This window comes from Streptomyces sp. NPDC051452, assembly GCF_044454765.1.
Classification (GTDB): domain Bacteria; phylum Actinomycetota; class Actinomycetes; order Streptomycetales; family Streptomycetaceae; genus Streptomyces.
In genome coordinates, this window is the sequence record NZ_JBITEB010000004.1 from 464,420 (window position 1) to 519,753 (window position 55,334).

The 55,334-nt window shown below is 72.0% G+C and carries 56 protein-coding genes (1 of these 56 cut by a window edge); 37 read left to right on the plus strand and 19 right to left on the minus strand.

Going from position 1 to position 55,334, the window contains the following annotated elements; all coding sequences use genetic code 11:
* Positions 1 to 345 precede the first annotated feature (345 nt).
* From lpdA to ACIBA9_RS14385, 6 genes are all read left to right on the plus strand, one after another.
* On the plus strand, positions 346 to 1,734 hold the full coding sequence (lpdA, locus tag ACIBA9_RS14360) for a dihydrolipoyl dehydrogenase (RefSeq protein WP_399362790.1): 1,389 nt from the start codon (positions 346 to 348) through the stop codon (positions 1,732 to 1,734).
* A 61-nt stretch (positions 1,735 to 1,795) separates the two neighbouring features.
* Entirely contained in the window at positions 1,796 to 3,646 is a 1,851-nt protein-coding gene (gene sucB, locus ACIBA9_RS14365) for a 2-oxoglutarate dehydrogenase, E2 component, dihydrolipoamide succinyltransferase (protein ID WP_399362792.1), read from the plus strand.
* Positions 3,647 to 3,866: 220 nt separating this feature from the next.
* Positions 3,867 to 4,490, plus strand: a complete 624-nt coding sequence (locus tag ACIBA9_RS14370) for a GntR family transcriptional regulator (RefSeq protein ID WP_399362795.1) — start codon at positions 3,867 to 3,869, stop codon at positions 4,488 to 4,490.
* Between the two features lie 343 nt (positions 4,491 to 4,833).
* The gene (aceE, locus tag ACIBA9_RS14375) at positions 4,834 to 7,545 is read left to right on the plus strand and encodes a pyruvate dehydrogenase (acetyl-transferring), homodimeric type (protein WP_399362797.1); all 2,712 of its coding nucleotides are present in this window, start codon (positions 4,834 to 4,836) and stop codon (positions 7,543 to 7,545) included.
* A 101-nt stretch (positions 7,546 to 7,646) separates the two neighbouring features.
* Entirely contained in the window at positions 7,647 to 8,633 is a 987-nt protein-coding gene (locus ACIBA9_RS14380; RefSeq protein WP_399362799.1) for a helix-turn-helix transcriptional regulator, read from the plus strand.
* A gap of 56 nt (positions 8,634 to 8,689) precedes the next feature.
* Positions 8,690 to 9,208 carry a DUF4240 domain-containing protein gene (locus ACIBA9_RS14385; protein ID WP_399362978.1) on the plus strand — a complete coding sequence of 173 codons (519 nt, stop codon included), beginning with the start codon at positions 8,690 to 8,692 and terminating at the stop codon, positions 9,206 to 9,208.
* Here ACIBA9_RS14385 and ACIBA9_RS14390 read toward each other — a convergent pair.
* Positions 9,198 to 10,016, minus strand: a complete 819-nt coding sequence (locus ACIBA9_RS14390; RefSeq protein ID WP_399362801.1) for a peptidoglycan recognition protein — start codon at positions 10,014 to 10,016, stop codon at positions 9,198 to 9,200. The genes ACIBA9_RS14385 and ACIBA9_RS14390 overlap by 11 nt on opposite strands.
* Before the next feature lie 194 nt (positions 10,017 to 10,210).
* On the opposite strand from ACIBA9_RS14390, the gene ACIBA9_RS14395 reads away from it, so the two are divergent.
* Complete coding sequence (locus tag ACIBA9_RS14395) at positions 10,211 to 11,395, plus strand: MarP family serine protease (RefSeq protein ID WP_399362803.1); 1,185 nt, start codon at positions 10,211 to 10,213, stop codon at positions 11,393 to 11,395.
* A 43-nt stretch (positions 11,396 to 11,438) separates the two neighbouring features.
* Here the strand turns inward: ACIBA9_RS14395 and ACIBA9_RS14400 are convergent, their stop codons facing one another.
* On the minus strand, positions 11,439 to 11,927 hold the full coding sequence (locus ACIBA9_RS14400; protein ID WP_362157462.1) for a GNAT family N-acetyltransferase: 489 nt from the start codon (positions 11,925 to 11,927) through the stop codon (positions 11,439 to 11,441).
* Between the two features lie 73 nt (positions 11,928 to 12,000).
* Between ACIBA9_RS14400 and ACIBA9_RS14405 the strand changes: the two genes are divergently transcribed.
* Entirely contained in the window at positions 12,001 to 12,897 is an 897-nt protein-coding gene (locus ACIBA9_RS14405) for a TIGR01777 family oxidoreductase (RefSeq protein WP_399362805.1), read from the plus strand.
* A 195-nt stretch (positions 12,898 to 13,092) separates the two neighbouring features.
* Entirely contained in the window at positions 13,093 to 14,448 is a 1,356-nt protein-coding gene (locus tag ACIBA9_RS14410; RefSeq protein WP_399362807.1) for an NAD(P)/FAD-dependent oxidoreductase, read from the plus strand.
* Between the two features lie 60 nt (positions 14,449 to 14,508).
* On the opposite strand, the gene ACIBA9_RS14415 is transcribed toward ACIBA9_RS14410, so the two are convergent.
* Positions 14,509 to 15,966: a regulator gene (locus ACIBA9_RS14415; protein WP_399362809.1), complete on the minus strand. Its 1,458-nt coding sequence runs from the start codon at positions 15,964 to 15,966 to the stop codon at positions 14,509 to 14,511.
* 239 nt (positions 15,967 to 16,205) lie between these two features.
* Here ACIBA9_RS14415 and lipB point away from each other — a divergent pair, with 239 nt between their 5' ends.
* The 6 genes from lipB (at position 16,206) to ACIBA9_RS14445 (ending at position 21,615) form a co-directional block, all read left to right on the plus strand.
* A complete protein-coding gene (gene lipB, locus ACIBA9_RS14420) occupies positions 16,206 to 17,003 on the plus strand; it encodes a lipoyl(octanoyl) transferase LipB (RefSeq protein ID WP_399362811.1) in 798 nt (265 codons plus the stop codon).
* Positions 17,004 to 17,123: 120 nt separating this feature from the next.
* Positions 17,124 to 18,089 (plus strand): lipoyl synthase, encoded by a 966-nt coding sequence (gene lipA / locus ACIBA9_RS14425; protein WP_393901280.1) that lies wholly within the window; start codon positions 17,124 to 17,126, stop codon positions 18,087 to 18,089.
* A 252-nt stretch (positions 18,090 to 18,341) separates the two neighbouring features.
* Positions 18,342 to 18,539 (plus strand): hypothetical protein, encoded by a 198-nt coding sequence (locus ACIBA9_RS14430; protein WP_362157447.1) that lies wholly within the window; start codon positions 18,342 to 18,344, stop codon positions 18,537 to 18,539.
* Between the two features lie 60 nt (positions 18,540 to 18,599).
* The gene (locus tag ACIBA9_RS14435; protein WP_393901281.1) at positions 18,600 to 19,289 is read left to right on the plus strand and encodes a DUF4191 domain-containing protein; all 690 of its coding nucleotides are present in this window, start codon (positions 18,600 to 18,602) and stop codon (positions 19,287 to 19,289) included.
* A gap of 153 nt (positions 19,290 to 19,442) precedes the next feature.
* Positions 19,443 to 20,510, plus strand: coding sequence for a nitrous oxide reductase family maturation protein NosD (locus tag ACIBA9_RS14440; RefSeq protein WP_399362814.1), 1,068 nt, complete (start codon positions 19,443 to 19,445; stop codon positions 20,508 to 20,510).
* A gap of 43 nt (positions 20,511 to 20,553) precedes the next feature.
* On the plus strand, positions 20,554 to 21,615 hold the full coding sequence (locus ACIBA9_RS14445; RefSeq protein WP_399362816.1) for a methyltransferase: 1,062 nt from the start codon (positions 20,554 to 20,556) through the stop codon (positions 21,613 to 21,615).
* Between the two features lie 75 nt (positions 21,616 to 21,690).
* Here the strand turns inward: ACIBA9_RS14445 and ACIBA9_RS14450 are convergent, their stop codons facing one another.
* Genes ACIBA9_RS14450 through ACIBA9_RS14480 form a run of 7 tightly spaced genes read right to left on the minus strand, consistent with a single transcriptional unit; the run spans position 21,691 to position 26,890 of the window.
* A complete protein-coding gene (locus ACIBA9_RS14450) occupies positions 21,691 to 22,023 on the minus strand; it encodes a TcmI family type II polyketide cyclase (protein WP_399362818.1) in 333 nt (110 codons plus the stop codon).
* Positions 22,024 to 22,045: 22 nt separating this feature from the next.
* On the minus strand, positions 22,046 to 22,525 hold the full coding sequence (locus ACIBA9_RS14455) for an SRPBCC family protein (RefSeq protein WP_399362820.1): 480 nt from the start codon (positions 22,523 to 22,525) through the stop codon (positions 22,046 to 22,048).
* Between the two features lies 1 nt (position 22,526).
* Positions 22,527 to 22,781, minus strand: coding sequence for an acyl carrier protein (locus ACIBA9_RS14460; RefSeq protein ID WP_362157429.1), 255 nt, complete (start codon positions 22,779 to 22,781; stop codon positions 22,527 to 22,529).
* Positions 22,782 to 22,803: 22 nt separating this feature from the next.
* The gene (locus ACIBA9_RS14465) at positions 22,804 to 24,048 is read right to left on the minus strand and encodes a ketosynthase chain-length factor (protein WP_399362822.1); all 1,245 of its coding nucleotides are present in this window, start codon (positions 24,046 to 24,048) and stop codon (positions 22,804 to 22,806) included.
* Positions 24,049 to 24,055: 7 nt separating this feature from the next.
* Positions 24,056 to 25,315: a beta-ketoacyl-[acyl-carrier-protein] synthase family protein gene (locus ACIBA9_RS14470; RefSeq protein WP_362157424.1), complete on the minus strand. Its 1,260-nt coding sequence runs from the start codon at positions 25,313 to 25,315 to the stop codon at positions 24,056 to 24,058.
* Positions 25,312 to 25,770, minus strand: coding sequence for a cupin domain-containing protein (locus tag ACIBA9_RS14475; RefSeq protein ID WP_362157421.1), 459 nt, complete (start codon positions 25,768 to 25,770; stop codon positions 25,312 to 25,314). Before ACIBA9_RS14475 ends, ACIBA9_RS14470 begins: the two co-directional genes overlap by 4 nt.
* 34 nt (positions 25,771 to 25,804) lie before the next feature.
* A complete protein-coding gene (locus ACIBA9_RS14480) occupies positions 25,805 to 26,890 on the minus strand; it encodes a SchA/CurD-like domain-containing protein (protein ID WP_362157418.1) in 1,086 nt (361 codons plus the stop codon).
* A gap of 202 nt (positions 26,891 to 27,092) precedes the next feature.
* Between ACIBA9_RS14480 and ACIBA9_RS14485 the strand changes: the two genes are divergently transcribed.
* Entirely contained in the window at positions 27,093 to 28,739 is a 1,647-nt protein-coding gene (locus ACIBA9_RS14485) for an FAD-dependent oxidoreductase (RefSeq protein ID WP_399362825.1), read from the plus strand.
* Between the two features lie 5 nt (positions 28,740 to 28,744).
* Here the strand turns inward: ACIBA9_RS14485 and ACIBA9_RS14490 are convergent, their stop codons facing one another.
* Positions 28,745 to 29,215 (minus strand): RDD family protein, encoded by a 471-nt coding sequence (locus tag ACIBA9_RS14490; RefSeq protein WP_362157412.1) that lies wholly within the window; start codon positions 29,213 to 29,215, stop codon positions 28,745 to 28,747.
* Between the two features lie 208 nt (positions 29,216 to 29,423).
* On the opposite strand from ACIBA9_RS14490, the gene glnA reads away from it, so the two are divergent.
* The gene (gene glnA, locus ACIBA9_RS14495; RefSeq protein ID WP_362157409.1) at positions 29,424 to 30,833 is read left to right on the plus strand and encodes a type I glutamate--ammonia ligase; all 1,410 of its coding nucleotides are present in this window, start codon (positions 29,424 to 29,426) and stop codon (positions 30,831 to 30,833) included.
* 181 nt (positions 30,834 to 31,014) lie between these two features.
* Here glnA and ACIBA9_RS14500 read toward each other — a convergent pair whose 3' ends face one another.
* A complete protein-coding gene (locus tag ACIBA9_RS14500) occupies positions 31,015 to 32,400 on the minus strand; it encodes a hypothetical protein (RefSeq protein WP_399362827.1) in 1,386 nt (461 codons plus the stop codon).
* Between the two features lie 85 nt (positions 32,401 to 32,485).
* Positions 32,486 to 33,415: an alpha/beta fold hydrolase gene (locus ACIBA9_RS14505; protein WP_399362829.1), complete on the minus strand. Its 930-nt coding sequence runs from the start codon at positions 33,413 to 33,415 to the stop codon at positions 32,486 to 32,488.
* Positions 33,416 to 33,511: 96 nt separating this feature from the next.
* Here ACIBA9_RS14505 and ACIBA9_RS14510 point away from each other — a divergent pair, with 96 nt between their 5' ends.
* Positions 33,512 to 34,105 (plus strand): TetR/AcrR family transcriptional regulator, encoded by a 594-nt coding sequence (locus tag ACIBA9_RS14510; protein WP_399362831.1) that lies wholly within the window; start codon positions 33,512 to 33,514, stop codon positions 34,103 to 34,105.
* A 70-nt stretch (positions 34,106 to 34,175) separates the two neighbouring features.
* On the opposite strand, the gene ACIBA9_RS14515 is transcribed toward ACIBA9_RS14510, so the two are convergent.
* Positions 34,176 to 35,165: a GlxA family transcriptional regulator gene (locus ACIBA9_RS14515; RefSeq protein WP_399362833.1), complete on the minus strand. Its 990-nt coding sequence runs from the start codon at positions 35,163 to 35,165 to the stop codon at positions 34,176 to 34,178.
* 83 nt (positions 35,166 to 35,248) lie between these two features.
* Between ACIBA9_RS14515 and ACIBA9_RS14520 the strand changes: the two genes are divergently transcribed.
* The 4 genes from ACIBA9_RS14520 (at position 35,249) to ACIBA9_RS14535 (ending at position 37,964) form a co-directional block, all read left to right on the plus strand.
* Positions 35,249 to 35,839: an isochorismatase family protein gene (locus tag ACIBA9_RS14520; RefSeq protein WP_393901287.1), complete on the plus strand. Its 591-nt coding sequence runs from the start codon at positions 35,249 to 35,251 to the stop codon at positions 35,837 to 35,839.
* Positions 35,840 to 35,916: 77 nt separating this feature from the next.
* The gene (locus ACIBA9_RS14525) at positions 35,917 to 36,174 is read left to right on the plus strand and encodes a hypothetical protein (RefSeq protein WP_399362836.1); all 258 of its coding nucleotides are present in this window, start codon (positions 35,917 to 35,919) and stop codon (positions 36,172 to 36,174) included.
* 234 nt (positions 36,175 to 36,408) lie between these two features.
* Positions 36,409 to 37,329, plus strand: a complete 921-nt coding sequence (htpX, locus tag ACIBA9_RS14530) for a zinc metalloprotease HtpX (protein WP_362157396.1) — start codon at positions 36,409 to 36,411, stop codon at positions 37,327 to 37,329.
* A 50-nt stretch (positions 37,330 to 37,379) separates the two neighbouring features.
* Entirely contained in the window at positions 37,380 to 37,964 is a 585-nt protein-coding gene (locus ACIBA9_RS14535; RefSeq protein ID WP_362157394.1) for a hypothetical protein, read from the plus strand.
* A 15-nt stretch (positions 37,965 to 37,979) separates the two neighbouring features.
* Here ACIBA9_RS14535 and ACIBA9_RS14540 read toward each other — a convergent pair whose 3' ends face one another.
* A complete protein-coding gene (locus ACIBA9_RS14540; protein ID WP_393901290.1) occupies positions 37,980 to 38,249 on the minus strand; it encodes a hypothetical protein in 270 nt (89 codons plus the stop codon).
* Between the two features lie 152 nt (positions 38,250 to 38,401).
* On the opposite strand from ACIBA9_RS14540, the gene ACIBA9_RS14545 reads away from it, so the two are divergent.
* Positions 38,402 to 39,163: an alpha/beta hydrolase gene (locus ACIBA9_RS14545; protein WP_399362839.1), complete on the plus strand. Its 762-nt coding sequence runs from the start codon at positions 38,402 to 38,404 to the stop codon at positions 39,161 to 39,163.
* 57 nt (positions 39,164 to 39,220) lie between these two features.
* On the opposite strand, the gene ACIBA9_RS14550 is transcribed toward ACIBA9_RS14545, so the two are convergent.
* Positions 39,221 to 39,535, minus strand: coding sequence for a hypothetical protein (locus tag ACIBA9_RS14550; protein ID WP_399362841.1), 315 nt, complete (start codon positions 39,533 to 39,535; stop codon positions 39,221 to 39,223).
* A 164-nt stretch (positions 39,536 to 39,699) separates the two neighbouring features.
* Between ACIBA9_RS14550 and ACIBA9_RS14555 the strand changes: the two genes are divergently transcribed.
* The 9 genes from ACIBA9_RS14555 (at position 39,700) to ACIBA9_RS14595 (ending at position 48,035) form a co-directional block, all read left to right on the plus strand.
* A complete protein-coding gene (locus tag ACIBA9_RS14555) occupies positions 39,700 to 40,065 on the plus strand; it encodes an arsenate reductase family protein (RefSeq protein WP_399362843.1) in 366 nt (121 codons plus the stop codon).
* Between the two features lie 127 nt (positions 40,066 to 40,192).
* Positions 40,193 to 40,912: a hypothetical protein gene (locus ACIBA9_RS14560; RefSeq protein WP_362157381.1), complete on the plus strand. Its 720-nt coding sequence runs from the start codon at positions 40,193 to 40,195 to the stop codon at positions 40,910 to 40,912.
* Between the two features lie 210 nt (positions 40,913 to 41,122).
* Positions 41,123 to 42,154: a glutamine synthetase gene (gene glnII, locus ACIBA9_RS14565; protein ID WP_399362845.1), complete on the plus strand. Its 1,032-nt coding sequence runs from the start codon at positions 41,123 to 41,125 to the stop codon at positions 42,152 to 42,154.
* 177 nt (positions 42,155 to 42,331) lie between these two features.
* On the plus strand, positions 42,332 to 42,544 hold the full coding sequence (locus ACIBA9_RS14570) for a hypothetical protein (protein ID WP_399362847.1): 213 nt from the start codon (positions 42,332 to 42,334) through the stop codon (positions 42,542 to 42,544).
* 120 nt (positions 42,545 to 42,664) lie between these two features.
* Positions 42,665 to 43,249, plus strand: a complete 585-nt coding sequence (locus ACIBA9_RS14575; RefSeq protein WP_399362849.1) for a winged helix-turn-helix domain-containing protein — start codon at positions 42,665 to 42,667, stop codon at positions 43,247 to 43,249.
* A gap of 61 nt (positions 43,250 to 43,310) precedes the next feature.
* Positions 43,311 to 44,357, plus strand: coding sequence for an NAD-dependent epimerase/dehydratase family protein (locus ACIBA9_RS14580; RefSeq protein ID WP_399362851.1), 1,047 nt, complete (start codon positions 43,311 to 43,313; stop codon positions 44,355 to 44,357).
* Between the two features lie 32 nt (positions 44,358 to 44,389).
* On the plus strand, positions 44,390 to 45,667 hold the full coding sequence (locus ACIBA9_RS14585) for a sensor histidine kinase (RefSeq protein WP_399362853.1): 1,278 nt from the start codon (positions 44,390 to 44,392) through the stop codon (positions 45,665 to 45,667).
* Positions 45,652 to 46,305, plus strand: coding sequence for a LuxR C-terminal-related transcriptional regulator (locus tag ACIBA9_RS14590; RefSeq protein WP_399362855.1), 654 nt, complete (start codon positions 45,652 to 45,654; stop codon positions 46,303 to 46,305). Before ACIBA9_RS14585 ends, ACIBA9_RS14590 begins: the two co-directional genes overlap by 16 nt.
* Before the next feature lie 173 nt (positions 46,306 to 46,478).
* Positions 46,479 to 48,035 (plus strand): DUF1996 domain-containing protein, encoded by a 1,557-nt coding sequence (locus ACIBA9_RS14595; protein WP_399362857.1) that lies wholly within the window; start codon positions 46,479 to 46,481, stop codon positions 48,033 to 48,035.
* Between the two features lie 87 nt (positions 48,036 to 48,122).
* Here the strand turns inward: ACIBA9_RS14595 and ACIBA9_RS14600 are convergent, their stop codons facing one another.
* Positions 48,123 to 48,521: a hypothetical protein gene (locus tag ACIBA9_RS14600; protein WP_399362859.1), complete on the minus strand. Its 399-nt coding sequence runs from the start codon at positions 48,519 to 48,521 to the stop codon at positions 48,123 to 48,125.
* A gap of 136 nt (positions 48,522 to 48,657) precedes the next feature.
* On the opposite strand from ACIBA9_RS14600, the gene ACIBA9_RS14605 reads away from it, so the two are divergent.
* The 5 genes from ACIBA9_RS14605 to ACIBA9_RS14625 all read left to right on the plus strand — a co-directional run bounded on the left by ACIBA9_RS14605 (position 48,658) and on the right by ACIBA9_RS14625 (position 53,901).
* Complete coding sequence (locus tag ACIBA9_RS14605) at positions 48,658 to 49,158, plus strand: tetratricopeptide repeat protein (RefSeq protein ID WP_399362861.1); 501 nt, start codon at positions 48,658 to 48,660, stop codon at positions 49,156 to 49,158.
* Between the two features lie 49 nt (positions 49,159 to 49,207).
* On the plus strand, positions 49,208 to 51,118 hold the full coding sequence (locus tag ACIBA9_RS14610; protein ID WP_399362863.1) for a hypothetical protein: 1,911 nt from the start codon (positions 49,208 to 49,210) through the stop codon (positions 51,116 to 51,118).
* Positions 51,119 to 51,202: 84 nt separating this feature from the next.
* Positions 51,203 to 52,099, plus strand: a complete 897-nt coding sequence (locus tag ACIBA9_RS14615) for a metal-dependent hydrolase (protein WP_399362864.1) — start codon at positions 51,203 to 51,205, stop codon at positions 52,097 to 52,099.
* Entirely contained in the window at positions 52,099 to 53,148 is a 1,050-nt protein-coding gene (locus ACIBA9_RS14620; protein ID WP_399362866.1) for a PDR/VanB family oxidoreductase, read from the plus strand. Before ACIBA9_RS14615 ends, ACIBA9_RS14620 begins: the two co-directional genes overlap by 1 nt.
* A gap of 60 nt (positions 53,149 to 53,208) precedes the next feature.
* Positions 53,209 to 53,901 (plus strand): TetR/AcrR family transcriptional regulator, encoded by a 693-nt coding sequence (locus tag ACIBA9_RS14625; RefSeq protein WP_399362980.1) that lies wholly within the window; start codon positions 53,209 to 53,211, stop codon positions 53,899 to 53,901.
* 7 nt (positions 53,902 to 53,908) lie between these two features.
* Here the strand turns inward: ACIBA9_RS14625 and ACIBA9_RS14630 are convergent, their stop codons facing one another.
* The gene (locus ACIBA9_RS14630) at positions 53,909 to 54,271 is read right to left on the minus strand and encodes a 5-carboxymethyl-2-hydroxymuconate Delta-isomerase (RefSeq protein ID WP_399362868.1); all 363 of its coding nucleotides are present in this window, start codon (positions 54,269 to 54,271) and stop codon (positions 53,909 to 53,911) included.
* 32 nt (positions 54,272 to 54,303) lie between these two features.
* Positions 54,304 to 55,334, minus strand: partial view of a pullulanase-type alpha-1,6-glucosidase gene (pulA, locus tag ACIBA9_RS14635; RefSeq protein ID WP_399362870.1) — the end only. Its footprint extends 4,369 nt past the window's final position; the window shows 1,031 of its 5,400 coding nt (coding positions 4,370-5,400); the start codon falls outside the window, past its right edge; it ends in the stop codon at positions 54,304 to 54,306.

The following is a 55,334-nucleotide window of genomic DNA, read 5'->3' on the forward strand; positions in this document are numbered from 1 at the left end:
GCCCACGGGGGGCGGGCGCGGGGCGGGCCCCGCGGGGGCCCCGGGGGGCGCCCCCCCCCGCGCCCCCCCCCCCCGGGGGGGGGCGCCGCCCCCGGGGGGGGGGGGGGGCCCGGGCCCCCGGCCCCCCCGCGCCCCTTCGCGGCGGCCCCCACCGGCGTTCGTCCTCGGTGAACGTGGGACGTCTCACACACCAGCCCGGCGTCTCGAACCCTTGCGACAAGTGCAAAGATGGAGCCCGGCAGGACAGGGCCCCCACCGAAGGGCCGAAGCATCAAGCGGCCGGACACCAGCCGCCCGCCGGTCATCGTCGACCGGTCTACGGCGCACATGCATGGAGGACGTGACGTGGCGAACGACGCCAGCACCGTTTTCGACCTAGTGATCCTCGGCGGTGGCAGCGGTGGTTACGCCGCGGCCCTGCGCGGGGCGCAGCTGGGTCTGGACGTCGCCCTGATCGAGAAGGACAAGGTCGGCGGTACCTGCCTGCACCGGGGTTGCATCCCCACCAAGGCCCTGCTGCACGCGGGCGAGATCGCCGACCAGGCCCGCGAGAGCGAGCAGTTCGGTGTGAAGGCCACGTTCGAGGGGATCGACGTCCCGGCCGTCCACAAGTACAAGGACGGCGTCATCGCCGGCCTGTACAAGGGTCTGCAGGGCCTCATCGCCTCGCGGAAGGTCACCTACATCGAGGGCGAGGGCCGGCTGTCCTCCCCCACCTCCGTCGACGTGAACGGCCAGCGGATCCAGGGACGCCACGTCCTGCTCGCGACCGGCTCCGTGCCGAAGTCGCTGCCCGGCCTGGAGCTCGACGGCGACCGGATCATCTCCTCCGACCACGCCCTCGTCCTGGACCGCGTGCCGAAGTCCGCGATCATCCTGGGCGGCGGTGTCATCGGCGTCGAGTTCGCCTCGGCGTGGAAGTCCTTCGGCTCGGACGTCACGGTCGTCGAGGGCCTCAAGCACCTCGTCCCGGTCGAGGACGAGAACAGCTCCAAGCTCCTGGAGCGCGCGTTCCGCAAGCGCGGCATCAAGTTCAGCCTCGGCACCTTCTTCCAGAAGGCCGAGTACACCCAGGACGGCGTCAAGGTCACCCTCGCCGACGGCAAGGAGTTCGAGGCCGAGGTCCTCCTCGTCGCCGTCGGCCGCGGCCCGGTCTCGCAGGGCCTGGGCTACGAGGAGCAGGGTGTCGCCATGGACCGTGGCTACGTCCTGGTCGACGAGTACATGCGGACCAACGTCCCGACCATCTCCGCCGTCGGTGACCTGGTCCCGACGCTCCAGCTCGCGCACGTCGGCTTCGCCGAGGGCATCCTGGTGGCGGAGCGTCTGGCCGGTCTGAAGACCGTTCCGATCGACTACGACGGTGTCCCGCGGGTGACGTACTGCCACCCGGAGGTCGCCTCCGTGGGTATCACCGAGGCCAAGGCCAAGGAGATCTACGGTGCGGACAAGGTCGTCGCTCTGAAGTACAACCTGGCGGGCAACGGCAAGAGCAAGATCCTGAACACCGCGGGCGAGATCAAGCTCGTCCAGGTGAAGGACGGTGCCGTGGTCGGCGTCCACATGGTCGGAGACCGCATGGGCGAGCAGGTCGGCGAGGCCCAGCTGATCTACAACTGGGAGGCGCTGCCCGCCGAGGTCGCCCAGCTCATCCACGCCCACCCCACGCAGAACGAGGCGATGGGCGAGGCACACCTGGCGCTCGCCGGCAAGCCGCTGCACTCCCACGACTGAGCCTTCGGTCAACGGGCGCGACGACACAGACTTCCGCAATTCGTAAGGAGCAACCGAAACCATGGCGGTTTCCGTAACCCTTCCGGCGCTCGGTGAGAGCGTCACCGAGGGCACTGTCACCCGCTGGCTGAAGGCCGAGGGCGAGCGCGTCGAGGCCGACGAGCCGCTGCTGGAGGTGTCGACCGACAAGGTCGACACCGAGATCCCCTCGCCCGTCGCCGGTGTCCTCGCCTCCATCAAGGTCGCCGAGGACGAGACCGTAGAGGTCGGCGCCGAGCTGGCCCTCATCGACGACGGCACCGGCGCCCCCGCGGCCGCCCCGGCCCCCGCCGAGGAGCCCGCCCCGGCCGCCGCCGAGGAGCCCGCCCCGGCCGCCGCCGAGGCGCCGGCCCCGCAGGCCGCCGCCCCGTCCACCGAGCAGGCCGCCCCGGCCCCGGCGCCCACCGCCGAGGCCACCGCCGGTGCCGGTTCCGCCGAGGGCACGGACGTGGTCCTGCCCGCGCTCGGCGAGTCCGTCACCGAGGGCACCGTCACCCGCTGGCTGAAGTCGGTCGGCGACTCCGTCGAGGCCGACGAGCCGCTGCTCGAGGTCTCCACGGACAAGGTCGACACCGAGATCCCCGCGCCCACCTCCGGTGTGCTGCTGGAGATCGTGGTGAACGAGGACGAGACCGCCGAGGTCGGCGCCAAGCTCGCCGTCATCGGCGCCCCGGGTGCCGCCCCGGCCGCCGCTCCGGCTCCGGCCGCCCCGGCGCCCGCCGCCGCCCCGGCCGCCCCCGAGGCTCCGGCAGCGCCCGAGGCCCCGGCCGCGCCCGCCGCTGCGGCCCCGGCCCCGCAGGCGCCGACGGCTCCGGCTCCGCAGCAGGTGACGACCCCGGCCCCCGAGCCGGTGCCGTCCGCTCCGGCGCCGGCTCCGGCGCCCGCCCCGGCCCCCGCCGCCCCGGCGGCCCCCGCCGCGGCTCCGGCCGCCGCCCAGGCGGGCGACGAGGGCGCCTACGTGACCCCGCTGGTGCGCAAGCTCGCCGCCGAGAACGGCGTCGACCTGGCCGGCGTCAAGGGCACCGGCGTCGGCGGCCGCATCCGCAAGCAGGACGTCGTCGCCGCGGCCGAGGCCGCGAAGGCCGCCGCCCCGGCGCCGGCCGCCGCCGCCGCGCCCGCCGCGAAGAAGGCCCCCTCCCTGGAGGCCTCCCCGCTGCGTGGCCAGACCGTCAAGATGCCGCGCATCCGCAAGGTCATCGGCGACAACATGGTCAAGGCGCTGCACGAGCAGGCGCAGCTGTCCTCGGTGGTCGAGGTCGACGTCACGCGGCTGATGAAGCTGCGCGGCAGGGCGAAGGACTCCTTCGCGGCCCGCGAGGGCGTCAAGCTCTCCCCGATGCCGTTCTTCGTCAAGGCCGCCGCGCAGGCGCTGAAGGCCCACCCGGTCATCAACGCCAAGATCAACGAGGCCGAGGGCACGATCACCTACTTCGACTCCGAGAACGTCGGAATCGCGGTGGACTCCGAGAAGGGCCTGATGACCCCGGTCATCAAGCGGGCCGGCGACCTCAACATCGCGGGCATCGCCAAGGCCACGGCGGAGCTGGCGGGCAAGGTCCGCGCCAACAAGATCACCCCGGACGAGCTGTCCGGCGCGACCTTCACCATCTCCAACACCGGTTCGCGCGGCGCGCTGTTCGACACGATCATCGTGCCCCCGGGCCAGGTCGCGATCCTCGGCATCGGTGCCACGGTCAAGCGCCCGGCCGTGATCGAGACCGAGGAGGGCACGGTCATCGGCGTCCGCGACATGACCTACCTGACCCTCTCCTACGACCACCGCCTGGTCGACGGCGCCGACGCGGCCCGTTACCTGACGGCGGTCAAGGCGATCCTGGAGGCCGGCGAGTTCGAGGTCGAGCTGGGCCTCTGACCGCCGACCAGGGGTCTCCACCCTGATCAGGCAGGACGAACACCCCGCCCGGAGCTTTCCGGGCGGGGTGTTCGTGTTTGTCGGTACACGTTGCGTGTAAGGCTCGTCTCACCTGCGCAAAAGCACCCCCATGCGCCCTGCTCGCCGAGCGAACCGGCCGTATTGTCTAAACGTCGAAGCCCCCGGCGGCCACAGGACGGCCTCGCCCTAAGGAGCCCTCATGACCGCGCCCGTCGTCCACTCGCTGCGCGAACAGATCCGCGAGCACATCGTGGAGGGAATCGTCAGCGGGCGCTGGCAGCCGGGTGAGCGGATCGTGGAGCGCCGGATCGCCACCGAGCTGGAGGTCAGCCAGACGCCGGTCCGCGAGGCCCTGCGCGAGCTGGAGTCGCTGCGGCTGATCGAGTCGGCGCCGAACAAGGGCGTGCGGGTGCGGAACCTGTCCGCGGCCGACCTGGAGGAGAGCTACCCGGTCCGGGCGGGCCTGGAGGCCATCGCGGCCGAGCTGGCGGCCGGGCGCCTGGCGGAGGACTGCTCGGCCCTGGAACCGCACGTGACGGCCCTGTACGAGGCCGACCGCGCGGCCGACGGCACGGCCCAGGTCCGCCACACGGTCGGCTTCCACCGCGCACTGGTCCGGGCGGCCGGCAACTCGGTGCTGCTGCACACCTGGGAGGGCCTGGGCATCGAGGTCTTCACGGCCCTGTCCATCCGCTGGCTCGGCACGGTCCAGCAGTCCTACGCCGAGGAGCACGAGGAGCTGGTGCAGGCGTTCAAGCGCCGGGACCCGCGCATCGCGGAGCTGGTGAAGGCGCATGTCCTGGGCTGCGCCCCGAGGCCCTGAAGCCCCGAGGCCCCGAGGCCTTGAAGCCCTGAGGCCCTGAAGCTTTGAAGCCCCGAGGCAGCCGAGCATCCCCCCGCTCACCTGCGACAACACCCCGAAACACACGGCACCGCGTGCCCCTGTCAAAGGCACCGGGTGCCTACTTTTGGCGAATCGGCGAGTTTTGGCCCTCACCCCTTTGATCGATCATCGATCAGGGAGTTAAAGTCGCCGACGGACCCGCGACGGCGTCACACAACCGACGCCGCCACCGAAGTCCGCCCGCCCTGTCCTGCCAAAGACTCAAGGGCACCCCGGACCCTTACCGATGAGGGAACCCCCTTCGACTGAGGAAGGCGGCGACATGACCGACCCCCACGCCATCCAGCCGAGCGCGCTCGACCAGCTCCCGGACCGCGACCCGGAGGAGACCGCCGAATGGCAGGCCTCCCTCGACGCCGTCGCCCGGGAGGCCGGGCCGCACCGCGCCGCGTACCTGATGCGGCGCACGCTGGAGCGCGCCGAGGCGGGCGGCATCGCGCTGCCGAAGCTCCTCGAGACGGACTACGTCAACACCATCCCCACCTCCGCCGAGCCGGGCCTGCCCGGCGACGCGGAGATGGAAGCCCGGATCACCGCGTGGAACCGCTGGAACGCCGCCGCCATGGTGACCCGCGGCTCGAAGCACGGCGTCGGCGGCCACATCGCCACCTTCGCCTCCGCGGCCTGGCTGTACGAGACCGGCTTCAACCACTTCTTCAAGGGCAAGGAATCCCAGGAGGCCGCCGGCTCCGGCGACCAGCTCTACATCCAGGGCCACGCCTCCCCCGGTATCTACGCCCGCGCCTTCCTCGACGGCCGGCTGAACGAGCACCACCTGGACAACTTCCGCCAGGAGGCCGGCGGCAACGGTCTGCCCTCGTACCCGCACCCGCGCCGGCTGCCCTGGCTGTGGGAGTTCCCCACCGTCTCCATGGGCCTCGGTCCGCTGTCGGCGATCTACCAGGCGCGCTTCAACCGCTATCTGACCAACCGCGCCATCAAGGACGTCTCCGCCTCGCACGTGTGGGCGTTCCTCGGCGACGGCGAGATGGACGAGCCCGAGTCGACGGCGGCCCTCGCGCTGGCCGCCCGCGAGGAGCTGGACAACCTCACCTTCGTCATCAACTGCAACCTGCAGCGCCTCGACGGCCCGGTCCGCGCCAACTTCAAGATCGTGCAGGAGCTGGAGGCCCAGTTCCGCGGCGCCGGCTGGAACGTGATCAAGACGCTGTGGGGCACCGCCTGGGACGAGCTCTTCCAGCTCGACACCACCGGCGCGCTGGTACGCCGGCTGCGCCAGGTACCGGACGCGCAGATCCAGACGTACCAGACCCGCGACGCCGCCTACATCCGCCAGGACTTCTTCGGCGCCGACCCGGCGCTCGTGGAGATGGCGAAGCTGCTGGGCGACGACAAGATCCTCGAGTGCTTCCACCTCTCGCGCGGCGGCCACGAGGCCCGCAAGGTCTACGCCGCGTACAAGGCCGCCGTCGAGCACAAGGGCGCGCCGACCGTGATCCTGGCCCAGACGGTCAAGGGCCACACCCTCGGCGAGGGCTTCGCGTCGAAGAACGCCAACCACCAGATGAAGAAGCTGACGGTGGACGAGTTCAAGGCGATGCGCGACCTGCTGGAGCTGCCGATCAAGGACAGCGACTTCACCGACGGCGTGGTCCCCTACGGCCACCCGGGCGCCGACTCACCCGAGGTGCGCTACCTCCAGGAGCGCCGCGCGGCCCTCGGCGGCCCGGCCCCGGCCCGCCGCACGCACGCGCTGGCCCCGCTGCCGGCCCCCGCCGAGAAGGCCTTCACCTCCTTCGACAAGGGCTCCGGCTCGCAGAGCGTGGCCACCACCATGGCCTTCGTCCGTCTGGTCAAGGACCTGGTCCGGGACAAGGAGACGGGCAAGCGCTGGGTGCCGATCGTCCCCGACGAGGCGCGCACCTTCGGCATGGAGAGCCTGTTCCCCTCGCTCGGGATCTACTCCCCGAAGGGCCAGACGTACGAACCGGTCGACCGCGACCAGCTGATGTACTACAAGGAGGCCAAGAACGGCCAGATCCTCAACGAGGGGATCACCGAGGCCGGTTCGATGGCCGATTTCATCGCCGCGTCCACCGCGTACGCGACGCACGGCGAGGCGATGATCCCGTTCTACATCTTCTACTCGATGTTCGGCTGGCAGCGCACCGCCGACCAGATGTGGCAGCTCGGCGACCAGCTCGGCCGCGGCTTCCTCGTCGGCGCCACGGCCGGTCGTACGACGCTGACGGGCGAGGGCCTGCAGCACGCGGACGGCCACTCCCCGGTGATCGCGGCCACCAACCCCGCCGCCCTCACCTACGACCCCGCGTTCGCCTACGAGGTGGCGGTCATCGTCCGCGAGGGTCTGCGCCGGATGTACGGCGAGGCCAAGGAGGGCGAGGACCAGAACGTCTTCTACTACCTGACGGTCTACAACGAGCCGATGCCGCAGCCGGCCAAGCCGCAGGGCCTGGGCATCGACGAGGGTGTCGTCAAGGGCCTGTACCGCTTCAACACGGCGGAGTCCGCGGGCGTTTCCGTGACCGCCAACGCCCCGCGCATCCAGCTGCTGGGGTCCGGTACGGCCATCCACTGGGCACTGAACGCCCAGAAGCTGCTCGCCGAGGAGTGGGGCGTGGCCGCCGACGTGTGGTCGGCGACCTCCTGGACCGAACTGCGCCGTGACGCGCTGGAGGCCGACGCGGCCCTCCTGCGCGGCGAGGAGCGCGTGCCGTACGTCCGTCAGGCGCTGCAGGGCGCGGAGGGCCCGGTGCTGGCCGTCTCCGACTACATGCGCCAGGTCCCGGACCAGATCGCGCAGTGGGTCGAGCAGGACTGGTCCTCGCTGGGCGCCGACGGCTTCGGTCTGTCGGACACCCGGCAGGCCGCCCGCCGCCACTTCGGCGTCGACGCCGAGTCGATCGTCGTCGCGGCCCTGGCCCAGCTGGCCAGGCGCGGCGAGGTCAAGGCGACGGCGGTGAAGGAGGCCCGGGACAAGTACGGGCTGTAGGAGTCGCACCGAGGTGCGGGGAAGGGGTACGGCCACCGCCGTACCCCTTCTTCGTCGGTGCCCCCGGTTCTCTGTCGGTGGCCCCCGGCATCATGAGGGGCATGCGCGCCGCCCGCCTGATCAAGATGGTCCTCCTGCTGCAGTCGCGGCCCGCCATGACCGCCGCCGAGCTGGCGCGGGAGCTGGAGGTGTCGGAGCGGACCGTCACCCGGGACGCGCAGGCGCTGTCGGAGGCGGGGGTGCCCGTCTACGCGGACCGGGGCCGGGCCGGGGGGTACCGGCTGGTCGGCGGGTACCGGACGCGGCTGACGGGGCTGGCCCGCGGCGAGGCCGAGGCGCTGTTCCTGAGCGGGGTGCCCGCGGCGCTGAGACAGCTGGGTCTGGAGGACGCCGCCTCGGCGGCCCGGCTGAAGGTGTCGGCGGCGCTGCTGCCCGCGCTGCGGGACGCCGCGGACAGCGCCGCGCAGCGGTTCCATCTGGACGCGCCCGCCTGGTTCCGGGAGCCGGAGACGCCCGCGCTGCTGCCGGCGCTGGCCGAGGCGGTGTGGGCGGACGGCCGGGTCCTCGCCCGTTACCGGCGCGGGGACGGCGAGGTGGAGCGGCGGCTGGAGCCGTACGGGCTCGTGCTGAAGGCCGGGGTCTGGTACCTGTGCGCGCGGGTCGCTCCGGGCGGCTCCTTCCGGACGTACCGGATCGACCGGTTCACCGCCGCGGACCGCCTGGCCGAGCGGTTCGACCGCGACCCGGAGTTCGACCTGTCCGGCTTCTGGGCGGCCCAGGCCGAGCGGTTCGCGCGGTCGATCCTGCGGGCCGAGGTCGTCGTACGGCTGTCTCCGCGGGGCGTGCTCGGGCTGCGGCACGCCGTCGATCCGCTGTCCGCGCGCGAGGCGCTCGACGCCGCGGGCGAGCCGGACGCCGGGGGCTGGGTGACGGTGACTCTGCCGGTGGAGTCGGAGGAGGTGGCGCACTCCCAGCTGACCGCGCTCGGTCCGGAGGCGGAGGTGCTGGCGCCGGTGAGCCTGCGGGAGCGGTTCGCGGCGGACGCGGCGCGGGCCGCGGCGCTGTACGGGCGCGCGGACGCCGGGTAACGATCCGCGGTACTCCGCGTGCGGCCCACCGGTGAAGGCCCGATGCTGGTGGCGTGATGGACGAGACGGAGTTCTGGGAGCTGATCGACGCCACCCGCGCGGCCGCCGAGGGCGATCCCGAGGAGCAGGCGGACGCCCTGGTGGACCGGCTGCTCCAGCTTGACCCGGAACTGGTCCTGGACTTCGCCCGGCACTTCGAGGCCCGCTACAACCGCGCCTACCGCTGGGACCTGTGGGGTGCGGCCTGGGTGCTGCTGGACGGGTGCAGCGACGACGCGTTCGACTTCTTCAGGTGCTGGCTGATCGGCCAGGGCCGGGAGGTCTACGAGGGCGCGCTGCACGACCCGGACTCGCTGGCCGAGCTGCTGGACGAGTTCGACGAGGAGATCGACGGCGACGGCGAGGAGCTGGGGTACGCGGCGGACGAGGCCTACGAGCAGCTCACCGGCACCGTCGCGCCCGACCTGGGCATCGCCCCGGCACCGGCCGAACCGGCGGGCAGGTCTCTGGACCTCGAGAACGAACGCGCGCTGGCGGACAGTTACCCCCGCCTCTGGGACCGCTTCAAGGCCTGACGCCCGTGGGTGCCGTCCTGGCGCCCGGCGCCGGCTGGTGCCGTCCGGCGGGTGTCCGGCCCTGGAGTCGGGCGGCCCGGGCGCGGATTGCGGGGAGGCGGGCGGTGAGGGCGGCGCCGGGGCAGCTGGTCATGAAGCCCTGGTCGTGGCCGGATACGGCGGGCAGGGTGGCACCGGTGCCCGCCTTGTAGCGGCTGAGGCCGTTGCTGGAGACCAGCCGGACCCGGCTGCGGGGGTCGACGCCGGCGAGGCCGAGCTTCCAGGCGGCCAGGGCGGCGACCGCGTCGGTCATGGCCACGGGCACGGGGACGCCGGCGGTGAACGTGCCGATGGCCGCGACGCCGACGGTGCGGTGGTTGAAGCCCTGGGCGTGGGCGCCGGTGACGGCCCGGTCGACGCCCCCGGCGCGGCCTTCGTAGAGGGTGCCGCAGCGGTCGACGAGGAAGTTGTAGCCGATGTCGTCCCAGCCGCGGTCGTGGGTCTGGCCGGCGTACAGGCGGCGGATGATGCCGGGGGCGTCGGCGCAGTCGTACCCGTTGGGCGAGTCGGTGTGGTGGACGAACACGGCGACGACCCGGTCGTCGTAGCGCGGTGGCGGCTGGGTGCGTCCGGTGGCGGGTTCCAGCCAGGCCGAGCGGGGCACGATCGGCGGCCGGGGGGCGCGGTAGGCGGGCGCCGAGGGCCGGGCGGGCACGGCCCGGTCGGGGCGGGTGGCGGCCAGGTATTCGGCGCCGTGGGCGCACAGCGCCAGCGCGAGGGCGGCCAGCAGGCCGGGCAGGCAGCGGAGCACTCTGAGGACGACACGCATGGTGCCACTCTCGGACCGTTCGGCCGCGCCCGCGATGTGCGTTGTGCCAGCCGGTGGAACCATCGTCCTGGTCCGGGACGTTTCCGGGGGTACAGACGCACGTGGCCGGTTCGCCGCATGGTGACCGCCCGCGCGTGACTGATCAGCGGACCCGCCCCGTCCGTACTGAGGGGTCCGAGAAGAAAGGCGGCTCCGTGGACCTGCTCGACCTGGTGCTTGTGCTGGTGGTCCTCGTCTACGCGATGTCGGGCTACCGGCGTGGACTGGTGGCCGGATGTGTCTCCCTGGCCGGGTTCGTGGGCGGGGCCGTCGTCGGCGTGTGGGTGCTGCCGTGGGTGACGGGGCTGGTGGAGCGCGGGTCGGCGCAGGCGACGGTGCTCGCGGTGCTGACGGTGCTGGTGCCGGCGGTGGCGGGGCACGAGCTGGCGGGGCGGCTGGCGCTGCGGTTGCGCGGCGAGCTGGACCGCGGTCCGCTGCGGGTGGCGGACGGGGTGGGGGGCGCGGCGGCCAACTCGGTGGCGGTACTGATCGTGGCCTGGGTGGCGGCGAGCGTGCTGGGCGCGGCCCCGTCGCAGGCGCTGACGACGGCGATACGGAACTCGGCGGTGCTGGGCGCGGTGCAGCAGGCGATGCCGGACACCACGCCGGCGTGGTTCTCGCGGGCCACCTCGGCGCTGACCGAGGCGGGTTTCCCGCAGGTCTTCAACCCCTTCGAGAACGAGTCGACGGCCCAGGTGGCCCGGCCCACGGGCGACAGCGTCACTCCGGCCGCCTCGAACGCGGCCCGGCTGAGCACGGTGAAGATCGAGGGTGCGGCGGGCACCGAGGGCCGCGAGGGCAGCGGCTTCGTGTTCGCCGCGCGGCGCGTGATGACCAACGCGCACGTGGTGGCCGGCATCGACCGGCCGAGCGTGCGGGTGGGCGGGGTCGGGCCGGCGTACGAGGCGCGGGTGGTGCTCTTCGACCCGGACCGGGACGTGGCGGTGCTGTACGTGCCGGGGCTGCGCGCGCCGGTGCTGCGCTTCGACACCGGTGCCGAGCGCGGGGACTCGGCGGTGGTGGCCGGCTATCCCCAGGACGGGAGTCTGGATCTGCAGGCGGCGACGGTGGCGAGCCGGGTGCGGGCGACCGGCCAGGACATCTACAACGAGCGCGCGGTGACCCGGGAGATCTACTCGGTGCGCTCCACGGTCCGGCCGGGCAACTCCGGGGGCCCGCTGCTGACGACGCGGGGCAGGGTGTTCGGGGTGGTGTTCGCCCGCTCCACCTCGGACACCGAGACGGGGTACGTGCTGACGGCCTCCGAGGTCGCGGCCGACGCCCGGCGCGCGGCCGCGTCGACGACGGCGGTGGACACGGGCGAACTGGTCGATTCCTAAGGGACGCGGGCGGCACCTTCGGGCGGTGGTGTCCGGCGGCCGGTCACAGGCGTCGGCCCATGAGGACGTCGTCGACGTAGGCGCCGTCGAGGTGGAACTCCTCGGGGAGCACGCCCTCGACGGTGAAGCCCTCGGACTCGTAGAGCGTGCGGGCGGGGGTGTTGTGTCCGAGGACGCGCAGGGTCAGGCGCCGGGCACCGCGCCCGCGCGCCTCCTCGACGGCGGCCCGGACCAGCGCGCGTCCCACGCCCCGCCCCCGTGCCTCGTGGGCCACGGCGAAGCCCTGGATGGCGATGACGTGCGCGTTGGAGGCGAGCGGGGTCGAGTGGGTGAGGCGGATGTAGCCGACGACGCGGCCGCCGAGTTCGGCGACCAGGTAGTCGTCCGGGCCGTGGCGTTCGTCGAAGAAGGGGGCGTACGGCGGCTGCGGCGGGGGCATCACGGCGTGCAGGGTGGACCAGGTGGCCCGGTCCAGGACGGACAGTTCTTCCTCGTCGTCGAGGCGGGCGAGGCGTATGTGCGGCTCGGGCATGCCGGTCACCCTACGGCGCACGCCGTCGGTGTCCCAGCGGGTTACCCGGCGGCCCGGCGGTCATGCTGAGGCCATGGAACGTTCGCGAATCGTTGTGGCCGGTGCGTCCGGTCTGATCGGCAGCGCTCTGGTGCGGTCTCTGGCCGCGGACGGGCACGAGGTGGTGCGGCTGGTGCGCCGGGCGCCCCGGGGGCCGCGGGAGGTCCGCTGGGACCCCGAGCGGGGCTCGGTGGACGCGGCGGGGCTGACCGGCTGTGACGTGGTGGTCAATCTGGCCGGGGCCGGGATCGGCGACCGGCGCTGGACCCCGGAGTACAAGCGGCTGATCCGGGACAGCCGGGTGCTGGGCACGACCGCGCTGGCCGAGGCGGCGGCGGCGCTGCCCGAGCCGCCTCGGGTGTTCCTGAACGGCAGCGCGATCGGTTTCTACGGTGACACCGGCGACCGGGTGGTGGACGAGAGCGCCCCGCCGGGCGACGGCTTCCTGCCGGAGCTGTGCGTGGAGTGGGAGGAGGCGGCGGCGCCCGTGCGGGAGGCGGGCGTGCGGACGGTGTTCCTGCGCACCGGGCTGGTCGTGGCGCGCGGCGGTGGAGCCTGGGGGCGGCTGTTCCCGCTGTTCCGTGCGGGGCTCGGGGGCCGGCTGGGGGACGGCCGGCAGTACTGGTCGTACATCGCGCTGCACGACGAGGTGGCCGCGATCCGGCATCTCATCGACGCCGAGACGCTGTCCGGGCCGTTCAACCTGACGGCGCCGGAGCCGGTGACGAACCACGCGGTCACCGCGGCGATGGGGCGGGTGCTGCGCCGGCCGGCGCTGTTCCCGGTGCCGGCACCGGTGCTGCGGGCGGCGCTGGGCGAGCTGGCCGGGGATGTGCTGGGCAGCCAGCGGGTGGTGCCGAAGCGGTTGACGGAGTCGGGGTTCCGGTTCGCCTTCCCCGGTATCGACGAGGCGATCCGCTCGGCCTGTTGAACCCGGGCGGGGGCGGGGCCCCTGCAACACCGGCGAACAGGTGTGACCGTATGCGACCTCCATGCGACCGTGCCCTGTCGATGCGCGACTACTCCTGACCGTTCGCGGGCCTAACCTCGACCCGAACTCGGGTATTCCTCAAGCCAGTTGGGGGCATGACGTTCCCACCGGCAGCGCAACCACAGGAGGGGCCTCGTGCTTGAGCCCGCGTACCAGGTGGACGTCGTCATCGTCGGAGCAGGAATCGCCGGCCTCTCGGCAGCCCATCGGCTGACCAGCGCAGGAGTCACAACCGCGGTCCTGGAGGCCGCCCCGTACGTCGGCGGCCGTATGTCGACCGAGAAGGTCGACGGCTTCCGGCTCGACCGCGTCGGACAGCTGCTGTCCACGTCCTATCCCGAACTCCGGCTGACCCCGGGCCTTCACTCCCTCACCCTGCGCCGGTTCGCGCCGGGCGTGCTGCTGCACCGGGACGGGCACACCCAGCGCGCGGGTGCGCCCGGGAGCGCAAGGGGCGCACTCCACGTCGTGCGCGCCCTGGCGAGCGCTCCCAGGGGTGCGACGACGCCTCCCGGGCGGGTCGGCGCACCGGTGGGCGGCGCGGTCGACCAGGCCCGGCTGGGGGCCGCGCTGGGCCGGATCGCGGCGACCCCGGTCGCCCGCCTCCTGGCCCGGTCCGAGATGCCCGCCGCCCAGGCCCTCGCCCGGCGTGGGGTACCGGCCCGCACCATCGAGGGCTTTCTGCGCCCGCTGCTGGCCGCGCTGCTGTGCGACCCGGAGCTGAGCACCTCCAGCCGGTGCGCCGACCTGACGCTGCGCGCGTTCGCGAGCGGACGGCTGTGCGTGCCGGAGGGCGGCGCGGAGATGTTGCCGGAACTGCTGGCCCGGACGCTGCCGCCGGACACCGTGCACACCGGGGTCCGGGTCACCTCCGTGTCCACGACCTCGGTGGCCACCGCCGAGCACGGGGAGATCCGCTGCCGGGCGGTGCTGCTGGCGACCGACGCGCGGGCGGCGGCGGGATTGCTGCCAGGGCTCCGGGTGCCGGACTTCCACCCGGTGACCGTGGTGCACCACACCCCCGACGATCCCTCGGTGGCCTTCTCGACCGGCGCCTCGCTGCTGCTGGACGCCGACCGCGGTGGGCCGGTGGCGCACACCGCGGTGCTCAGCAACGTGGACCCGAGCCGGGCGCCGGGCGGGCGGGTGCTGATCTCCTCGACCGTGCTCGGCACCCCGCCCGAGAGCGTCGACACCGCCGTGCGCATCCACCTGTCCCGGCTCTACGGCACCTCCACGCGCCGCTGGGAGACCCTGGCCGTGCACCACACCCCGGAGGCGGTACCGGCGATGCGCCCGCCGCACGACCTGCGCCGCCCGGTACGCCTGCTGGCGGGGTTGTACGTGTGCGGCGACCACCGGGACACCAGCACGGTCCAGGGCGCCCTGCACTCCGCCCACCGGGCGGCGTCGGCCGTCCTGCGCGACCTCGGCGGCGCGGGCTCCCTCCACCAGGCCGACCCGGCGGCCACCCTCCCCCGAGCGGCATGACCGAACGGCATGACCGAACGGCGCACGGGGGGCGACCCGCTCGCCCCCCCCCAGCACGGCTCAGCCCAGGGACGCCACTCGTTCCCGGTAACCACGGGCCGGGGCCGCGTCCTTGTACGGCTCCAGACGGCGTTCGAAGTCCTTGACGTATTCGATCGCGCGCACGGACCGCATCTCCGCCGCCTGGCCGGCGGCCTCCGCCGCCAGCGCGCAGGCCTCGTCGAGTTCGCCGAGGCCGAGGCGGGCGGTGGCGAGGACGACCCGGCAGAACAGCCGGCTGCGGGCGAAGGAGGGCGCGCGCAGCTGGAGGGAGCGCTCGGCGTGCTGCGCCGCGGCCCGGAACTGCTGCAGATCCCGGTGGCAGTGGCCGAGTTCGTCCGCCAGCTGGGCCTCGTCGAAGAACCTGGCCCAGTACGGCACCTCGTCCCCGGGCCGGGCCGCCTCCAGGGCGCGCTCGGCGCGGACCAGCGCCGCCGTGCACGCCCGCACCTCGCCCAGGACGCCGTGCGCCCGCGCCTCGGACGCGTGCAGCAGCGCCTGGACCACCGGGGGCGCGCCGGTGCCGACGCCCTGCTGGGCGACCCGGGCCAACTGCACGGCCTCCCGGCCGTGGCCCAGGTAGACGGCCTGGCGACTCATGGTGACCAGGACGTAGGAGCCGTAGGCCCGGTCACCGGCCGCCTGGGCCAGCCGCAGGGCCTGGACGAAGTAGCGCTGGGCCAGGCCGTGCGCGGCGATGTCGTACGACGTCCAGCCCGCGAGGCGGGTGAGGTCGGCGGCGGCCCCGAACAGCCGGCGGCCGGTCTGCTCGTCGTAGCCGCCGCGGAGCATCGGCTCGCACTCGTGCTCCAGGTAGCGCACCAGGGCCTGCCGGGCGTGCCCGCCGCCGAACCGGTCGTCCAGGGTGCGGAACAGTTCGCCGACCGAGCGCAGCGCGGCGATGTCACCGCCGGTGACCCGGTGCCCCGGGATCCGCTCGGCGCGTCCGCGCACCCGCGGCGGCCCGAGCGGCTGGGCCCTGACCACCCCGGCCCTGCCCTGCGGAGGCACCCGGGGGGCCGGTTCCCGGGCCACCCGGTCGTCCGACTTGCCGATCAGCCAGTCGCGGCTGGGCACCACGAGCCCCGCCGGGGTGAAGGCGATCTTGCGCAGCTCGGCGTGGCTGCCGGAGTCCTTGCGCCACAACCCGCCGACGATGTCCACGGCCTCCTCCGGGGTGGCCGCGAACTCCAGTCCGGCGTAGACCGGCGCACAGGCGTCCAGGCCCAGGTCCAGTGCGGTGAGCCGGCGCCCGAGCCGGCGGGTGAACACCTCGGCGATGAGCGCCGGGGTGGTACCCCGCGGCTGCTGCCCGCGCAGCCAGCGGGTGACCGAGGTCTTGTCGTATCTGAGGTCCAGCCCGTGCTCCAGGCCGAGCTGGTCGACGCGTCGGGCCAGACCCGCGTTGGAGAACCCCGCCTCTGCGATGAGCGCGGCGAGCTGGCGGTTGGGGGTGCGCTGCGCGGGTCGGTCCGTCATCTGCGGTGCGGTCTCCTGCCTTCCGGGCCTCTGAAGTGCCCGGATTGCCTTTGAGCAGCCCTTATGGCCTCACGAACGGCGCGAATGTAGCGGAGAGTGAGCAGCCGATCGCACGCTTCGACGTGTATTCATCCGATCGTGTGAGGATTGTCCGCAGGGCTGACGTACGCCGCTCGGACGTACAGTGGCGTGGGCGCGTCACGCGCCTGACATACCGGTCGCTGAGGGAGGCGCTTGCCGTGAGTGGACTGCGGTTCGTCCGCATGGGGTTCGGTGCGAATGCCGTCGAGTACCAGGAGGCCTGGGACGAACAGCGCCGGGTGCACGCGGGGCGGTTCGCCGACGAGATCCCGGACACCGTGCTGCTCCTGGAGCACCCGCCGGTGTACACGGCCGGCCGGCGCACCGCGGACAACGAGCGCCCGCTGGACGGCACCCCGGTCATCGACGTGGACCGCGGCGGCAAGATCACCTGGCACGGCCCGGGCCAGCTGGTGGGCTACCCCATCCAGAAGCTCCCCCGCCCGGTGGACGTCGTGGCGCACGTGCGGCGCCTGGAGGAGGCGATCATCCACACCTGTGCCGAGTTCGGCCTGGAGACCACCCGGGTCGAGGGCCGCAGCGGGGTATGGGTGCTGGGCGACCCGGTCGAGCGGCGGCCCGCCGGGGCGGGGCTCTCCCTCGACTTCGACCCGCGGCTGACCGACGAGGAGTTCGACCCCCGGCTCAACGGCCCGGAGTACGCCCCGTCCAACGCCGGCCAGCGGCGCGAGGACCGCAAGATCGCCGCGATCGGCATCCGGGTCGCCAAGGGCGTCACCATGCACGGTTTCGCCCTCAACGTGAACCCGGACAACAAGTGGTTCGACCGGATCATCCCCTGCGGGATCCGGGACGCCGGAGTGGCCTCCCTCGCCGCCGAGCTGGGCCGGGACGTCACGATCGACGAGGTTCTGCCGGTCGTGGAGAAGCACCTGCGGGACGTCCTGGAGGACGCGGACCTCAAGCCGCGGGTGATCGAGAGGGCCGGCGCCTGATCCGCCCGGCCGTTTCGGGAATGCGCCCTGCGACCACGAGGTTGATCTCACGGGCAGGGCGCAATGAGCACGGGCGTACCCTGGTGTACGCCGAAGAATCGAAGTCACAGGGAGCCGGTCGTGTCCGCAGTCGCACCCGACGGACGCAAGATGCTGCGCCTGGAGGTCCGTAACAGCCAGACCCCCATCGAGCGCAAGCCCGAGTGGATCAAGACGCGGGCGAAAATGGGCCCCGAGTACACGAAGATGCAGAGCCTCGTGAAGAGCGAGGGTCTGCACACGGTCTGCCAGGAAGCCGGCTGCCCGAACATCTACGAGTGCTGGGAGGACCGCGAGGCGACCTTCCTCATCGGCGGCGACCAGTGCACCCGGCGCTGTGACTTCTGCCAGATCGACACCGGCAAGCCCGAGGCGCTGGACCGCGACGAGCCGCGCCGCGTCGGCGAGTCCGTGGTCACCATGGACCTGAACTACGCCACCATCACCGGCGTCGCCCGCGACGACCTGGAGGACGGCGGCGCCTGGCTGTACGCCGAGACCGTGCGCCAGATCCACCGGCAGACGGCGGACCGCGAGGGCGGCCACACCAAGGTCGAGCTGCTGGCTCCCGACTTCAACGCGATCCCCGAGCAGCTCGCCGAGGTCTTCTCCTCGCGCCCCGAGGTCTTCGCGCACAACGTCGAGACCGTCCCCCGCATCTTCAAGCGCATCCGCCCCGGCTTCCGCTACGAGCGCTCCCTGAAGGTCATCACCGAGGCCCGCGACTTCGGCCTGGTCACCAAGTCGAACCTGATCCTCGGCATGGGCGAGACCCGCGAGGAGGTCGGCGAGGCGCTCCGGCAGCTGCACGACGCGGGCTGCGAGCTGGTCACCATCACGCAGTACCTGCGCCCCTCCGTCCGGCACCACCCGGTGGAGCGCTGGGTGAAGCCGCACGAGTTCGTGGAGCTGAAGGAGGAGGCCGAGCAGATCGGCTTCTCCGGGGTGATGTCCGGCCCGCTGGTGCGGTCCTCCTACCGCGCCGGACGCCTGTACCGGATGGCCGTCGAGAAGCGGGAGACGTACATCGGCGCCCAGGCGGTGTGAGCCGCCGGCGTGAGCACACCGTGTGAGCCGAGCGTGTGAATTCACGCACAAGTTACTACTGGCCAGTAATGGCCGAGACGACGCGGTCCCGACCGTTCTCGCTGATGAGGACGACCGTCGGGGCCGCGACGGCGTTTCCGCACCCGCATCAAGGTTTCACTGCGGTTTGACCGGTCGGTCACGCACTGGTAACACCAAACAGTGACTCTGGTATCACGCCCCGTTCACCCACACCCAGGGGGGACCTCGATCATGCAGGCCGCGCCCGTTCGCGCCACCGCCATCCCGTCGTTCACCGACGCACTCCGCGCCGTCGAGTCCCTGCTCATGAGCGGCGGTCAGCGCACCGCCCGCCGTAACGCCTGGACCTCGGTCCTGGAGGACCGCCGCCGGGCCAAGGACCGCGTCGAGGCGCAGCACTTCCTGGAGCAGGCCGCCACCCGCTCCTGACGCCGCTGTCGTCGGGCACTGCCGTCGTCGGCGCTCGCGGAGCCACGTAGACTTCGTGGCATGGCGAGGAAGGAACCCGCGGCGGACGCCGCGAACGCAGGGCGGCTGAAGCAGATCGCCCTCACATACAAGATGACCCGTAAGGCCGACAAGAAGATCGGTCTGGTACTCGCGGCCGTCGGCATCGGCACCCTCGCTGTCTTCCTCGTGATCGGCTTCTTGCTCGGACACCCGGTGTATCTGGGTATCTTCGGCCTGCTGATCGCCCTGCTGGCGGCGGCGATCGTGTTCGGCCGCCGGGCCGAGCGGGCCGCCTTCGGGCAGATGGAGGGCCAGCCGGGCGCCGCGGCGGCCGTGCTGGACAACGTCGGCCGGGGCTGGACGACCACCCCGGCGGTGGCGATGAACCGCAGCCAGGACGTGGTGCACCGGGCGGTGGGCAAGGCCGGCATCGTGCTGGTCGCCGAGGGCAACCCGAACCGGGTGAAGAGCCTGCTGGCCGCCGAGAAGAAGAAGATGAACCGTATCGTCGCGGACGTGCCGGTGCACGATCTCATCGTCGGCGAGGGCGAGGGCCAGGTCGAGCTGAAGAAGCTGCGCACGACCATGCTGAAGTTCCCGCGCGTGCTGACCGGCCCCCAGGTGACCGCCACCAACGACCGGTTGCGCGCCCTGGGCGACCTGATGAGCAACATGCCGCTGCCCAAGGGGCCGATGCCCAAGGGCATGCGCATGCCGAAGGGCCGCTGACCGGCACCCACTCCCCCGCCAGACCCCCGGCCCCCGCGCACCGCACGGGGGCCTCCGCATGTCCACGGGGCGCGCGAGTCCCCCCGCCGGGGACACGCCGCCGAACGGCGTATCCGGTCGGTTATCGGGTCATGGGATCCTAGCCTTCGTAATGTGACAAAACGCCATATCACCTATCTCGCCTGCGCAACGGCGCTCCTCGGCTCGCTCGTCGGCACCACACCGGCCTCGGCCGCTCACCGGGTGCACGTGGTGCGGCCGGGCCAGTCGATCCAGAAGGCGGTGAACGCCGCCCAGGCCGGCGACACGGTGCTCGTGACGGCCGGCACCTACCACGAGAGCGTCACGGTGAAGACGCCCGGACTGACCCTGCGCGGCATGGGGCAGCGCACGGTGATCCGGCCGGCCGGGAAGTCCGCCAAGGCCTCCACCCGCTGCCTGGAGGGCGGCAACGGCATCTGCGTGGTCGGCGCGAAGAACAAGGCCCTGACCGACGTCACCGTGGCCGACCTGACGGTCAGCGGCTTCGCCAGGACCGGTCTGTGGTCCATCGGGACCGACCGGCTGACCGTGGAGCGGGTGACCGCCGACGACAACGGCCAGTGGGGCATCGCCCAGGAGCATTCCACCCGCGGCCTGTTCCGGGAGAACACCGCCCGCCGCAACGGTGACGCGGGCCTCTTCCTCGCCAACAACGTCACGGCCGAGGAGGGCGCCGCGGACACCGGGGGCACGGTGATCGCCCGCAACCGCCTGGAGGACAACCGCATCGGCATCACCGTCCGGCGGCTGCGCAACCTCACCGTCGCGCGCAACGAGGTCACCGACAACTGCGCCGGTGTGTTCGTCGTCGGCGACGAGAACAAGCCGCGCGCCGGCGCCCTGACCATCAGCGGCAACCGCGTCGAGCGGAACAACAAGTACTGCGCGAAGACCGCCCGGCTGCCCTATCTGAAGGGCTCCGGCATCGTGCTGACCGGCACCGAGAAGACCCTGGTCACCCGGAACACGGTCACCGGCCACTCGGGCAAGTCCCCGCTGTCGGGCGGCATCGTGCTGTTCAAGAGCTTCGTGGGCGCCAGGAGCGAGCAGAACCGGATCACCGGCAACCACCTGGAGAACAACTCCCCGGCGGATCTCGTCAACCAGGAGGCCGCGAAGAGCGGCAACGCCTTCGACGCCAACTCCTGCCGGGTCTCCAAGCCCGCGGGGCTGTGCTGAGCGGACGGCATCACCCCACCCACACAAGGAAGGAAGGCGGCACATGACCGCACCATCCACCGAGCTCTCGGCCCCGGGCGAGCAGGGAGCACCCCCTCCCCCGCCGTCGATGCGGCTGCGCGAGCTCGTGTTCGGGGCGGCCTGCGCCGCCGCCGTCCGCGCGGCCACCCGGCTGGGCGTCGCCGACGCCCTCGGGGACGCCCCCATGACCGTGGAGAGCCTCGCGGCCGCGGTGAAGGCCGAGCCGAAGCCGCTGCGCCGACTGCTGCGCGCCCTGTCCTGCTACGGCGTCTTCGCCGAGCGTCCCGACGGGACCTTCGCCCACACCGAGATGTCCCGCCTGCTGCGCGAGGACGACCCCCACAGCCTGCGGTACATCTCCCTGTGGTGCACCGAAGCGTGGACCTGGGACGCCTGGCCGAGGCTCGACGAGGCGGTGCGCTCCGGCCGCAACGTCGTCGAGGGCCTGTACGGCAAGGAGTTCTTCGAGTACCTCAACGAGGACGCCCCGGAGTCGGCCGACGTCTTCAACCGCGCGATGACGACCTCCAGCGAGCAGTCCGCCCGCGATGTCGCCGCGCTCCTGGACCTGTCCGGCGCCGCGTCCGTCGCGGACCTCGGCGGCGGCCAGGGGCACGTGGTGGCGTGCCTGCTGGACAAGTACCCGGCGATGCGCGGCTTCCTGCTCGATCTGCCGCGGGTCGTGGAGAACGCCGTGCCCCGGCTGCGCCCGGGCGGCGACCTCGCCGGGCGGACGCGGATCGTGCCCGGCGACGTCCGCGCCTCCGTCCCGGTCGAGGCCGACGTCTACATCATCAAGAACATCCTGGAGTGGGACGACGAGTCCACGGCCAGGCTGCTGCGCAACGTCGTCGAGGCGGGCGGCCCCGGCACCCGGGTGGTGGTCATCGAGAACCTCGTCGACGACACCCCCTCGATGCGCTTCAGCACCGCCATGGACCTGCTGCTGCTGCTCAACGTCGGCGGGGCCAAGCACACCACGAAGAGCATGGTCGGACGGTTGGAGGCGGCGGGTCTGACCGTCGGCGACATCCGGCCGGTCAATCCCTATCTGCACGCGTTCGACTGCACGGTCCCCGCGTGAGGTGACCGCCCCGCGAAGACACCGGTGCCGGGCCCGCGTCGGACGCGGGCCCGGCACCGGTGGCCGGACGGAGGATCAGCCGCGGGCGTCGCGCTCCCACACGTAGAAGCGCTGGGCCATCGCATCCTTCGGGGACCGCCAGGTCTCCGGGTCGTAAGCGCTGACGTACGCCGTGAGCCGCTCGCTGACCTCCTTGAACTCGGGATGCGAGGTGACCTTGGCGATGGCCGGTCCCGGCTCGCGCTCGGACTCGATGAGGTGCATGTACACATCACCGAACTGGAAGAGGCTGCGCCGGACGACTCCGACGAGGTGCGGCAGCTCTCCCCGGTCGGACTCCGCGAACACCTTGGCGATGTCGGAGGCGGAGCCCGGCGCCATACGGGCGACGATCAGGGCCTGGTGCACGGTCTTCTCCTGTTCGTCCGGCTCAGTCGGCCAGGGCGGAAGCGGGCCGGCGACCGGCGGCCGCCTTCTCGATCTTGTCCCGGATCAGGGCCATCTGGACCTTGGAGTTCCGGTTGATGTTGTCGGTCATCCAGTCGTCGTCGACGGGCGCGTCGGGCTTCATCGCGAAGTCCTGCGTCCAGACCATCCGGGTGCCGGCGGGCGTCTCCTCGTACCGCCAGTGGATGTTCATGTGGGCGAAGGGCCCGGTCTCCACGCGGCGGGCCGTGACGGTGAGGTTGTCGCGGTCCGGCTCGCGCTCGGAGACCCAGCTCCAGACCGTGCCGTTCTCGTCCGGGTGCATGGTCAGCCGGAACGTCGTGCGGGCGCCCTCACGCTCGAGGACCTCCACCGCGGCGTACTCGCTGAACAGCTGCGGCCAGCGCTCCAGGTCGTTGGTCATGTCCCAGACCAGGTCGAGCGGGGCGGCGATGGTGATCTCGTTCTGGGTGTGTCCTGCCATGTCAGGCTCCTGCCATCAGGGTGCTGTTGACGAGGTTGAGGAACTGCTGGGGCGTCTTGCAGCGCTCCGCGTCCACCGGCATGGGCGTGCCGTGCACGTTCTCCAGCTCGCCGACGATGCCGAGCAGGCCCAGCGAGTCGACGCCGAGGGATTCGAAGCCGGTGTCCGGCCTCTCCTGGAGCTGCTGCGGGCTGACGGTGACCCCGGCGGCCTTCTTCATCAGCGCGGCGAGTTCTTCCACGGTGATCTGGGACATGCGCTTTCCTCCTTTGCTGTGCTCACTGCGCGGCGCCGTGCCGCAGCACCAGCGCCGAGTTCGACCCCATGAGTCCGCGGCTGAGGATCAGCGCCGTCCGCGGTTCGGCGACTCGGGCGCGGCCCGTGACGAGGTCGAGGTCATGGCAGACGTCGAAGACGTTCGGCGTCGGTGGGATCAGGCCGTGTTCCATCGCGAGCACGGCGGCCGCGGTGTCCAGCACCGGGGCCGCGCAGTAGCCGCGGCCGATTCCGGTCTTCGGCGCGGTGACCGGCACCCGGGCGCCGTGTCCGCCGAGGGCGTCGGCGATCGCCAGCGCCTCGGCGCGGTCGGCCTCCGGCACCCCGAGGGCGTCGGCGAAGACCACGTCGACCTCCTCGGGCGCGCAGTCGGCCTCCCGCAGGGCCTGCCGGATCGCCTGGGCGAGGCCCTCGCGGGACGCCGCCCAGCGGGAGGCACCGGTGAAGGTGGCCCCGTGTCCGGCGACGATCGCGCGGACCGGGACGCCGCGTTCCCGGGCGGCGCCCACCGACTCCACCACGAGCATGGCGCCGCCCTCGGCGGGCACGAATCCGCACGCCGCGTCGGTGAACGGGCGGTACGCCCGGGACGGGTCCGGCTCCCGGCTCAGCTCCTCGTAACCGAGCTGGCAGACCATCGAGTACGGCGCGAGCGGCGCCTCGGTGGAGCCGGCCACGATGGCGTCGGTGCCGCGCCGTACCGCCCGCGCCGCGTGCGCGAGGGCGTCCAGTCCGCCCGCCTCGTCGGAGGCGACGACCGAGCAGGGTCCCTTGAAGCCGCGGCGGATGGATACCTGGCCGGTGCTCGCCGCGTAGAACCAGGCGATGGACTGGTAGGGGCCCACGAACCGGCTGCCCTTGCCCCACAGCCGCTGCAGTTCGCGCTGGCCGAACTCGCCACCGCCGGAGCCGGCGGCGGTGACCACGCCGATGGAGTACGGCGCGTCGGAGGTGTCGGCCTGCCCGAGCCGGGCGTCGTCCAGCGCGAAGTCGGCCGCGGCCATCGCGTAGTGCGTGAACCGGTCGGTCTGGACGAGGAAGCGCTCCTCGATCGTCGCGGCCGGGTCGAACGCGCGGACCTCGCCGGCCACCTGGAGGGGAAGGTGCTCACAGCCCTCGCGGCTGATCCGGTCGAGGACGCTGAGCCCCTCCTGGGTGGCCTTCCAGAAGGTGTCGGTGCTGGTGCCGTTGGGCGCGACCACCCCGATGCCGGTGACGGCCGCACGCCGGTCATGTGGTTCGCTCATCGTGTCCTCACTCCCTCGGCCGGGTCAGGATCACCGCGGACTGGAAGCCGCCGAAACCGCTGCCCACGGACAGCACGCTGGTCAGCTTCCGTTCACGGGCGACACGTGGGACGTAGTCCAGGTCGCACTCGGGGTCGGGAATCTCGTAGTTGGCGGTCGGCGGTACGACCTGCTTGGCGAGGGCCAGCACACAGGCGACCAGCTCGATGGCGCCGATCGCCCCGAGGGAGTGCCCCACCATCGACTTGATGGAGCTCATCGGGGTGTCGTAGGCGTGGTGGCCGAGCGCCCGCTTCACGGCCGCCGTCTCGTGGCGGTCGTTCTGCCGGGTGCCGGAGCCGTGCGCGTTGACGTAGTCGATCGCCGTCGGGTCGAGCCGCGCCTGGTCGAGGGCGGTCGATATGGCTCGCGCCATCTCCAGGCCCTCCTTGGTCAGACCGGTCATGTGGTAGGCGTTGCCGAAGGTGGAGTAGCCGCCGAACTCGCAGTACACGTGGGCACCGCGGGCCCGGGCGTGCTCCAGCTCCTCCAGGACGAGCACCGCGCCGCCCTCGCCCATGACGAACCCGTCACGGTTGTTGTCGAAGGGCCGGGAGGCGTGCGCGGGATCGTCGTTGTTGGGGGACGTGGCCTTGATCGCGTCGAAGCAGGCCATGGTGATCGGGGAGATCGGGGAGTCCGAGGCCCCCGCGATGCATATGTCGGCGCGGCCCTCCTGGACGGTGTGGAAGGCGTACCCGACGGCGTCGAGGCCGGAGGTGCAGCCGGTGGACACGGTCTGCACCGGGCCCTGGGCGCCGAAGCGCTCCGCCACGGCCGAGGCCACGGTGCTGGGCGAGAACGCCCGGTGCAGCTGTGGCTCCGCCTCGGCGTGGTCCACGTCCCAGCGCTCGCCGCGGTGGCTGACCAGGACGTAGTCGTGTTCCAGCCGGGTGGTGCCACCGACGGCGGTGCCCAGCGAGACCCCGACCCGCCAGGGGTCCTCCCGGCCGAGGTCGAGTCCGGAGTCCCGCACCGCCTCCGCGCCGGCTACCAGGGCGAACTGTATGTACCGGTCCGCCCGCTCGACCTGCTCGGCGTCCAGACCGTGCGCGATGGGGTCGAAGTCGCACTCGGCGGCGATCCGGGACCGGAGCCCGGACGGGTCGAAGAACGTGATGCCCCGCGTCGCGGTACGGCCGTCGGCGAGCAGATTCCAGAACGCCGGTACGCCGATTCCGCCCGGAGCCACGATGCCTATGCCGGTGACCGCCACGCGCCGGGTCATGACCGGACCTGTCCCCGGTCGGCGAGGGCCCCGGCGGGCTCGGTGGCCACCGCGGCCGCCCCGATGACCGACGTCTCCTCGGTGTCGACGTGCCCGAGCTGCGGGCGCGGAGCCAGCGGGCCCAGGTGGAAGACGATCCGCGCCTCCACGTTGCCGACGTTGCGGAACCGGTGCCGCATGTTCATCGGGATCATCAGACCCTGTTCGGGCCGCAGCGGGTGTGGCTCGCCGTCGAGGTCCACCTCAAGCTGGCCGCAGACGACGTATACGAACTCCTCGGAGTACGGGTGGTAGTGCTCACCGATGCGGTCGCCGGGCTGCACGATGGCCACGCCCATGAAGCCGCTGGTGGCGCCCACCGTCGCCGGGGTGAGCATCGCGCGCAGGTCGCCGCCGCGCCGGGTGTTCTGCTCGACCTCGCTGAGGTCCACGATCTTCGGAAGGGGTTTGATCACGACGTTCCTCCGTTGGTTGCTGCGTCTGACGGGGTCAGGCGTCCGGCGAGCGGCGGTCGGTGAGGAGCTTCATCCGGACGGGGTCGCCGTCCAGCAGGGCCTTCAGCGAGGCCTCGGGGCCCGCCTTCGGCAGGGCGGCGTCGGGACCCGAGCCGGGGGCCAGGTCGATCAGCCGTACGACGACGTCGTCCCGCTGGTAGATCGTGCTGCGCACGACCGGGTCCGCCGGGTCGTCCACCGCCCGCTCGTCCTGATGGGCGAGCATCTCGGCCAGCCGCATCCCGCTGTCCGCGCGGGCCGGGTAGTACAGGGCGTACCGCTCGCCCTCGGGGGCGTCCTCCGCGGTGGCGTGCTGCACGGCCGGCAGCGCCGCCCGGGTGAAGAACACCCGGGCGGACTCCTGGTCGTCCAGGTCCCGGTCCTCCTCCAGGTAGGGGTTGATGGCCTCCTCGACGGCCCGCACCTCGGGCTGGCTCGCGACGTGGCGCAGTGCCGCGAGCAGGTCGCCACGCACCTCGACGGCCCGCACCACCCGGTTGCCGTGCATGAACAGGGAGGTGCGGCACAGCCGGGTGGCGTCGTCGACCCGCGCCTGGGGTGAGTCGTAGTTCGCCAGGATCTCGGCGACCTTCTTCTCGCTGCCGGGCTTCACGGTGAAGGTGAGCGCGTGCCGGATGACACCGTCGCCGATGCGCGGGGCGGCCTGCAGCCGGCGCTGGGCGTCCGCCGCGTCCAGGTGCTGGGTCCCGGTCTCGCGGACGATGTGGAAGCGCAGCGACCTGGTGTCCCGGATGCAGCTGTGCATCGGCTGCACCATCCGCACGTGTTCCTCGCTGTTCACCCAGGCGAGGAACGGCGGGGCGCTCTCCCACTCGCTGGTGATGAGCCATTGGGAGGGGTTCTCGATGGACTGGCACAGCTGGTCGCTGACGTGCCCGGGGACGGACGCGACCTGCTTGCCCATCTCCTCGTAGGCCTCGAGGAACTGCTGCTGGGCGCCGTCGTACACGTCCACCAGCAGGATGACCCGGAGGCGGGAGCCGTCGAACACGGACTGGGAGACCCGTTTCGACGCCTGCCGCGTCGACTTCTGCGAAACCTTTTCCGTCGTGGTGGTCATGCTGCGCACATCTCCTTCACAGGGGGCAGAGCGGACGCCGGCCGCCGATGACGCGACGTCAGCGCTTCTTGATCCTGTGCCGGTCCCCCGGTGCGCGCGACTCGCGTGAACCACGTGGGTGATTGAGTCCGCGGAAGCCCTCCCAGAGGGCATGGACACTTCGACGCGTCCCACACCCCCGCCACTGCCTCAGGAGCCCTTGATGCAGCAGAAAGCCGATCGCCAGGTTCCCGTCCTCGTCGTGGGCGGCTCTCTGGTGGGTCTGTCCCTGTCCCTGTTCCTAGGCCGTCTCGGCGTACGGCACCTGCTCGTCGAACGGCACCCCGGAACCTCCGTCCACCCGCGCGGACGCGGCAACAACGTGCGGACGATGGAGTTGTTCCGGGGAGCCGGCATCGAACCGGACATCAGGGCGGCGGCCTCGCTCCTCGCGGACAACCACGGCATCCTGCAGACCCCGTCCCTGGCCGGCGACGGCGGGCAGTGGCTGTTCAAGGAGATCGACCCGGGCGGCGGGCTCGCCCGGTTCAGCCCCACGGGATGGTGCCTGTGCAGCCAGAACGACCTGGAGCCGGTGCTGTCGAAGGAGGCCCGGGCACTCGGCGGCGACCTGCGCTACTTCCACGAGCTGGAGTCCTTCGAGCAGGACCCCGAAGGAGTGACGGCGTGGGTCCGGGACCGCGACAGCGACCGGATGTACACGGTCCGCGCGGACTATCTGGTCGCGGCCGACGGCCCGCGCAGCCCGGTGCGGGGGCGGCTGGGCATCGGGCAGGGCGGACCGGGTGAACTCTTCGCCAACGTGAGCGTCACCTTCCGGTCCAAGCTGCTCGCCGACGTCGTGGGCGAGCGGCGCTTCATCTGCTGCTATCTCACCGAGCCCGGGGCGGACGGCGCGCTGCTGCCCATCGACAACGAGGAGAACTGGGTCTTCCACGCCCCCTGGCACCCGGAACACGGCGAGAGGCTGGAGGAGTTCACCGAGGAGCGCCTGCGGCGGCACATTCGCGGTGCCGTCGGTGTCTTCGACCTCGATGTGGAAATCACCGGAAAGGCGTCATGGCGTGCCGCCGAACGTGTCGCCGAGAGCTACGCGTCCGGCCGGGTCTTCCTCGCCGGCGACTCGGCCCACGAGATGTCCCCGACGGGCGCGTTCGGCTCCAACACCGGCATCCAGGACGCCCACAACCTGGCCTGGAAGCTGGCCGCCGTCCTCGACGGCTGGGCGGGCCCGGGGCTGCTGGACAGCTACGACGCCGAGCGGCGGCCGGTCGCCCTGGCCACCAGCGCGCGTGCCTCGGCCCGCTCCGTGGAACACAGCCACCCCGGGTTCGCGCCGGCCCCCGGCATCGGTGGCGGCAGGCGCGGCGGCATCCTCGACGTCGTCCTCGGCTACCGCTATCCGCGGGGCGCGGTCGTGGGCGCCGATCCGGCCGGGCCGGCCGTGCCCGAGGGGCTGCGGCTGACCGGGGAACCGGGCAGCCGGGCCCCGCACCTGTGGCTGCGCCGCGGGGGCGAGCGGATCTCCACGCTCGATCTCTACGAGCGCTTCCCGGTGCTGCTGAGCGACGCCGTGTCGAGCGCGGGCGCGGACTGGCACACGGCCGCCCGCCGCGTGGCCGGCTCGGACGGCGTACGGCTGGAGGCGTACCGGATCGGCGCGGGGGCGGACGGCGGGCCGGCGTACGACGCGCAGGGCTGCGACTGGGCGGCGGCGCACGGCATCACGGCGGACGGGGCGGTGCTGGTGCGGCCGGACGGATTCGTGGCCTGGCGCTCGGCCGGCGCCGTCGCGGATCCGGAGGCCGAGCTGCGGGAGGTCCTGGCGGCGGTGCTGCGTACGCGCTGAGGGGCTCAGATCCGCACTTCGACCGTCTTCGCGAGGCGGTCGTGCAGGCCGCGGCCGTCCCGGTCCCAGATCAGGGCGGGGATCGCGAGGCACAGCAGGATGGTGCGCAGCAGGGAGCGCAGCGGGTTGACGGTGCCGGTCTCCAGCGCCACCACCCGGACGCGGAAGAGCCGCTTGCCCGGGGTGAAGCCGATCGTGCCGACGGTCAGGACGCTCATGACGAAGAAGACGCCGAGCGCCCAGTTGCCCGTGGTGGGGGCGTGGTAGCCGTCGGTGATCAGCCCGTATGCGATCAGGACGCTCAGCGCCCAGTCCACGGCCAGTGCGCCCAGCCGCCGCCCGGGCCGGGCGATCGAGTCCGGCCCCGCCTCGGGGAGCCCGAGCTGCTCGCCCCGGTAACCGAAGTCGGCGCCGGCGTCTTCCATGGCGGCGCGCGGCCCGGAGAGCCACGATCCGATTGCCTGCCTGTTGTCCACCCGTCCACGGTACTGTGCCCGGTTCCGGATGATTCATCGAGGGTATGCGGGGGCTACGGTGGACCCGTGGCCGGTTAACTTCAGCGAAACAAACGGGTCACGCCCGAGAAATCACCCGTCCCTAGGGTCGAGGCAGCGTATGGCCACCGCACTGGCCGCACGAACGATCTACCACCCCGGCGGCACGGTCGGGAGTAGGAGGAGCTGGATGTTCCAGAACGCCGACGAGGCCAAGAAGTTCATCGCGGACGAGGACGTCAAGTTCGTCGACGTCCGCTTCTGCGACCTGCCGGGCGTCATGCAGCACTTCACGGTGCCCGTCGAGGCGTTCGACCCGGACGAGGAGCTGGCCTTCGACGGATCCTCGATCCGCGGCTTCCAGGCCATCCACGAGTCCGACATGGCTCTGCGTGCCGACCTGACCACCGCGCGTGTGGACCCCTTCCGCCGGGACAAGACCCTCAACATCAACTTCTTCATCCACGACCCGATCACGGGCGAGCAGTACTCCCGTGACCCGCGCAACGTGGCGAAGAAGGCGGAGGCCTACCTCGCCTCGACCGGTATCGCGGACACCGCGTACTTCGGTCCGGAGGCCGAGTTCTACGTCTTCGACTCCGTGCGCTTCGCGACCAGCGCGAACGAGTCCTTCTACCACATCGACTCCGAGGCGGGCGCCTGGAACACCGGCGCGCTGGAGGACAACCGCGGGTACAAGGTCCGCTACAAGGGCGGCTACTTCCCGGTCCCGCCGGTCGACCACTTCGCCGACCTGCGTGCCGAGATCTCCCTTGAGCTGGAGAAGAACGGCCTGAAGGTCGAGCGCCAGCACCACGAGGTGGGCACCGCCGGCCAGGCGGAGATCAACTACAGGTTCAACACCCTGCTCGCCGCCGCCGACGACCTGCAGCTCTTCAAGTACATCGTGAAGAACGTGGCCTGGCGCAACGGCAAGACCGCGACCTTCATGCCGAAGCCGATCTTCGGCGACAACGGCTCGGGCATGCACGTGCACCAGTCGCTGTGGAGCAACGGCGACCCGCTGTTCTACGACGAGGCCGGTTACGCGGGCCTGTCGGACACCGCCCGCTACTACATCGGCGGCATCCTCAAGCACGCCCCGGCGCTGCTCGCCTTCACCAACCCGACGGTGAACTCCTACCACCGCCTGGTGCCGGGCTTCGAGGCGCCGATCAACATGGTGTACTCGCAGCGCAACCGCTCCGCGGCGATGCGTATCCCGATCACCGGTTCCAACCCGAAGGCCAAGCGCGTCGAGTTCCGCGCCCCGGACTCCTCCGGCAACCCGTACCTGGCCTTCTCGGCCCTGCTGCTGGCGGGCCTGGACGGCATCAAGAACAAGATCGAGCCGGCCGAGCCGATCGACAAGGACCTCTACGAGCTGGCTCCCGAGGAGCACGCCAACGTGGCCCAGGTCCCCACCTCGCTGGGCGCCGTCCTCGAAGCGCTGGAGGCCGACCACGAGTTCCTGCTCCAGGGCGACGTCTTCACCCCGGACCTGATCGAGACGTGGGTCGACTTCAAGCGCACGAACGAGATCGCCCCCCTGCAGCTCCGCCCGCACCCGCACGAGTTCGAGCTGTACTTCGACGTGTGATATCGCCCCAGGTCAGAGCGGGTAACCGCGCTCCTGGGCCGTCTGTGGGCCGGGGGGGGGGGGGGGCCCCCCCCCCGGGGGCGGCGCCGCCCGGGGGGGGGGGGGGGGGCGGCGGGGCGGGGGGGGGGGGGGGGGCGGCCCCCCCCCCCGGGGCCGCCCCCCCCGACGGCGTTTCGGCTGGTCAGCGCCGGGCCTTGATCTCGTCGAGCGTTTCCTCGATCGGGCCCGCATAGACGTCGATCAGACCGTAGCGGCTCCGTACCCCGCGGTTCGTCTGCTCGGAGGCCGTACGGTTTTCCTCGCCTACCGGCGCGATGACCGCCAGCACGTCCACACCGTGTGGGCCAAACCCCCAGTAGGTAGTGACGCGGCGCTCTTTTCTCGTCAGTTGATCGATCGCATTGTTTTCTTGCATCTCGGCCGTTTGGATGACGGTGTCGACCTCTTTTTGGTTCATCCATGGGGGCATGGCAACGCCGCGCCAGGAGTATGTAAGACCTCCGAAATGATCCATAACGAGCCGGTCTTTACGCGCCAGGCTCAGGGTGGCGTAGAACGTCAGCTTGTCGAAATTCGTGTCGCTGGGAAGCTGAACAACGGTCCGCGTGACCGACTCGTCGTTCCCTTCGACCCAATTTCCGGGGGGCAGCCACGGCTGCGCCGCCACCAGCTTGCCCGGCTGGTAGACCTCCCTGCGGGTGAGCGGGTGCTTCTCCCGGTATTTGGACCATTGCTCGGCTTCCTGTCGCCACTTCGCCGGCGCCTGGTCCCTCGGGCTCACCGTCACGTTCTCCCCCATGGCGTGGAACTCGGCGCCCAGCACGTAGAAGCCCATATCGCTGTGATTCACGAGCTTGATGTCGACCGGCACGGAAAACACCTTGCCGTCCGCGCTGAGCACCGCCTTGCCCGGGTTCAGCTGCACGAGCGGGGTGGCCTCGCGCCGATACGGCTGGAAAAGGTACTGGTAGCCGAAATTGGCTACCGCTACGAGCGTGGAGATGATCAGTGCCGCGGCCACTCGCTTCGGAGCGGGGATCTCATCCAGTCGTCGCCACACCAGGACGACGGTGGACAGCGAACTGACGCTGAGCACGATGGTCAGGACCTGATAGCAGAGTTTCTCGCCGTCATTCCACGTCTGTAACGCGAGCAAGATGTTCGTCAGCAGCGCTACGCCGGTGGAGATCAGCGCGACCACTCGAAAGTTGGAACTCGGCCCGCGCCCCCAGCAGTCCACGACCGCGCCGATGCCCACGAGCATGATGAGAGCCGCCATCATGAGGGCCGCTCCGGTGACGCACCCCGCGAAGGTCAGAGCCTGCCTGAAGTCCTGGAAGCCACACCAGCCCACGGGGAGCGCCGTCGCGAGCAGGACCAGCACAACCCATCCCATTTCCGGCCGCGAGCGTGCGCGTCTCAGGCCTCTGCGCACCATCACGTACGCGCCGGTGCCGGCCCCCGGGTCGGGCCCTGGGGAAGTCGTCACATGATCACCTTCCTGGCTGCGCACCGGGATCCGATCACCATGCTCCGAGTGATCCGCGCGGTGCACCGAGTGATCCACGCGATCACTGCACGCATTGCACCGGGATGGCTGCACGCATTCCACCGGTCGGCCCACTCGTCCCGCGCCAAAGGCGCACCAGCGATCAAGCGATGAACGCGGTCAACGCGTCCACGACCGCGGCGGGCTGCTCGTCAGGGATGAAGTGTCCGGAACGCGGGATGACGACACCGGTCGTGTTGTCCGCCCAGGGGCTGATGGAAGCGGCCATGTCGGGGATCGAGCCGTGGGAGCTGGAGATTCCCAGGACCGGGACGGTCAAGTGCCGTCGTCCGAGAGCATCATGGTTCCTGCGCGCCGATTCCGTGGCCTCGCGGTAGTAGGAGAGAGCCGCTCGAAGACCGCCCTCCGCGGCGACTGCGGCGGCGTAATGGTCGATCTCGGCGCTGTCGAACGTCTCCGGGGACAGTGTTTTGGCCTTCAAGAACCAGCCGATGTAGTCACGCTCGCGTCCGGCGAGCAGTGTCTCGGGAAGATCTGGCACCAGATGGAAAGCGAAGTGCCAGGTCTTCCAAGCCCGGTCGGGATCCGTCGGGATGGCGTCCGGGAGGCTGATGCCGGGAATGCCGGCGTCGAGCAGAGCGACACCGTGCAGGTGCTCTTCGTACGTCAGGGCCAGTGAGAAGGCGACCCAGGCCCCGATGTCGTGGGCGACGAGCCAGTACTTCGGCACGTTGAGCGCGGTCACCGCGGCCTGCACGCGCGAAGCGACGGTGTGCGTGTCGTAGCCGTCGCTGGGGCGGTCGGAGTGGCCTTGTCCTGGCAGGTCGATCGCGATCACGTGGAATCGCTCGGCAAGGCCCGGCGCCACCCTGCGCCAGGCCCACCAGGTCTGCGGGAATCCGGCTAGCAGGACGACGGTGGGGCCGGTCGGCCGACCGCCTTCCACCGCGTGAAGTCGGATGCCTCCCGCGTCGACCCAGCGGTGAGTGAAGCCCGCGAGGTCGTGGAGCGGCAACGCGGAGATGGGGTTCCGGCCCGAAGAGTGCTTCGCGGCGGTTGCGGCATCGGTCATCCGTCGAGTCTAACCCATCTTGAACTATCCAGTTCAAGATACGATGAGCCGGGCCACAACGGCTTGGCCCCAGTTCGAGAACGAGGTGCGTGCGCGATGGCCGGGAAGAAGCAGTTCGACGTGGACGTTGCGCTCGACGCGGCGATGGTCCAGTTCTGGCGAGCCGGGTACGCCGCCACATCTCTCGACGACCTCTCCAGGGCGACCGGACTGAACCGCAGTTCCATCTACTCCTCACTCGGCGACAAGGACGCGCTTTACTCGCGTTGCCTGGACCGCTACGCCACGCGGTATGGAGACAGGTACGACCAGGCCCTTTCGGGCGCGTTCGAAGAGCCGCTGCGGGCAGTACGGGCGTTCTTCGACGTCACACTGGAGCGCATCGCCGACCCCGACCTGCCGGACGGATGCCTGGTCGCCCAAACCGCGATGTCGATACCGGTACTGAGCCCCGCCATCGCCACGCGCGCGATCGAAGCTCTGGGCTTTCAGCGTGCGCGGCTGCGGACCGCCTTGATCGCCGCGAAGTTGTCCGACAGCGACGCCGACGACTTCGCCGTTCACATCGCGGCGGTCAACCAGTCACTGGCCGTGATGAGCAGGGCCGGGGCGAGTCCGAAGCAGCTCCACACGGTCATCGACATCACGATGAGCGCGCTCTCGCAGGCACTGCGCGCTCCCCGGGTGTAGCCGCGTCGCCGCCTGGTCGCGGCCGGTCGAACCGGGTCCGCTGGGACCGTGCCTGAACTGCGGCAGGCTATCAGCCAGTGTGCCGGAAGCGGCTGCGGTACTCCGTCGGGGTCGTGCCCAGTTTGCGACGGAAGGCTCGGATGAGGGTGTCGACCGTGTTGAAGCCGCAGACGGACGCCACGCGCTCCAGGGTGTCGTCGGTGGACTCCAGCCGGTTGCGGGCCGCCTCCACGCGGGCCGCCTCGATGTACGACGCGGGGGTCGTCCCCAGCTCCGTCTTGAACAGCCGGGTCAGCTGGCGTTCGCTCACATGGGCGTGGGCGGCGAGGTCGGCGACGGTGAGCGGTGCGGTGATGTGCTGGGTGACGTGGCGGCGCAGCTCGTCCATGCGCCGGGTGGTGGAGACGGGATCGATCGGCACGCTGAACTGGCTCTGGCCGCTGGGCCGCTTGAGGTACATCACGAGTTGCCGGGCGACGCGCAGCGCGACGGCCTCGCCGAAGTCCTCGGCGACCAGGGCGAGGGAGAGGTCCAGGCAGGCGGTGATGCCGGCGCCGGTCCACACCGCGCCGTCGCGGATGAAGATGGGGTCGGCGTCGACCTCCACCGACGGGTGGTCGGCGGCGAGCTGCTGCGCGGTCGACCAGTGGGTGGTGGCGCGCTTGCCGTCGAGCAGCCCGGCGGCCGCGAGCAGATGCGCCCCCACGCAGACGGAGGCGACGCGTCGGGCGCGGCCGGCGAGGGTCTTCACCCAGCGGACCAGGCCCGGGTCGGTGAGGGCGTGCACCCGGCGCTGGTCGTCGACCTCCACCGAGCCGGGCACCAGCAGGGTGTCGATGCCGCGCGCCGCCACGTCCTCGAAGGTGAGGTCGGGCAGCACGCGCACCCCGGCCGAGGTGGTGACGGGATCCAGGGTCTCGGCGGCCAGGACGACGTGGTAGCCGCTCGCGTCGTCCGTCTCCCGGCGCAGCAGGGCGAACACCTCGGGCGGGCCGGTGACGTCGAGCAGGTCGACGCCCTCGAACAGCAGGACAACGATGAACCGATGGACGCCGCTCACCGGGGCCCCTCCCCATGGGATGTCTGTATCTGCAAGTTACATGACATTGCCGCCATCGGGGTGCCGCTCATAGCGTTGCGGACATGGCAACGACAACTCTGCGTGAACTCAACGGCTTCGACCAGACCCCGGCTTCGCTCGCGGACTCGACACTGATCCTGATCGACTACCAGAACACCTACACCCGGGGCGTCATGGAGCTGACCGGCTGGCAGGCCGCGCTCGACGCCGGCGCGGACCTGCTGGCCCGGGCGCGCGCGGCGGGCGCGACGGTCGTGCACGTCGTCAACGACGGCGGTGAGGGCACCCCGTACGACATCCGCGCCGAGATCGGGCAGATCCACCCGAAGGTCGCGCCGGTCGAGGGCGAGGCCGTGGTCGTGAAGCAGGTGCCGAACGCGTTCCTCGACACCGACCTGGCCGAGCACGTGGACGCCGCCGGGCACAAGGACGTGATCATCGCCGGCTTCATGACCCACATGTGCGTCGCCTTCACCGCCCAGGGCGCCTTCCTGCGCGGCAACCGGCCCACCGTGGTCGCGGACGCCAGCGCCACACGGCCGCTGCGGACCGCCGTCGCCGAGGTCTCCGCCGAGCAGGTCCATCACGGCGCGCTCGCGACGATCGAGGATCTGTACGGCGTCGTCGTCCCCTCCGCCGCCGCGCTGGGCTGAGCCCCCCCCTTTCGGGCCTTCCTCCCTCCGGGGGATCATCCTCCCTGACCCTGCCGGACGAGAGAGGTTGCACGGGGATGACACAACAGCACGACTGGGACGGCGAGTTCGACCACATATGGGCGAACTCGGCCGAGCACAAGGAGCCCTCGGCCCGGGCCCGGATGCTCGCCGCCCGCTGGAAGGAGAACCCTCCGAACCCGGCGCCGTTCCGCGCCGACCCGGGCCCGGCCCACTCGCGCCGCCGGGCGCCCTGGGCGTCGACGGCCGTGGTGATCGGCTGCGTGGCCGCGGTGATGATCCTGATCGGGTACGCGCAGACGCACCCGTTCTAGACCCGCCGGGGGCGGGGCGCCGCAGCTCTGTTCCGGTCCGGCGTCGTGCGGCTACGGGCGGTCATCACCCCGTCGGAGCCGGAGCCGGCGGGGCCGCTCGGGGGACCCCCCGGCCGGCTCCGTGGGCGGGTCCGCAGCCTTTGCTGCTCCTAGGGTCGATCGCGACCTCCCCATGGCCGTCGGCAGGTGCACACTGGACAGCGGGACGAGTGCCTGACTGCGGGGTGATGCAAGATGCAGAGCCGCTTCCGGAGCGACCGGCGGCTGACCGTGCGCATGGGTCTCACGCTGTTCCTGCTCGGGTTGCTGTACGTGGGCTTCGTCGCCGCGTTGATCGTGCTGCTGAAGTCCTGGCTTCTGGTCGTCGTCCTGATCGGGGCGATGTTCGTGGCGCAGTTCTGGTTCTCCGACCGGATCGCGATGTTCGCCATGCACGGGCGGGTCGTGGAACGCGAGGAGTATCCGCAGCTGCACGCGGTCGTCGACCGGCTGTGCGCGATCGCGGACATGCCCAAGCCGGTGGTCGCCGTGTCCACGATGGACATGCCCAACGCGTTCGCCACCGGGCGCAACCCCGATCACGCAGTGGTCTGTGTGACCACGGGGCTGCTGCGCCGCCTGGAGCCGGCCGAGCTGGAGGGCGTGCTCGCGCACGAGCTGTCGCACGTGGCGCACAAGGACGTCGCCGTGATCACGATCGCTTCCTTCCTCGGGGTGATCGCAGGACTGATCGTGCGGTTCGCCTTCTACTCGCAGGTCTTCGGCGGCGGGCGCAGGGACCAGAACACCGCCGCCGTCCTCGCCGTCGTGCTGGGCGTCTCGGCGGCCGTGTACGCGCTCAGCTTCCTGCTGATCCGGGCGCTGTCGCGGTACCGGGAGCTGGCCGCCGACCGCGCCGCCGCCCATCTGACGGGCCGGCCCTCGGCACTGGCGTCGGCGCTCACCAAGGTCTCCGGGGACATCGCCCGGATCCCGACCAAGGACCTGCGCACCGCCCAGGCGTTCAACGCGTTCTACTTCACCCCGGCGACCGGCAAGGAGCCCGGCATCGAGCGGTTCTTCTCCACCCACCCCACCCTGGAACAGCGGCTGGACCAACTGGGCCGGATCTCCACGGAGCTGGGCGAGGCCGCCGTCCCGAAAACGGCGGACTGAGGAAGGCTGGACGCCGGCGGCACATGGCACTGCGGAAGGCGGGCTGAGCGTTGGGGTTGCTGGACATCCTGCTGGGGCGTACGAAACCGGTCGCACCCGATCTCGATCAGCTCTTCGGACTGCCCTCGGCGGCCGTCACCCTCCAGGCGGCGGCCGGCTTCACGCCGACCGGCGAGGGTGCGGTGTGCTTCGCCACGGTGGAGGGCGCGGCCTTCGAGCAGACCCACCGGGAGGTCCAGGCGCTGCTCGACGCGGACGCCGACCGCACCGGCCCGCCGGTGGAGCTGCGCCAGGACGACTACGGCTACTCGTGGCTGGTGTCCCGACGGGACCCGGACCAGCTGCCGCAGCTGGTCAACGACCTGCACGCGGTGAACAGCTCGATGGAGGTCAACGGCTTCGGCCCCCAACTGCTGTGCTCGCTGGCGGGCTTCAGGGACGACGCCGGCCGGCGGCTGGCGCTCGTCTATCTGTACAAGCGCGGCACCTTCTACCCGTTCGCTCCGCTGCCCGGTGCCGCCGAGCGGCGGGACAACGCCCTGGAGCTGCGGGTGAAGGCGGCGCTCACGAACGATCTGCGGCTCGAGCAGGACCTGAACCGCTGGTTCCCGGTATGGGGCGCCCCGGGCCTGTGACCGTGCCACCCCGGTTCAGCCGCCCTGCCTCCGCTCCTGACGCCGGGTCTCCAAGGGCCGCTCCCGCCGGTAGCGGCGCTCCCACCGCGCCTGCCGGTCCCGGCGCTCACGGTAGGCCCGGTAGCTGTCGGGGGCGGCGCCGGCGGGCGGGGGTGGCGGACCGGGCGAACCACGCCCGTGCCTGGCGTACAGACAGAGCAGTGCGACGGCGGCGAGCCACCAGAGGTGGTTCGCGAACCCGAGAACGACCAGGACGACGGTGCCGGTGGCGACGATGCCTCGCATGGCGACCTCCGTGGTGCGAGTGCTTGCGGCAAGGGTCGGCGGCGGCCGTCCGGGAGATGTCGGCTTCGCGCCGTTTGTTCAGCGTAGGGAGCGCCCTCCCCCGGCCGCACCCCGTTTTCCCGGTGCGCGCCGTGCGTGAGTGAATGGCGCCCATGACCGAATCCCCCGCCGACACCCGGCACGCTTTCGCATACGACGCGTTCTGGTACGACCACGAGGGCGAACGTCTGGGCGGGGTCGCCGCCGGGCCGCCGGGCCGGGCCACCGTGCTCCTGCTGCACGGCGCCGGCAACGGCAGCAAGGAACGGCTTCTGCCACTGCTGGAGGAGTTCGCCGCGCAGGGCTGCCGGGCCCTGGCGTTCGACTTCTCGGGCCACGGAGAGAGCAGTGGCCCGCTCGCGGAGCTGAGCCTGCGGCGGCGGTTCGAGCAGGCGGCGGCGGTGCTCGACGCGCACGCGCCGGCGGACGATCCGCTGGTGCTGGTCGGCTTCAGCATGAGCGGGCAGACGGTCGCCGACCTCGTGGCGCTGCATGGGCGCCGGGTCGCGGCCGTCGGCCTGTGCGCGCCCGCCGTCTACGCCCCCGAGGCCTGGGACGTGCCCTTCGGCGACGGCGACGGCCGGTTCAGCGCGATCCTCCGGGAGCCGGACGGCTGGCGCGCCTCCCCCGCCCTGGACGCGCTCAGGGCGTACGAGGGCCGGGCGGTGCTGGCGGTGCCGGGCACCGACACGATCATTCCGCCGGCCGTGACCCAGGCGGTGTGGGAGGCGCTGTCGGCCCGCGCCTCGCCCACGCGCCTCGACATCCCCGACGCGGAGCACTGGCTGGGCCTGTGGTTCCGCGACCACGCCGAGGACCGACGGCGGTTCGTGGCCGCCCTGCTCACGGCTCCGGACAGCGCCGAAGCCGGGTAGCGGACGTGCGGGAAGGTGCCGGGTGTCCCGCGGTCGGCAGGGCACCCGGCGCCGGTCTCACCGGCTGTAGCGCATGAACGCCCGCACCATGTGGCACGTCGTGTCCGACGGCGGGCGCATCCCGATCTCCAGCGCCGTCGCGCGGATCGTCTCGTCGCGGGCCTGGCCCGGCAGATGGACCCCGGAGTCGAGCAGGGCTATGGCCAGGCGCATGGCCTTCAGGCGCCGGTTGTGCGTGACGTACCACTCGCGCGGGCGCCCGGCGGGCAGCGGCCGCTTCACCACGGGCTCGTAGGGCGAGTCGAACAGCACGGGACGCTTGGCGGTGGACTGGGTCGGCAGCGGCTTCGGCTTGAGGGCGGCAGCGGGCACGGGCATCCTCCTGTCGCGGTCAGGGCACCACCGGCGGGCTCCGGCGATGCCCTCGAACACTGCTTCCATTCTACGACCCACCACTGACAAAAGCCCCTGGCCACAAGGGCTTTCGGGGCCCTCGTGACGCGAGGGGAAGACGGTTCTCGCGTACCGTGTCCCGCATGGAGATCTGGATCAATCCGGCCTGTTCGAAGTGCCGTGCCGCGATCGGCGTGCTCGATGCCGAGGGGGCCGGGTACACCGTGCGCCGGTACCTTCAGGACGTGCCGAGCCAGGACGAGATCAGGGCCGTACTCGAGCGGCTGGGACTCGAACCGTGGGACATCACACGCACCCAGGAGCCGGCCGCCAAGGAGCTGGGACTCGCGGACTGGCCGCGGGACGACACCGCGCGGGACCGGTGGATCGCCGCACTCGCCGCGCATCCCCGGCTCATCCAGCGTCCGATCATCACCGCCGACGACGGCACGGCGCTGGTGGCCCGCACCGAGGACGCGGTACGGGAGGCCCTCTCCCGGGGTCGTTGAGGGTCGGCTCGCGATCAAGTTCCATGTGACGCACGTTACTTGTGCGAAGACCGCGGCCGCTGAGCAACCCCGTCCGGCATCCCGTACCTAGCGACGTACGCTCCCTCTACCTCTTCAGGAGGCGCGCATGTCGCGCAGGAGAACTCTCGGTCCGAAGAAGAAGATCGCGCTGCTCGTCAGCGCCGCGGCGGTGGCGGGCGGCGGGGCCTTCGCACTGGCCACGACCTCGAACGCCGCGCAGAGCCCGCAGCACGCGAGGACGCTGTCGGCCGGTGAGTCGACCACCTGCCAGGGGCTGGCCACGGCCCTCGGCAACAACGAGCGGTTCATCGCGGACCAGAAGGCGCGTCCGGACGCGCAGTCGAACGCGCGGATCGCCAACCGCGAGGCGGTCATCGCCCAGATCAAGGTCCAGCAGCAGGCCGCCGGCTGCACCGTCGGGGAGTCGGCTCAGGACTCCCAGACGGGGCAGGCCGGGGGCGGCCAGAGCGCCTCACCCGCCCAGAGCGCCCCGCCCGCCCAGAGCGCTCCGCCCGCGCAGAGCGCCCCGCCCGCGCAGAACGGCGGCGCGGGAGGCGGTGGCGGTGCGGCGGCCTCCGGTCAGCAGGTGTGCAAGGGCTCCACGGTGACGCTCTCGGGCGAGGGCGGGGCTCCGGCCGCGTCCAGCGGCCAGTTCCCGGCCGGGACGACCCTGAAGGTCACCAACCTGGACAACAACAAGTCCACGACGGTGAAGGTCACCTCCGTCTCCGGCAGTTGCGTGCTGCTCAACAACGCGGCCTTCGAGCAGGTGCGCGAGCCCGGCAAGTTCCTCATCCGCCATGCGGTGATCGAGAAGGTGGGGTGAGGTCCACCGACACCACGGGTCCCGCTGTTCGCGGCCACGAGCAGCGGGACGGGTGAGCCGCGCCACACAACGGCTGGGTAACACGGGGTTCACATACGGGCAACGGACGGGAAACCGCCCGTTGACAAGCTCCCGGTAGATCGAGCGGCCCCGTGCCGCAGCGCCGCGGCACCCGCGAAGTGCGCCCGAACCACCCCGAAGGATGCCCCCGTGACGTTCAAGGCCGAGTACATCTGGATCGACGGCACCGCGCCGACGGCCAAGCTCCGTTCCAAGACGAAGATCATCGCGGGTGCTCCGGCCGGCCTGGGGACGCTGCCGGTCTGGGGCTTCGACGGCTCCTCCACCAACCAGGCCGAGGGCCGCTCCTCGGACTGCGTGCTCAAGCCGGTCTTCACCTGTCCCGACCCGATCCGCGGCGGCGACGACATCCTGGTGCTGTGCGAGGTCCTGGACACGGACATGACCCCGCACCCCTCCAACACGCGGGCCGCGCTGGCCGAGAGCGCCGAGCGGTTCGCCGCGCAGGAGCCGATCTTCGGCATCGAGCAGGAGTACACCTTCTTCGAGGGCACCCGTCCGCTGGGCTTCCCCGAGAACGGCTTCCCGGCCCCCCAGGGCGGCTACTACTGCGGTGTCGGCGCCGACGAGATCTTCGGCCGCGACGTCGTCGAGGCCCACCTGGACAACTGCCTGAAGGCGGGCCTCGGCCTCTCCGGCATCAACGCCGAGGTCATGCCCGGCCAGTGGGAGTTCCAGGTCGGCCCGCTCGCCCCGCTGGAGGTCTCCGACCAGATGTGGGTGGCCCGCTGGCTGCTGTACCGCACCGCCGAGGACTTCGGCGTCTCCGCGACCCTCGACCCGAAGCCGGTCAAGGGCGACTGGAACGGCGCGGGCGCGCACACCAACTTCTCCACCCGGGCCATGCGCGAGGGCTACGACGCGATCATCACCGCGTGCGAGTCGCTCGGCGAGGGCTCCAAGCCGCTGGACCACGTGAAGAACTACGGCGCCGGCATCGACGAGCGGCTGACGGGTCTGCACGAGACCGCCCCGTGGGACGAGTACACCTACGGCGTCTCCGACCGCGGTGCCTCCGTGCGCATCCCGTGGCAGGTGGAGAAGGACGGCAAGGGCTACATCGAGGACCGCCGTCCGAACGCCAACGTCGACCCGTACGTGGTGACCCGCCTGCTGGTGGACACCTGCTGCGCGGCACTGGAGAAGGCCGGCCAGGTCTGAGCCGTCCGCACCACCCGAGCCCGGTTCCGAGAGGGGGCGTCCGCCGACACGGCGGGCGCCCCCTCTCGCGCGCCCGGCGGCCCGGCCCCGCACCCCCCTGTCCGCATGGTGAGACGGCCATCCGGACGCCTGGAACGTCCGATAGAGCCCTGACCTGCAAGGGAGTTCGGGTGGCGGATGACCCGCAACGTCAACTTCACGCCAAGGAAGCGTCCAAGCAGTGAGAGCGGGGTCCTGACCGGCGGCCTTCTCTGCTTCAATGGGCGCATGGCCAGCTTTCAGAAGTACCACGCGACGGGTCGCCATGACCTCAAGCCCTTCTGGCCTTCCCGTCAGCACCACGACTTCGACCGGGTGTGTTGCCGCGCGATGACCGCGCGGGCCCTCTGAAGCCGTAACCCCCGGCCTCCGGCCAGCGCGAAACGACGTACGTCCCCTCGGCGCGCCCGACCACGAATCGCGGCCGTCGTCCTGCCCGACGAACCTCTCGCGCGAAAGAGCTGATCCCTCATGGCGACCTCCCGTTCCGTCTCCACCGCCACCCTGACCGCCCCTGCCAACGGCACCCGGCACCGGCTGCGCGCCGTAGACCGGGACGAGGTGGTCGACGTCGCGGACTTCCTGCCCCCGGGCGCCACCTGGCTGCCCGCGCCGCAGCACACCCTGCCCACCCTGCCCGGCCAGCCGCCGATGGTCGGCTACCTGGTGCTGGTCCCGGCCGACCAGCGGCCGCCGTTCCCGCCGGTCGCGGTGCCGGACCGGACGCCGGCCCCGGGGGCCGGGGCGACGCCGGCGGGCTCCGAACCGCTGGTGCGCATCGACCCCGTGCGGCGCACCGCCAGCGTCGACGGCCAGGACCTCGACCTGACCTACCTGGAGTTCGAGCTGCTCGCGCACCTGGTGGCCCACCCGCACCGGGTGCACACCCGCGACCAGCTCGTCACCACGGTGTGGGGTTACGGCCACGTCGGCGACGGCCGCACCGTCGACGTGCACATCGCCCGGCTGCGCCGCAAGCTGGGGGCACAGCACCGCAAGGCCATCCAGACGGTTCGCCGGGTCGGCTACAAGTACACCCCGCCGACGACCCGTTGACCGCTCTGCCGGCGGCAGACTCCCCTACCGGCCGGCGCCCCGGCCGGGCACGATCACCGGCATGAGACTTCTGGTGCTGGGCGGTACGGAGTTCGTGGGGCGGGCGGTCGTGACGGCCGCCCTGGGGCGCGGCTGGGAGGTGACCGTCTTCCACCGGGGACGGCACCGGCCCCCGCCCGGCGCACGGGCGCTGCACGGCGACCGCGCCACCGCCGCCGGCCTCGCCGCCCTCGCCGACCACGACGGCCGCTGGGACGCCGTGGTGGACACCTGGTCCGCGGCGCCGCGAGCCGTACTGGCGGCGGCCCGGCTGCTGCGGGGCCGGACCGGACGGTATGTGTACGTCTCCAGCCGGTCCGTGTACGCCTGGCCCTCGCCGCCCGGAGCCGCCGAGGACGCTCCGCTGGTGGCGGGGGCCGCCGCCGATGCCGGGGCGAGCGACTACCCGCGCGACAAACGCGGTGGCGAGCTGGCCGCCATGGCGGCCTTCGGCGAGCGGGACTCGCTGCTGGTGCGGGCCGGGCTGATCCTCGGCCCGCACGAGAACATCGGCCGGCTGCCCTGGTGGCTGACCCGGATCGCCCGCGGTGGCCCGGTCCTGGCGCCCGGGCCGCGAGACGTGCCGATCCAGTTCATCGACGTGCGCGACCTCGCCGACTGGATCGTCGGCGCGGTGGAGCGGGAGTCGAGCGGGCCGTACAACCTGGTGGCACCGCCCGGCCACACCACCATGGGCGAACTGCTCGAAGCGTGCGTGCGGGCCACCGGCGCCGACGCCGAACTGCGCTGGACCGACCCGGAGGTGATCCTGGCCGCCGGGATCGAGCCGTGGACCGGGCTGCCGGTGTGGGCCCCGCCGGGCGGCGAGACGTACGACGCCGTGCACCGCGCCGACGTCTCCCGGGCGGTGGCCACCGGGCTGGTGTGCCGGCCGGTCGACGCGACCGTCGCCGACACCTGGCGCTGGCTCACGCGGATCGGGGGCACGGCCCCGCGGCGCCCGGACCGGGCCGCCCCGGGCGTGGCCCCGGAGGTGGAGGCGAGGGTGCTGGACGCGGTGCGGGGTGTATCTGGCACCACCCTCGAAGAGGGGGCCTTGGACGACTGACCCGGTGTGCGGCCGTCGGCGAGACTGACGCCATGAACACCGACACCGGACGCCAAGCGACACGGGCCCGCGCGCGAGAGGTCGTGCTGGCCGCCGTCCAGGGACTGATCCTGGCCCTGGTCGTGCTGCCCTTCAGCGTGGCGTTCCTCGCCCTGACCCTCGTCTCCGTCGCGCTCGTCCCGCTCGGCGTCGGGCTCTTCACGACTCCGGCGGTCCTGGCCGGCGTACGGGCGCTGGCGGACGCCCGCAGGAGGCTCGCGGCCGAGTGGTGCGGGGTGCTCATCCCGTCGGCGTACCGGCCCGTGCCGCCCGGCACCAGGCCGTGGACCCGTACCCTGCTCCTGCTGCGCGACCCGTGGACCCGGCGGGACCTGCTGTGGCTGCCGGTGGACATGACGGCGGGTTTCGTCACCGCGCTGCTCCCGGCCATGCTGCTGATCTTCCCGTTCGAGGGGTTCCTGCTCGCGGCCGGGCTGTGGCGGGCGTACGTGCGCGAGCCGGGCGACGTCTACTGGTACGCCTTCGTGCCGATCACCGGGCAGGTCTCCGCCCTCGGCGCCGCCGTGGTCGGCGCCGGTGTCCTCGCCGTCGCCTGGCGCTTCACCCCGCGGCTGCTCACCGCTCATTTCCGGCTCGTGCGGGCCGTCCTCGGCGGCGACCGGGACCAACTCGCCGAGCGGGTGAGGGTGCTGACCGAGACGCGGCAGGACGCGGTGGACACCTCGGCCGCCGAGCTGCGCCGGATCGAGCGGGACCTGCACGACGGCGCGCAGGCGCGGCTCGTCGCGATGGGCATGGACCTCGGCACCATCGAGATGCTGGTCGAGCGCGACCCCGCCCAGGCGAAGCGGCTGCTCGCCCAGGCCCGCCGGAACTCCGCCGACGCCCTGGAGGAGCTGCGCGACCTGGTGCGCGGCATCCATCCGCCGGTCCTCGCCGAGCGTGGACTCGGCGACGCCGTACGGGCGTTCGCGCTCAGGCTGCCGCTGCCGACGGAGGTGAGCGTGGAGCTGCCCGGCCGGGCCGAGGCGCCGGTGGAGTCGGCGGCCTACTTCGCGGTCGGCGAGGTGCTCACCAACGCCGTCAAGCACTCCGGCGCCGCCCGGATCTGGGTCGACCTGCACCACACCGACGGCAGGCTGCGGGTCACCGTCACCGACAACGGCGGGGGCGGTGCGGCGGTCGGGGGCGGCTCGGGACTGGCCGGGGTCGAGCGGCGGCTCGGTACCTTCGACGGCGTCCTGGCCGTCAGCAGCCCCGTGGGCGGCCCCACCATGGTGACGATGGAGATCCCGTGCGTGTTGTCCTAGCGGAAGACCTCTTCCTGCTGCGTGACGGACTGGTCCGGATGCTGGAGGCCTACGGCTTCGAGATCGTGGCGGCCGTCGAGTCCGGCCCCGAACTGACCCGTGCGCTCGTAGAGTCGGCTCCGGACGTCGCCGTGGTCGACGTCCGCCTGCCGCCCACGCACACCGACGAGGGTCTGCAGTGCGCCCTCGCGGCCCGCCGGCAGCGGCCGGGGCTGCCGGTGCTGGTCCTCTCCCAGCACGTGGAACAGCTGTACGCGCGCGAGCTGCTCGCCGACGGCGCCGGCGGGATCGGCTATCTGCTGAAGGACCGGGTCTTCGACGCCGATCAGTTCGTGGACGCCGTACGACGCGTGGCGGCGGGCGGTACGGCGATGGACCCGCAGGTGATCCAGCAGCTGCTGTCCCGGCGGGCCGCCGACGACCGGCCGCTCGCCCAGCTCACCCCGCGCGAACGAGAGGTGCTGGAACTGATGGCGCAGGGCCGCTCGAACGCGGGCATCGCCGCCCAGCTCGTGGTGACGGAACGGGCCATCGCCAAGCACACCTCCAACATCTTCGCCAAGCTGGGCCTTGAGGTGTCGGACGATGACAACCGGCGTGTGCTGGCCGTGCTCGCCCATCTCGACCGGGATCGTTGATTTGTCCGAACCTCCCGCACTCAGAGCGGTGTTGATACCCCCGTGACGCGAGGAATCCGTGATGAATTCGTGAGACCTCTGAACACCCCCGGGGCGGCGTCCGTATGGATGGGCGCCGCTTCACTCCTGTCGGGCGCCTCGATGCTGCCCCGCAAGGAAGTCAGAGGAGTTCCATGGGACGCAACACACGAAAACGCCGTACGCCGTTGGCCACCAAGGCCATTGCCGCATCGGCGGCCCTAGCGCTCGGTGGGGGCGGGCTGATCTGGGCGAACTTCTACGCCTCGGCGCACGAGTCGAACCACCAGTCGTGGGGAGGCAACCAGACCAAGGCCGCCACGGCCCAGGTCGCCACGCTCTCCTGCCCGGACGTCGGCCAGAAGCTGACGAACGTGCCGACCTCCGCGCGGGGCGAGGTCGCCGGCGAGCTGGCCAACCTGGACCGCCAGATCACCGACGCCTACCAGCGTCTGGCGACCACGCGGGACGCGCAGACGAGGGACGCGAGCTTCGTACAGAACTCCATCCTGCAGCCGCTCCAGGACCGGCGGAAGGCGATCCTGGACCGGATCAGGCTGGAGATCACCCGCGTCGGCGGCACCGCCCCCGCTGACCTGGACACGCTGGCCACCTGCACGGCGCAGAGCGCCAACCAGACCACCGCCGGCGGCCAGCAGCAGGGCGGCGGTCAGCAGAACAACACCGGTGGCCAGCAGCAAGGCGGCGGCCAGCAGCAGAACAACACCGGCGGCCAGCAGCAAGGCGGCGGCCAGCAGGGCAACGGGCAGCAGCAGAACGTCGGCGGACAGGCCGGCAACGGGCCCGTCGCCGCCGACTTCGTGGACATCACCAAGGTCCAGCCGAACGTGCAGGCCAAGCCCCGGGCGCAGGGCAACGCCTCGACCGGTACGTTCACCACGCGCTGCGGTGTGAACGCCAACAAGAACCACAACACCGACAACGTGATCGTGGCGCCCGGCGTGACCAACGGTGCGCACCACCTCCACGACTACGTCGGCAACCAGAAGATCAACGCGTTCTCCAGCAACCAGACGTTCCTGCAGGGCGGCACCAGCTGCCAGAACCGCAGCGATCTGTCCTCGTACTACTGGCCGGTGGTCCGGGTCCAGGACGGGTCCCAGGACTTCGACCAGAACAAGGACGGCGGTGGCAAGGAGGGCAACGTCGGCAAGATCCTGACGCCGTCGCAGGCGCAGATCAAGTACGTCGGCAGCCCGACGAGCAAGGTCGTGGCGATGCCGCAGTTCCTGCGGATCATCACCGGTGACGCCAAGACCACCACCAACGGCCTGGCCAACGCCAACGCGCACTGGAGCTGCACCGGCTTCGAGAACAAGGTGCAGCTGACCACGCAGTACCCGATCTGCCCGCAGGGCAGTCAGGTGGTGCGGACGTTCGCCTTCCAGAGCTGCTGGGACGGGCAGAACATCGACAGCGCCAACCACCGCACACATGTCGCGTTCGCCGACGCGAACGGCAACTGCCAGAACGGCTTCAAGGCCATTCCGCAGCTGACGATGCGCCTGGTGTACAACATCAAGCCGCCCGTCCTGCAGAACGGCCAGGTGAAGAACGCCTACGCGGTGGACGGCTTCCCCGAACAGCTCCACAAGCCGGCCACGGACCACGACGACTTCATCAGCATCACGAAGAACGGCCTGGCCAACCGGATCGCCAACTGCGTCAACCGCGGTCAGAACTGCTCCTGACGCGCACGGCCCGCCCCTGACAGAAGGCCGGTGACGGATCCCCTCCCGTCACCGGCCTTCGCCGTGCCCGTCCGTGCGTCCGGCGCATCAGCCGCCGTGCGCGTGCGCGTGGTGGTCGACGCCGATCTCCACCTCGCCTCCGAGGGTGCCGCGCAGCGCCTGGACCATCCCGTCGTCGCCGACGGCCACCCACTTGCGGCCGACGAGGTAGAAACCGCCGTAGTCCTTCGCGTCGTTGATCCACTCGCGCTGGCCGCGGTCGGTGGCGAAGGTGGCGAGGATGAACTTGCCCTTGCTGTTATGGCACAGGGCCTGGCGGATCTCGTCGGCGTCGGTCTGCATGTTCGGCTTGCACTTCACCTCGGCGGCCAGACGCTCCAGGCTGCCGGTGGCCGTGGGCGGCACCGCCCGGGTGTCCGCGCCCTGGCTGCAGCCCGCCAGCGCCAGTAGGGCCGCGGCGCCGAGCAGCAGTCCTGTCAACCTCATGTGTTCCTCCGGTCCTGGTGGGACGAGCATGCCGCGTGGAGCCCCGGCGCGGGACCCCGCCCCACGGATACGGCTCCCGCGGCCCGTGTGCTCAAATTCGCCGCCCCGATCCGCACGGGCGTGCGAGGGTGGCCTGGTGAACCAGAACTGGGAAGACCGTGTGGCGGCCGCCTGGGCCTCCTTCGACGCGTATCCGCAGGAGCGGGCGCACGAGTTCCGCGCCGTGATCGACGCGCTGGCCGCCGAGCTGCCGGACGACAGCGCGCTCGGCCCCTTCGAGCGGGCCTGCGCCTGGGACTCGACCGGGCACTCGGACAAGGCGGTGCCGCTGTACCGGGAGGCGCTCGCGCGGGGACTCGACGGCTACAAGGGGCGACGGGCCAGGATCCAGCTGTCGAGTTCGCTGCGCAACACCGGGCGGGCCGAGGAGGGGGTGCGCCTGCTCACCCCCGAACTGGACGGCCCGTCGGACGAGTTGGACGACGCGGTGCGGGCCTGTCTCGCCCTGTGCCTGTCCTCCCTCGGCCGCGACCGGGAGGGTCTGTCGCTGGTCCTCGGCGCCCTCGCTCCCCATCTGCCGCGCTATCAGCGGTCGATGGCCAACTACGCGCGTGCCCTGGTCGAGCCGGAGTCCTGAACCACCCGTCCGGGGGTGACTTCCCACCGCTTCGCTCGTTCTCCCGGACGTGCAGTCACAGGATGTAGCCCAGCGTCACGCACCCGCTTCCGCCGGACCGGTCGGCATCGAACAGGCCGAGGCCGCGCTCGTGGAGCACTATCCACGGCTGGTCCGGATCGCCTACCTGGTACTGCCGCCGGGCCTCGGCCGCAGCCGCCGGGTGCTGACCGCGCACGCGCTCACCCAGCGCGCCCTGCCCCGGGGCCGCAAGCGGGCCGCCGTCCTGCCGGCCCAGGTCTCGGGCCGCGAGGGCGACCCCGGGTACGCCTGCCTCCGCGAGCGCGTCCTGCGTGCCGCGCTGGAGGCGGCGCGGCCCCGCAAGGGCCTGCCCCGGCTCTCCCAGCTGCCGTCGCCGCTGCCCCAGGTGTGGGGGCTGCGGCTGTTCCCGCGCTCCGGCGGGGCCGATGAACTGGCCCTGGACCAGCGGCTGTCGGCCCTGTCCGGGCCGGCCCGGGCCGCCTATGTGCTGCGCGGCCTCGAGCAGCTGCCCGACGCCGCGATCCGCAGCGTCCTCCAGGCCGCCGGCGTCGACGACCCGGGCGGCGCGCTGGCCGCCGCCAACGGGGTGCCCGCGCAGCCCGCACTGCTGTCCTCCCCCGAGTTCGACCCCTGCTCGCTGCAGGCGCGGCCCACTGATCTGCTGCGGCGCCGCCAGCACACCAAGGCCGCCCTCGCCGCGGCGGCCGCGCTCGCGGTGTGCGGGGTGCTGGTCGCGATGCCCGGCGGCGGCTGGGGCCCCGACGGGGCCGCCGCGCCCGTGTACGCCGGGAACCCGGCCGCCGAGGCCGCCCTCGACCCCGGCCGGGTGACCCAGGTCTCCCCCGGTGTCTGGCGGTCCGCGGCGCGCGCCGACTTCTCGGTGTGGCCCGCGCGCGGGCCACTGACCGGCGACCGGGCCCTGCTGCGGCGCGCCCTGGCCGTCTGGGCCCGCCCCGGTGGGACGGTCCGCGTCTCGGCGACCCCCGGTACCCAGACCGGTGGCCCGGCCGGACCGCCCCAGCTGCTGTACGCGGGCGTGGTCGACAACGCCCGGCTGGTGATCTTCTACGACGGTCTGCGCATCGCCCGCTATGCCGAACCGAAGGACGGCACCCAGGGGGCGGCCCTCGACTTCGCCCGGGTCGACGGCGCGTCCGGCGCCGAGGCGAGCGCCCTGGTGCTGGGCCGCTCCGACGGCAACGTCCGCTATCTGACCGCGCCATGGGTGCGCAAGGCGGCCGCGCGGGACCTGACCAAGCCGGACGCGGCCGTGACGCCCCTGGCCCTCGGCGACGGGGTTACCGCACCGCTGGCCAGCCCCGCGCTGCGTCCCGGCGACTGTGCCTCGTGGACCGTGCTCCAGCTGACCGACGCCTCCGGCACCCGGCTCGCCACCGATCTCGGCGAGCTGGTCCCGGCCCATCTCACCGCCGGGCGCCCCGGCTCGCCCGGCGAGGCGACCGGTGCGCAGGGGCTGCGGGCCTGGGCGCCGTTCGCCTGTTCGCTGGCGGCCGAGCGCTCGGCGGGCATCCGCAGCGTCAACGCCTGGGCGTACGCCGCGCAGCCGCTGCCCGACGGCAGCGGGGCGGCCGACTGGGTGTGCACACGCGCCGAGACGTGGCGCGGTGACGGTACGGCCGCGATGGCCCAGTTCCACCCGCCGGGCCAGGCGGCCGGGACGGCCGTCGCGAAGGGCACGGACACCCCGGCGTGCGGGGCGCGCGATCCGCAGGTGCTGGCCGGGGTGCTGTGGAAGTCCGGTGCCGGGCACTGGTACCTGCTGGCGGCCGGCGGCAAGGACACCGCGTCGATCCGGGCGACGGGCGGGGTCACCGCCTCCGGGCGGGGGCCGTTGCTGGCGGCCCGGGCCGCGCAGGGGGCGCGGGCGGACCTGACGGGGACGCTGACGGACGGCCGGCCGGTGGCCGGTCTGCACTAGGGTCGCCGAGCTTTGCTGACATGGGCGTAAACAAGCCCCGCTGGAGGGGTTCTCAGGCGCACTACCCGCCAGTACATTGACGCCATGTCTAACACGCAGGCCCGGCCGGTGGAGTCCGAGCGCATCCCGCTCAAGGCCCGCAACGTGTCCTTCTCGTGGGAGGACACACCGCTGCACTGGGTGCCCGGCGATCCGTTCACCACGCACACCATCAACGTGCTGCACCTGCTGCTGCCCGCCGGTGAGCGGTGGTTCGTGCACGTGTACAAGCAGGCACTGCCCCTCATCCGGGACGACCGGCTCCGCGAGGACGTCGTCGGGTTCATCGGCCAGGAGGCCATGCACTCCCAGGCACATGACGAGGTCCTGCCGCACCTGCGCGAGCTGGGCCTCGACCCGACGCCGTACACCGCGCAGGTGGACTGGTTCTTCGAGAAGCTGCTCGGCGACCGCACCCTGCCGCCGGGCAGGCCGCGCCGCTGGTGGCTGCTGGAGCGGGTGGCCCTGATCGCGGCCATCGAGCACTACACCGCCTTCCTCGGCGACTGGGTGCTCAACGCCGGCGAACTGGACCGGCGCGGCGCCGACCCGACCATGCTGGACCTGCTGCGCTGGCACGGCGCCGAGGAGGTCGAGCACCGCTCGGTCGCCTTCGACCTGTTCCTGCACGTCGACGGCGGCTACCGGCGCCGGGCACGTACCTGGGCCGCGGCCTTCTCGGCGCTGCTGTTCCTGTGGCAGCGCGGGGTGCGCTTCTTCATGGCGAACGATCCGACGCTGGTCGACGGCAAGGCGTCCTTCCTGGACTTCCACCGGCGCGGCCGGCAGGGCACCCTGCCCGCGACCGGGGACATGCTCAAGTCCATACCGCGCTACCTCAGCCGCGGCTACCACCCCTCCCACGAGTGCTCCACCGCCCAGGCCGTGGCCTATCTGGCCTCCTCCCCGGCCGCGCTCGCCGCGGCGAGGGAGGGCGCGTGATGCCGAAGCCGCGGACCCTCGCCCTGCTCGCGGGCGCCGCCCTGCTGGGCCGGCGGGCCCTGCGCCGCCGTGTGCAGGCCTCCCCGCTGTGGCCGCTGCCCACCCTGGACCCGCCGGTCTCCGGCCGGCCGCGGTCGCGGGCCCTGCGGCTGCTGCTCACCTCCCACGAGACCATCGCCGACGGTGTCGCCCGGCTCCGGCTGGAGGGCTCCGCCCTGCCCGCCTGGGCGCCCGGGTCCCATATCGACCTGGTCCTGCCCTCCGGGCTCGTCCGGCAGTACTCCCTGTGCGGGGATCCGGCCGACGCCTGCGCCTACACGGTCGCCGCACGGCTGGTGGAGGACGGCCGGGGCGGCTCCCGCGAGGTGCACGAGCAACTCGCCGAGGGCATGGAACTCCAGGTGCGCGGACCGCGCAACCGCTTCCCGCTGGTCGAGGCGCCCGCATACGTGTTCGTCGCCGGCGGTATCGGCATCACCCCGGTCCTGCCCATGCTGCGGGCCCTGCCGGACGGCAGCGACTGGCGGCTGCTGTACGGCGGGCGGACCCGGGCCTCGATGCCGTTCCTGGCGGAGGTGCGCGAACTGGCCGGTGACCGTCTGACGGTCGTCGCCGAGGACGAGGACGGCTGGCCCGACCTGGACGCGCTGTTCGCGGACGTCCCGGAGGGGACGGCCGTCTACTGCTGCGGGCCCGAGGGGCTGATGGCGGCGGTCGAGGCCCGGCTGCCCGAGGGCGCCGCGCTGCACCTCGAACGGTTCGCGCCCCGGGCGGCGACCGGGCCGGACACCGAGTTCGAGGTGGAACTGAGGCGCAGCGGGCGGACGTTCACGGTGGCCGCCGACTCCACCGTGCTGGCCGCCGTACGGCGCGCGCTGCCGGACACCGTCTACTCCTGTGCGCAAGGGTTCTGCGGGACCTGCCAACAGCGCGTGCTGGAAGGCGAGATCGATCACCGCGACGAGCTGCTGACGGACGCGGAACGCGCCGACTCCATGCTGATCTGCGTCTCGCGGGCCCGGGGCGATCGTCTGGTGCTCGACATGTGAGCGTCGGCGGCCGGATTCGATCGGTAAGGTGTTCGCATGAGTACCGGGGTTCGCCGCAGGATGGGCGTCGAGGAGCGGCGGCAGCAGCTGATCGGCGTGGCCCTCGACATGTTCAGCAGGCGCTCGCCCGACGAGGTCTCCATCGACGAGATAGCGTCCGCCGCGGGTATCTCGCGCCCGCTGGTCTACCACTACTTCCCCGGCAAACTCAGCCTGTACGAGGCCGCGTTGAAGCGGGCCGCGGAGGATCTCGCGGGCCGCTTCGCCGAGCCGCACGAGGGTCCGCTCGGCGCCCGGCTGCTGCGGGTGATGCGCCGCTTCTTCGACTTCGTGGACGAGCACGGCCCCGGTTTCTCGGCGCTGATGCGCGGCGGCCCGGCGGTCTCGGCGGACGGAGTGGGCTCCCGGGAGCATGTCTCGGCCACGCACGCGCTCATCGACTCCGTGCGGCAGGCCGCGTACGAACAGATGCTGTCGCACCTCGGCGTGGACGTCGCCTCGCCACGGCTGGAGCTGGTCGTCCGCTCGTGGATCTCGCTGGCCGAGTCCACGGCGCTGCTCTGGCTGGACGGCCGGCGCATCCCGCGTGCCGAGCTGGAGGTCCAGCTGGTGCACGACTTCGCCGCGCTGGCCGCCGTCGGCGCCGCCCACGACGAGGACATGGCCGCGCTGCTGCGCACCATGGTCGAACGCGAGCCGGCCGACGGCCCCTTCGCGAAGCTCGTCGGCCGGCTCGTGTCCCTCGCCTCCTGAGCGACGCCTACCGGTCGTCCTTCCGGTACGAGGGGTCGAGGTCGCGGACCTCGGCGGAGGCGTGCAGGGTGAACGCGGCGTCCGCCACATGCTCGCGGAGCAGCTCCAGCGCGGTCTCGGCCAGCCGCGCCCTGGTCTCCTCGGCGCGTCCGGCGAGGAGCCCGATCGTCACGTGCACGACGGCGTGCCCGCGCGCCCCGGGATCCTCGTACCCGAACACCGTGTGCGCGCTCGGCCGGAACAGCGTCTTGCACGCCTCCGGCTTCGCCGCCGCGATCTCCACGGTCGCCTCGTGCAGGGCCCGGGCGAAGCCCGCCCGGTCGAAGGCGCTCTCCATGGTGTCGGAGTAGTCGATGGTGATCTGCGGCATGCGCACTCCTGTTCTACGGCAACGCCCTCACCCTAGTGGCCGGTCCGGGTGAACACCGCGACCGTCCGCGCCGGCACGGTGAACGTGCCCGGGCCGGCCGCGTACCGGGCGGTCTTCACCACCGGGTCCGCGCCGCCGGCCTGCGCCGGGTGCAGCCGGTAGCGGGTCCCTGCGAGGGCGCCGATCGTCTGCTCCTGCCGCTGCGGGGTGGCGTTGAAGACCACGACCAGCTCGCCGAGCCGCATGGTGATCACCCCCGGGGTCTCGTCCTTCCCCGACACCGGGAACGACAGCCGGTCCTGCACCCGGTCGGCCGTGCCGAGGGAGAACGACTTCTCCGTCGTACGGATCCTGAGCAGGTCCCGGTAGGCGGCCGAGGCGCCGGTGATCTGCGGGCAGCCCACCTTCAGGGTCGTGAGCAGCGGCCGGGCGTAGTCCCACTTGGCCTGGTTGTCGGCCGCCGGGGGCAGTCCGCGTCCGAAGCCGTTGCCGTCGGCGCAGTTCCAGTGGATGGCGTTGAACCAGTCCCCGCTGTCGAAGGAGTTGCGGTCCAGCGACTTGGAGCGCAGCAGGTCGGTGCCCGCCTGGGAGAGGGCTGGCCCCTGCGAGAGCGCGGCCGTGGCCATCGCGAGGACCTGCATCCGGGCCCGGTCCGAGGCGGACGTGCCCTTGGGCAGCTTGTAGGCCAGGGCGTCGAACAGCGACTCGTTGTTGTGCGCGTCCACATAGGCGAGGGCGTCGCCGGGAGCGTCCGCGTATCCGGCGGGTGAGCCGTTGTAGTCCACCTGCGCGCCGGTGACCTGCTTGCCGTCCGTGTCCGTGAAGCGGTACCGGGCGAGGTTGCCGGTCAGCCCGACCTTGATCAGGTCCTGGTAGTGCAGCAGCCGTGCCTTCTGCTCCGCCGTGGTGCCGTTGGCGGTGGAGGCGTTGGGGTCGGTGTACAGCCCGGAGGCGAAGCCCTGGACGCCGGGGTCGGCGTCGAAGGGGCTGCCGCCGCGCACGGCGTCGCGGGCACGGTCGGAGAAGGTGGCGATCCCGGTGCCGGCCATGTTCCGCTGGGTGG

Coding starts and splice junctions, on each gene's coding strand:
- ACIBA9_RS14415 (WP_399362809.1), bottom strand. CDS start 15,966: ATGACGGACCGACCCGCGCAGCGCACCCCCAACCGCCAGCTCGCCGCG.
- ACIBA9_RS14555 (WP_399362843.1), top strand. CDS start 39,700: ATGGAGATCTGGATCAATCCGGCCTGTTCGAAGTGCCGTGCCGCGATC.
- ACIBA9_RS14575 (WP_399362849.1), top strand. CDS start 42,665: ATGGCGACCTCCCGTTCCGTCTCCACCGCCACCCTGACCGCCCCTGCC.
- ACIBA9_RS14405 (WP_399362805.1), top strand. CDS start 12,001: ATGGAACGTTCGCGAATCGTTGTGGCCGGTGCGTCCGGTCTGATCGGC.
- ACIBA9_RS14455 (WP_399362820.1), bottom strand. CDS start 22,525: ATGGCAGGACACACCCAGAACGAGATCACCATCGCCGCCCCGCTCGAC.
- ACIBA9_RS14545 (WP_399362839.1), top strand. CDS start 38,402: ATGACCGAATCCCCCGCCGACACCCGGCACGCTTTCGCATACGACGCG.
- ACIBA9_RS14505 (WP_399362829.1), bottom strand. CDS start 33,415: ATGACCGATGCCGCAACCGCCGCGAAGCACTCTTCGGGCCGGAACCCC.
- ACIBA9_RS14600 (WP_399362859.1), bottom strand. CDS start 48,521: ATGAGGTTGACAGGACTGCTGCTCGGCGCCGCGGCCCTACTGGCGCTG.
- ACIBA9_RS14485 (WP_399362825.1), top strand. CDS start 27,093: ATGCAGCAGAAAGCCGATCGCCAGGTTCCCGTCCTCGTCGTGGGCGGC.
- aceE (WP_399362797.1), top strand. CDS start 4,834: ATGACCGACCCCCACGCCATCCAGCCGAGCGCGCTCGACCAGCTCCCG.
- ACIBA9_RS14460 (WP_362157429.1), bottom strand. CDS start 22,781: ATGTCCCAGATCACCGTGGAAGAACTCGCCGCGCTGATGAAGAAGGCC.
- ACIBA9_RS14445 (WP_399362816.1), top strand. CDS start 20,554: ATGACCGCACCATCCACCGAGCTCTCGGCCCCGGGCGAGCAGGGAGCA.
- ACIBA9_RS14465 (WP_399362822.1), bottom strand. CDS start 24,048: ATGAGCGAACCACATGACCGGCGTGCGGCCGTCACCGGCATCGGGGTG.
- ACIBA9_RS14435 (WP_393901281.1), top strand. CDS start 18,600: ATGGCGAGGAAGGAACCCGCGGCGGACGCCGCGAACGCAGGGCGGCTG.
- ACIBA9_RS14520 (WP_393901287.1), top strand. CDS start 35,249: ATGGCAACGACAACTCTGCGTGAACTCAACGGCTTCGACCAGACCCCG.
- ACIBA9_RS14525 (WP_399362836.1), top strand. CDS start 35,917: ATGACACAACAGCACGACTGGGACGGCGAGTTCGACCACATATGGGCG.
- htpX (WP_362157396.1), top strand. CDS start 36,409: ATGCAGAGCCGCTTCCGGAGCGACCGGCGGCTGACCGTGCGCATGGGT.
- ACIBA9_RS14370 (WP_399362795.1), top strand. CDS start 3,867: ATGACCGCGCCCGTCGTCCACTCGCTGCGCGAACAGATCCGCGAGCAC.
- ACIBA9_RS14540 (WP_393901290.1), bottom strand. CDS start 38,249: ATGCGAGGCATCGTCGCCACCGGCACCGTCGTCCTGGTCGTTCTCGGG.
- ACIBA9_RS14510 (WP_399362831.1), top strand. CDS start 33,512: ATGGCCGGGAAGAAGCAGTTCGACGTGGACGTTGCGCTCGACGCGGCG.
- ACIBA9_RS14620 (WP_399362866.1), top strand. CDS start 52,099: ATGCCGAAGCCGCGGACCCTCGCCCTGCTCGCGGGCGCCGCCCTGCTG.
- ACIBA9_RS14625 (WP_399362980.1), top strand. CDS start 53,209: ATGGGCGTCGAGGAGCGGCGGCAGCAGCTGATCGGCGTGGCCCTCGAC.
- ACIBA9_RS14595 (WP_399362857.1), top strand. CDS start 46,479: ATGGGACGCAACACACGAAAACGCCGTACGCCGTTGGCCACCAAGGCC.
- ACIBA9_RS14480 (WP_362157418.1), bottom strand. CDS start 26,890: ATGACCACCACGACGGAAAAGGTTTCGCAGAAGTCGACGCGGCAGGCG.
- ACIBA9_RS14400 (WP_362157462.1), bottom strand. CDS start 11,927: ATGCCCGAGCCGCACATACGCCTCGCCCGCCTCGACGACGAGGAAGAA.
- ACIBA9_RS14630 (WP_399362868.1), bottom strand. CDS start 54,271: ATGCCGCAGATCACCATCGACTACTCCGACACCATGGAGAGCGCCTTC.
- ACIBA9_RS14585 (WP_399362853.1), top strand. CDS start 44,390: ATGAACACCGACACCGGACGCCAAGCGACACGGGCCCGCGCGCGAGAG.
- ACIBA9_RS14380 (WP_399362799.1), top strand. CDS start 7,647: ATGCGCGCCGCCCGCCTGATCAAGATGGTCCTCCTGCTGCAGTCGCGG.
- ACIBA9_RS14470 (WP_362157424.1), bottom strand. CDS start 25,315: ATGACCCGGCGCGTGGCGGTCACCGGCATAGGCATCGTGGCTCCGGGC.
- ACIBA9_RS14560 (WP_362157381.1), top strand. CDS start 40,193: ATGTCGCGCAGGAGAACTCTCGGTCCGAAGAAGAAGATCGCGCTGCTC.
- ACIBA9_RS14615 (WP_399362864.1), top strand. CDS start 51,203: ATGTCTAACACGCAGGCCCGGCCGGTGGAGTCCGAGCGCATCCCGCTC.
- ACIBA9_RS14430 (WP_362157447.1), top strand. CDS start 18,342: ATGCAGGCCGCGCCCGTTCGCGCCACCGCCATCCCGTCGTTCACCGAC.
- ACIBA9_RS14385 (WP_399362978.1), top strand. CDS start 8,690: ATGGACGAGACGGAGTTCTGGGAGCTGATCGACGCCACCCGCGCGGCC.
- ACIBA9_RS14580 (WP_399362851.1), top strand. CDS start 43,311: ATGAGACTTCTGGTGCTGGGCGGTACGGAGTTCGTGGGGCGGGCGGTC.
- glnA (WP_362157409.1), top strand. CDS start 29,424: ATGTTCCAGAACGCCGACGAGGCCAAGAAGTTCATCGCGGACGAGGAC.
- ACIBA9_RS14570 (WP_399362847.1), top strand. CDS start 42,332: ATGACCCGCAACGTCAACTTCACGCCAAGGAAGCGTCCAAGCAGTGAG.
- sucB (WP_399362792.1), top strand. CDS start 1,796: ATGGCGGTTTCCGTAACCCTTCCGGCGCTCGGTGAGAGCGTCACCGAG.
- ACIBA9_RS14390 (WP_399362801.1), bottom strand. CDS start 10,016: ATGCGTGTCGTCCTCAGAGTGCTCCGCTGCCTGCCCGGCCTGCTGGCC.